Raw genomic sequence first — 52618 nt, forward strand, 5'->3', positions numbered from 1 at the left:
GCGATGACGGCAATGGCCGTGGCCGCAAGAAGCACGACAACGCCGATGGCGGCGATGCGAAGCGTACCGAGCGCGCGGCGGGCCTCAGCGGCGTAATCGGCGTGGGCTTCGGTGACGGCTGTAAAGCCTGCCTCTTCGAGCACTTTGTTGATATCGTCAGGTGTTGCAGGTGATTGCAGTGTCGTCTCCACGGCAATGAGCATCGGGAGGGGAACCCCGTCCGGTACGCCGCCCGGCCCGAAGCTCGGCGTGAGTAGCCGGTCCAGCTCTTCCTCACTCAGCACACTTGCAGACTTGATCCCCTCAAGATCGCGCACGGCTGTGGCGGCCTCTTCAGCGCCCCGGCGGTCCGTATTCTCCACGCGAACCGTCATCTGGCCCTCGACCTGGGCAGACCAGGCTTCGGCGGCAGTGTAGGTGCCGCGTGCCGTCAGCGTGGCCAGCACAGCGAGAAAGCAGAGCGCGGCGACCACGAAGAACAGGGCCGCCTCGCGGGCGTCGCTTTCCGGCAGGAGCGGTGTCGGCTTACTCATCTGGCGGCTTGCTCCTCATGGCCATGCACCATCAGGCCATTCTGCAGTTGCAGGACCGGCGCATCGAATTCGCGGATCAGTCCAAGGTCATGGGTGGCAATGATGATCGTGGTGTTAAGTCGCCGGTTGAGTTCGACAAACAGGCGGAAGATGCGCCGCCCCATTTCAGGGTCGACATTGCCGGTCGGTTCATCGGCGATCAGCAGATCGGGTTTATTGATCAGCGCGCGCGCAATGGAGAGGCGTTGCTGTTCCCCGCCGGACATGGCGGGCGGGAGGGCGTGAATGCGCTCGCCAAGGCCGACCCAGCGCAGAAGGTCGACCACCTCTTCGCGATAGGTCTCTTCCTTCTTGCCGGAGACCCGCAGTGGCAGGGCGACATTCTCGAAAGCGCTCAGGTGTTCCAGGAGGCGGAAATCCTGGAAAACCACGCCGATCCGGCGGCGCAGGGCGGAAAGCTGCTTGCGTGACAGCGTCATCGTCGGCAGGCCGAAAAGGCGCACCTCCCCCTGGCTCGGGGCGTGCGCCAGATAAAGCAGCTTCAGAAGCGAGGACTTGCCGGCCCCCGACGCGCCGGTCAGAAAGGTGAAGCTGCCAGGTTTCAGGCGGACATTGATGTCGGTGAGGATTTCATCGGAGGTGTCATAGTGTAATGAAACCCCGTTCAGTTCGACGGATGGCTCATCAGACATATCTGGCACGAAACGATTCATGAAGGTGCTTTCAATCCTGCAAGGACGTGATCGACTATTTCAGCGAATTGCGCGATTGTCCAAGACATGATCCTCACCTGTCCCAGTTGCGAGACACAATATTTCGCCGATGACGCCACTATCGGCGAATCGGGGCGTACGGTGAAGTGCGCGGCCTGCAGTCATGCCTGGTTTGTCAGCCCGAAAGGTGAAACAAATCATGCCTCTGCGCCACGGGCCGGCGCGCACGAGGCTTACAGGGACAAGGTTCGCGAACGCCGCCGCAAGGCCAGCCGGTCAGCGGCGGTCATGGCCTGGCTGATTGTCGGCACGATTTTCGGGGCCTCGGTTGCCGCAGGGGTCATTTTCCGTGACCGCGTGGTCGAGTACTGGCCGGAGTCGGCAGCCGCGTTCAGGGCTGCCGGGCTGGACGTGAACCGCTACGGGCTTGAGTTCGTCGACACCGAGGCCGAGCGGTATTTCGAGGGGACGACACCAGTCCTGGAAATTGAAGGGCAGGTGCAGAATATTTCCCGCCGGGAGCGTGCAGCGCCTTTCGTGCGTGTGATGCTGCTTGACGAGACTGGAGGATACATCGGAGCTTCATTTGCGCCGATTACGCCGGAGCGAATTCCGCCCGGCCGCACGGCCAGCTTCTCCACAAGGGTTGAGAATCCGCCCTTTGAGGCGTTCGAGCTCGAACTGCAGTTCTCCAATGACCGGCAGTCCGGCCCGGCAGGGGATAAGGGCAGCGACATGGCGACCGGCGGAGAGACAGAATGAGCCGTGAAAGCCAGGAATTCGATATCGTCCTCGATGAGGCGAGCCTCATGGCACGGGTCGAGGAGCTGGCGGACCGGCTGGCGCCGCGGCTCTCGGGAGAGTGGACCGCGATCAACATCCTGCTCGGGGCCACACCATTCACGAGCGATCTCATGAAGGCGCTTGCCCGGCGGGGTGTTCATCCTGTCCTCGATGCGCTCTGGCTGGAGAGTTACCGCGACGCGCGCGAAAGTTCAGGCCGGGTGCTCGTGCGGGCCGATATTGTCCGCCCGGTCAAGGACCGTGGTGTGCTGCTGATAGATGATGTGTTCGATACCGGGCGCACACTGGATTTTGCCCGCTCGCACATGCTGACAAAGGGCGCGCGGGAGGTGATCACTGTTGCGTTGGCCCGCAAGCCCTGGGCGCCGACGGATGAGACCGATGTCGATTTCCATGCCTTCGATGCGCCCGGACGGTTTCTCGTGGGCTATGGCATGGACGATGCCGGGAAGTATCGCGGGCTGCCCTATATCGGTGCGCTGGACTAGGCCGCCCGGTCAGGCAGATACTGTCTTTGACAGCCAGTCGAGAATGTCCGCACTTACATCATTCGTGCCGGGCTCGTCGACGATCCAGTGGGCATGGCCGGGATATTCGCGATAGTCGCCGGGCACGCCGGCGTGGGCATATTTTTCGCCGAGCTTGCGCACAGCCTTCACCGGGGTGGCTCGGTCGCGCCTGGCCCCGATCGTGAGGGTTGGCACCTGGACGGATTTCTCATCAATGGGGTCCGGCTCGGCGAGATCGAGATAGACCTTGCCCGAATCATACCGGGCCAGCCTGTAGATCTCGTCATGGCGCTCCTTCGGCACTTCGTTCAGGACGCCCCATCCAAAACCGAACCGGCCAACCTTGAAGCGGCCTTCGGGGATCTTCTTCTGTCCTTTCTTGAGGATGGCCCAGAACGTGATCATCAGGCGCAGGTCCTGAACCTGACAGTCGGGGGTCTGGGCTGGGGTCAGGAAAATGGCGGCCTTCACATCGCCGCGCGCGGCCAGGTGCTGTGCGATCAGCCCGCCCATGGAGTGGCCCATGACGACCGGTTTATCGCCATGTTCGGATGCCAGTTTCCGGGCCATTTCCGACATGCGCTCGATATAGTCCGACAGGCGCAGGTCGCTTAAGGACTCAGGCGGGTCTTCAATGGTGCGTTGATCGGGGTAGAGGGTCGGCGCCTCGACGTGCCATCCGTTCTGCTCGAACGGCCTTCGCATATTGTTCCAGACCTCACCACCACAGCCGACGCCGTGGATCATGAGAATTGATTTCGCCATGTCTGCCTCCCCTCAGAATATCTGCCCGGTTTACACGTTTCAGGCCTTGTCCGACCATTTTGCAAAGCGCTGGGCAACTTCCGAATAGATTGGGCGCTTGAAGGGAACGATCAGGCCGGGCGCTTCAGACAGGCGGGCCCAGCGCCAGGCGTCAAATTCGGGTGTATGCTTGTCGAGCCTGATATCGCTGTCGGACCCCTTGAAGCGCAGGGCGAACCATTTCTGCCGCTGGCCGATAAAGGCGCCGGGCATGCGCCGTTTGACCTCAGCTGGAAAATCATAGTGCAACCAGTCTTCGGTTTCTTCCATGATCTCGACGAGTTTGGAAGACACGCCCACTTCTTCTTCCAGCTCACGCAGGGCCGCGGTTGCCGGTTCCTCGCCATCGTCAATTCCGCCCTGGGGCATCTGCCACTGGAAAGCGCCGCGCCCATTGATGCGACGGCCGAGAAAGACATGGCCCGCCCCTGAGAACAGGGCCAGGCCAACATTGGGGCGGTAAAGGCTCGGGTCACGTGTCGTCGTCGTACTCACGCACCCAGACTTAGGGCTTATCCGCCGGTTTGCCCACCCTGCTCGGTGACAAGCTCTGCGGTATCCATGCTTTTTCCAGCCGGACGCGAGGATTGGGTCACGCTGGAAGCGGGGGCGAGGATAATGCCTTTCTCGTCGAGGCTCTGGGTCCATTCCTTGAGGATGTCGATGGTGAGTGGATAGGCAAAGCCCGTTCCGAGAGAGCTGCCGGATTCCATCGCCAGGGCTTCAAGTTCGAGCAGTTTCGTCTCGATTTCCTCGCCCTCGGGACGGGCATCGACCGGGGTGTTTGCCTTGCGGAATCTGAGCCCTGTATCCTGCGCGGCGGTGGTAAAGGCGGAGCGCGAAAGACTGCCATCCTCGACAAGGGCGAGGCCGCGACTGTGCAGTGTATCAGCGAGATGGGTGGTGGAGGCTTCATCCGTGGCGAATTTGCTGCCCTGATAGTTCGTCACACCGAAATAGCCGGTAGCGCGGGACAGGAGGTATTCAAGGCGTTCGCGGGTGCGCTCATCATCATGTTCGCCATAGAGGGTGTGGCTATGCGGGCTTTCGCGCCCGAACTCATAAGGCTCCATTGGCACTTCAAGCAGAACTTCATGTCCGGCTTTGCGGGCCTGGTCGATCCAGCCCTGGAGATTGCTGGCCGTCGGGGCGAAGGAAAGGGTGATTTCGGGCGGTAGCTCCTCGATGGCCGAGGTTGTGTGACGCCAGTTGATCCCGAGCCCGCCGACCACAATCGCGACTTTCGGGCGGTTCTCGGGGTTGGCGAATGGTCGGGCATAGGCGCCTGCTGGCGTGCGCCCGTCGTCTGCGACCCTTGGCAGGGGGCCAACGGGCGCGGTTTCCGTGACGGCGCTGATCGGCGCCTCAGGCAGGGCCTTCAGCTTCGTGGTTTCTTTCCAGGAGCGCCCGGCCGAGACGGCAACACCGTTGATTCGTACAGTATCGACTTCATCGGGCATGGCTGACGGGCGCGCCGCCCCGCCGCCGTCATCGCCTGCATAGCTGACGCCGAGGCTTGGTGCCTGCTCTTCTGTGGAATCGGCGACGGCAGAAGAAGGGCCTTCCGCGGTCGCCATCATGGAAACGACAGGGCGCGCTTTGCCATCTTCGGCCGCAAAGCGGGTCTTGAGGTTGGGACGGTCGCCGCCAGCAGGCTCGAAAAGGGCAATCTGCCGGGCCGGTCCTGCTTCGCTGGCGTCTCCGGTGAGATGAATGAGAGTGCCCGAAACCGCCATGAGAGCGGAGAAGGCAAGCAGGCTCAGCCCTGTGTGAACGAGGCCGCTGCGAACAGGCGACGGATCCCTTGTCACACGATACATCATCAGGCGCCTCTTCACTCCGCAGGTTGCAACTACAGCCCTTCAGAGTGGAGGCGATTGGTTAAGAACCGGCAAATATCTGTTAACCTGCGGTGGGATTTTCCCCGGCTGTAAGCTGTCCGCCGCGCAGATACTCCAGAGCCCGGTCGAGCTGGTAATCCTCGCCCTCATAATCTTCCGGCGGCTGGTCGTCCGGCATGTGTGGGATCTGGCGCTCCGTACCGTCCTCGTTCGACAGGGCATTGGGCAGATCGGCTTCCGAATAGCGCCGGATCTTTTCCAGCTCGTCCTCGGTTATACGCGTCTGGGCGACCTCCAGGTCCGGCACGATGCCTGTGGCCTGGATGGAGCGGCCTGAGGGTGTGTAATAACGAGATGTCGTCAGACGGATAGCTCCCCGATCCGCGCCAAGCGGGATCACCGTCTGGACCGAGCCCTTGCCGAAACTGGTCGTGCCAAGCACGGTGGCACGCTCACGGTCCTGCAGGGCTCCGGCAACAATTTCCGAGGCCGAGGCAGAGCCGTTATTGATCAGGACAACGAGCGGCACATTCTTGAAGACTTCGCCGCTACGGGCATTGTAACGGGCGACATCGCTTGGGCGCCGGCCAATCGTGGAGACGACCTCGCCGCCGGAAAGGAACTTGTCGGTGGTCGAGATTGCCTGATCCAGCAGGCCGCCGCCATTATTACGCAGGTCCAGGATGATTCCTTCCGGGCGCCCGTCAATCTCGCGGCTGGCTTCCGAAATCGCTTCGTCAAGCAGGTCGGTGGTGCGCTCATTGAAGGTGGAGATACGGATATAGGCGATACCCTCTTCCTTGATTTCCCAGTCTACCGACTTGGGCCGGATCACTTCACGCTCGAGGGTGACATCAAAGGCTTCCTCGCCTTCGCGCAGGACCGTCACGATCAGTTCGGTGCCCGGTTCGCCCCGCATGTCGCGCACGGCATCATCAATGTTGAGCCCGACAATCGGCTTGCCATTGATTGCCGTAAGAAGGTCACCGCTCTCAAGGCCGGCACGGCTTGCAGGTGTGTCATCCATGGGTGTGACGACTTTTACGAAGCCGTCTTCCATTGTGACTTCGATCCCGAGCCCCCCGTATTCGCCGGAAGTCTGCACCTGCATGGCCTCGAAGTCTTCGGCGGACATGTAGGAGGAGTGCGGATCGAGCGAGCCGAGCATGCCATTGATAGCGGCTTCCATGGCTTCAGCTTCGTCAATCTCGGTGACATAGTCAGCGCGGGCGCGGGCAAGGACTTCGGCGAAGAGATCAAGCTGGCGGTAGGTTTCCGCGCGGCTGTCGGCGGGCTTGGACTCCGGCCAAGCGAAGGCTGATACACCAACCGCAAGTCCGCCGAGAACCACCCCGATGGCCGCACCTGTGAGCATTGCCCGCATAGTCGTCTCTCCTTCCGGCGGACCTAACCGCCTTTCATCCAGCGCGCTGGATTCATTGGTTCCCCCGCCTTCCTGACCTCTAGATAGAGTTCCGGAGGTGGAGTTTCACGGTCTGGCATGCGTCCGACGGGTTCGCCTGCTTTTACCGTCTGTCCGGGCGTGCCGTAGATGCGGCCCATCCCACTTAGCAGGATATGGTAGCCATCACTTGTCGAAATTATCAAGAGCTGACCGTAAGTGCGGAAAACGCCGGCATACTCGACGGTGCCATCCACGGGGGCGACAACATCGGCATCGGCGCGCGGCTGGATATAGATGCCCTTGGACGTTTCGCCGCCGGGCAGCGTATCGCCCCAGCTGCGGGCGAGCATGCCGCTTGCGGGACGCATCAGCCCGCCAAGGGCCCCCTGACCGAGGGGCTTGAGATTTGCCGTCGAGGCGCCCGGAGAAGGCGCGTCGGTGATCCGTTTCGACTGGCTCGGGCTTGCCGCGGCGAGCTGGATGCGGCCAGGCTTCATGCCTGGAGCGCTCGGTGCCGAGGTTTCCAGTGCGGCGAGAAGTTCGCGCAGTGTGCTGGCTTCTGACCCGATCTTGTCGACACGTTCACGCAGGGCCTCGGCCTCCGTGCTGACATTTTCGAACTGCGCGCGCTTGGTGGCGACAAGCTGTTCGATTTCGGCTTTCTTCACATCGAGCCGGGCCTCGGTTGTTTCCAGGCGCGCCTGCTCACGGCGTAGCTGTGACTGGAGGGATTTGAGATGGTCGATCTCGTTGGCGAGCATCTCGGTGCGCTCGTTGAGGACCGGCGCGGTCGCCCCCATCACGATAGCGCTACGTATGGCGTTATTGGCTTCGCGCGGGGAGGCGATCAGGGCTGGCGGGCGGTGACGGCCCGAGACGGCAAGGCTGGCAATGAGGTCTTCAAGGTGGGCGTCGCTGGCCAGAAGGGATTCGCGCGCGGATGTGAGCCGGGTCTGCAGGTCAATCAATTTACGTTCGGAGGCTGCCGCCTGTTCTTCGCGGCGGCGGCTCTCCAGCGCAGCCGCGATCAACCGGCTTTCGAGATCGGAGACGCTTCGCACGGCAGTAGTCTCGGCCTCTTCAAGCGCTTTCAGCTGGCGCATCGCGGCATCGCGTTCCGCTTCAAGCGCCTTGAGTTCTTCGCGTGTGAATTCACTGGGCGTGGCTGCAATGAGCAGTCCGCCAAGAGAGATCAGGAGGAGGCGAATACAGAGGGACATGTGTTTCATCTTGCACGCCGAGAGTGACTGCAAACTTAACCATGCAGCCTGCAAATGCAGTCTGGCTGCATATGCCCGGAAAATCAGGAGTGGGTGGTGCGTGGACGAGAGATCAATTTCCTGCGTCGCCTGCCTCTGAGGCCGTGGTCCGTTCGAAAACAATCGATGATATGAAGACGGCCCGCACGTCTTCCGGCACCTCCGGCCGGATCGCCAGATAGTCATAGCCCGGGTCCTTACCGGTCTCGCGCGGGGGCGGTTCATAGATGAACGATACATCCTCGAACTGCCGGGTCATTGTGAAATCCTGCCATCCAGAGCCCTCACCCGTCCCGGCCCAGTAGTTCAGCCGAAGGCCAGAGGCGCCATACTTGTCGGCTGCGCGGGCATTGACGGTGATCTTTACAGGCATGCCGGCAAAGGCGACTTCAAGGTCAGGGGCAAGGACAAGGTGCGGCCCCATGAGAGGGTCGCCAGCGAGGGCGTCATGAAGCGCGGCGATGCGCAGCACGTTGCGCCCATCGACTTTCACCAGCTCGATATCTGCATCCCCGCCGGCCACCAGGCGGTTGAGCTGTTCGCCGGTCACCTCGATCCGCCGGTAATCGGTGCCGCCACCGCTGATCGGCCCTGATGGCAGACTGTTGAGACCTGGCAGCAAGGCAACGCCCACCATGACAATGGCGGCCAGGAGGGCGGTTGCGAAGAAAGTCCTGTCAGACATGAGCGGCGGCGTATTCCCTGATAAAGGCCAGATATAGCGCTGGAAATCACGTTGGCGGCTTGATAGCAATGCTGGTGTCCGGAGGCGAGCCGAAAACCCACTTAAGACGAGGTCTGCCAGACATGACATCCTCTGCCCTTAACCGGCGCGCGCGTGAGGCCCGCGACTGGATGACCGAAGCCTGCCTGCCGTTATGGGCGCGTGAAGGCATAGGGCCGCACGGCCTTTTCCGCGAAGCGCTGGACCTTTCCCACAAGGCGGTCGAGGCAGAGACGGCACGCGTCAGGGTGCAGGCCCGGCAGACGTATGTCTTCTGTCTCGGACGGGACATGGGCTGGGACCGCGACAGGGCAGAACACTTTGTCCAGATGGGAGTGCGTGCGCTGAAAGGCCCCTGCCTGCGCGCGGATGGCCTGGCCGGTCGCGTCCTGGATACGGACGGGTCGGGGCTCAGTGATGCACGGGCAGACCTGTATGACACCGCCTTCACCCTGTTCGCACTGGCCCATGCTTCAAAAAGTGGGGAAGAGTCGGCACTTCCGGCGGCCCGCGGTATCCTGAAGGCGGTCGATACGATGCTGGCAGACCCCGATCATGGCGGTTATGCCGAGATGCTTCCGCGCGGCAGCCGCCGGCAGCAGAACCCGCATATGCACCTGCTGGAAGCCTGCCATGCCCTGCATTCGGTGGACCCTGAAAGCGGCCATCTGGCGCGGGCGGAACGGATTGTCTCCCTGTTCACCGAGAAGATGCTCGATCCGTACACGTCGACCCTCGGGGAGCATTTCCGCCCAGACTGGTCGGAGGAAACGGGCGAGACACATGAGATTGTCGAGCCCGGCCATCAGTTCGAATGGGTCTGGTTGCTGAAATCGCATGCCGGACTGACCGGGGACGACCTTCATCCGGCCATTGCAGGGCTCTATGACTTCGGCTGCCGTACCCTCGACGAGGACGGACGGGTTTTCACCGCAGCGCAACGGAGCGGCACAGTGACAGATGCCTCACGGCGGACCTGGATGCAGACCGAAGCCCTTAAGGCGCACCTGGCGATGCATGAAATCGACCCGGACGAAGAGGCGCATGACCGGCGTGCCGTGCAGTGTTTTGATATTCTTATGGATGAATACCTCACCCCCGAAGGCGGCTGGATCGACCGGTTTGACGAGGACGGACAGGTGGCCACTGAAAACATGCCGGCCTCGACGGGATATCATGTCGGGCTTGCTTTCGACGAGCTGATCCGTGTGACGGGCGTGTGAGTGGGTTGCGCACGATCATTGCAGTCGTGACCGGTCATGCGCTTGGATTTGAAAGATTCATGCCCTAAAGGGCAGCTTATCGAAGAAATTTTGAGACGGGACTGACCATGCCAACCCTAGCGCTGATCCGACACGGCCAAAGCCAGTGGAACCTTGAGAACCGCTTTACAGGCTGGTGGGATGCCGACCTGACAGCAAATGGTGAAGCTGAAGCCAAGCGTGCAGGCGAGCTTCTGAGAGACAACGGCTTTGCTCCGCGCCAGGCTTTCTCGAGCGTCCAGACGCGGGCGATCCGGACGCTCTGGATCACGCTGACGGAAATGGGGCTTGTCTGGCTGCCGGTTGAAAAACACTGGCGCCTGAATGAGCGCCACTATGGCGGGCTGACCGGCCTCGACAAGAAGGAAACCGCCGAGAAGCACGGCAAGGAGCAGGTGCATGTCTGGCGCCGCTCCTACGATACGCCGCCGCCGGAACTGGAAGCGGGCGGAAAGTACGATCTGTCAGGCGATCCGCGCTATGCCGGTATCGACGTGCCGTCGACTGAAAGCCTGAAGCTGACGCTCGAACGTGTCCTGCCATACTGGCATGAAACGATCGCGCCCGTTCTCGAAGGTGGGACCGATACGGTCATCGCTGCGCATGGCAATTCCCTGCGCGCGCTGGTCAAGCACCTTTTCGATGTACCGGACGACACGATTACCGGCGTCGAAATCCCGACGGGCAATCCGCTGCTGATCGAGCTGAATAATGAGCTGAAGCCGGTCACGGCCCGCTATCTCGATGGCTCGCGCGCAACCGATCTTCCAGCGGTCCCAGCCTAGACGGAGGATGGCAGGCGAGTCCTATATTCTCCGGGCGGCCGCGCCTGATGCCATCGGTATTCTGGCCGATGTTGCCGGCTATCTCGCACGGGCCGGCCTGAACGTGATTGAAAGTCAGGATTTCGGGGATGCTGCCACACAGAAATTCTTCATCTGGGTGGAGTTCGAGGTGCCGGAGGCTTTCAGCGGGGACAGCTTTTCTGCCGGTTTTTCCGCACTCGCCGAGAAGCATGAAATGGAGTGGTCTCTCCGCCGGACATCCGACCAGCCGCGGGCACTCATTCTGGTCTCTCGCGGAGACCACTGCCTGAATGACCTTCTTTACCGGCACAGGCGGGGCCAGCTTGGAACCCATATCAGCGCCATTGTTTCAAACCATGAGGATGCACGCTGGCTGGCAGAGCGTCATGACCTGCCGTTTCATCATGTTCCTGTAACGGCGGATACGAAGCAGGAGGCCGAGGACCGCCTGCGTGAAATCATGCAGGACAGCCGCAGCGATTTCGTGGTCCTGGCGCGCTACATGCAGGTGCTATCGGACCAGCTTTGCCGCGAGCTGGAAGGCCGTTGCATCAACATCCATCATTCCTTCCTGCCAAGCTTCAAGGGGGCGAGACCCTATCATCAGGCCCACGCACGCGGGGTGAAGCTGATCGGGGCGTCGGCTCACTATGTTACGGCTGATCTCGATGAGGGGCCGATCATCGCGCAGGACGTGTCGCCTGTTGATCATCGCATGACTCCGCAGCGTATGGCCCATATCGGGCGCGACATTGAAGCGCGTGTCCTTTCAAGGGCGGTTACGGCACATGCCGAGGGGCGGGTTTTTCTCAACGGTATCCGGACGGTGGTATTCGAATGAGCAATGAGCATGAGCATCACATGCGCCGGGCCCTGGAGCTGGCGCGGGCGCAATCAGGCCGGACAGGGGCCAATCCAGCTGTCGGCTGCGTGATTATCGGTCCGGACGGCAGACGTATTTCGGAAGGCGCGACAGCCGATGGTGGACGCCCGCATGCCGAGGAAATGGCACTCGGCGCGAAGGCAGCTGAAAGCGCGAACGGCGCAGTGGCCTATGTCACGCTGGAACCCTGCCGGGAACGAACCAATGGTGAAGCAGCCTGTTCGACCCGGTTCATCGAGGCAGGTATTTCCAGAGTGGTTATCGCCGTGATGGACCAGCACCCGAAAGGCGCCGGCGGGGCTGCTGCGCTGGAGAAGGCCGGTATTGCGGTCGACAGGGGTGTCCTGGAAAGTGAGGTCGCGGCGCTTTACGAGGATTTCTTCGCGACGCTGGACTGAGCACCTGCCCGCGGGTCATTCCACTCCTGCGCGATGCCGGGCTGGCCACGCCTGACAAGCCAGAAGACTCCGAACAGGTCTGCTGCGCCGGCCCCGAGACGGCCGAGAAATCCGTACTTAGACTGGCCATGCCAGCGCCGCCGGTCATTGACGGGTTCTTCACGGACTTCCCAGCCCGCCCGTTTCATCAGGGCCGGCAGGAAACGGTGCATGGAGGCGAAATAGGGAAGTTCCCGAAACGCATCGGTGCGCATGAGTTTCCAGCCACAGCCTGTATCGGTGGCATCATCGCGCAGCATGAAACGCCGGATGCCATTGGCAATGCGTGACTGTAGCCATTTGAAGCCGGAATCATTGCGGCTCTTGCGTTTGCCCGCGATCAGGCCGAGCGGACCTGTGTTTCCCGGTGCGATCACAGCATCCCAGACCCGGCGTGTATCGGCGATATCGTTCTGGCCGTCCCCGTCGAGCAGCTGTGTCCAGGTGCCTGTAACGGCGCGCAGGCCAGTCATCAGGGCGGCAGACTTTCCGGCGCGTGCCACATGTGTGCGAACCGTAATGCGCTTAGGGGCCTTGCGCCGGGCTTCTTCAAGTTCACCGCCCGTAGCGTCATCCGAGCAGTCATTGACGCAGACGATTTCGTAATCGATCCCGGCGAGTGCGTCATGGATCTCGTCCAGCAACGGGGCGACGTTTCCTGCTTCATTGTAGAAGGGGATGAGAACGCTGAGCTGACGGGGCTGACTCACTGGCCGGCCTCGATGCGTTCGGCAAGCGCCTCGATACGCGCGGCCGCATCCGACAGGGCTGAGGCGGCTTTCTGTGAGGAGAGCTCGGAAGGATGCCCGCGGCGGGCCTCGTCGAGCTCATCAAGCAGGGAAAGAGCCGCCACCAGAAGCAGGCGCGCATCGCCTAGGTCGCCCACCGCATCGGCAATCTGGTGAACCCGTTCGTCGAGATCGCGGGAGAGGTCGGTTAGACGTTGCTCCTGTCCAGGGGCGCAGGCCACGGCGTACTGGCGGCCACGAATGGTGATATCGGCCTTGGCCATCAGCTTGTCCCTTCACGGTTGAGGGCAGAGCGGACTTCCTCGATCGCTGCGCCAAGCGCTTCGGAGGCTTCATCGGCAAGCGTCTGGAGCTTGCGCTCCCGGGCCAGGGCTTCATCCAGTTCGTCGGCGAGCTTTGCCCGGTCGGCCACCATGGCCGCCAGCTCCCGGCGCACGACACCCGGATCGCCTGCTCTTTCGAACAGGCTGTCGAGCGAGCCTTCAAGGCGTGATAGTGCCTTGTCGAGGCGGTCTGCGGCGTTTGTCACTTTATCCATCGTATTTCCCGATAGCAGGATGCAGGCCATCTCGCCAAGCAGGTTGACAGCAAACCCTCCCTCCGTCCAAAGCGAAGCAAGAAAAGGGGTTACTCATGTCGGTAGAACACAAGGACATGGCGAATGCCATCCGTGCGCTTTCAATGGATGCTGTCGAGCAGGCGAAATCAGGCCATGTCGGCCTGCCGCTTGGCATGGCGGATGTCGCCACAATTCTCTGGACGCATTATCTGAAACATGACCCGGCCGACCCGCATTGGGCCGACCGTGACAGGTTTGTTCTATCGGCCGGACACGGCTCCATGCTGATCTACTCGCTGCTGCATCTGTGCGGGTATGAGAGCGTCAGCCGTGAAGAGATCCGCAATTTCCGCCAGAACGGGTCGAAGACACCCGGACACCCGGAAAATTTTGTCACTGACGGTGTCGAGACAACCACCGGCCCGCTCGGGCAGGGGCTTGCCACATCCGTCGGTATGGCGATCGCCGAGCGGCATCTCAATGCGCGTTTCGGTGACGAACTTGTCGACCATCGCACCTGGGTCATCGCAGGCGATGGCTGCCTCATGGAAGGCATCAGCCAGGAAGCGATCACGCTAGCCGGTCACATGAATCTTTCGAAGCTGACAGTCCTGTTCGACGATAACGCCGTCACGATTGATGGCTCCACAGAGCTTGCCGACTCTACCGACCAGTGCAAGCGGTTCGAGGCGTCAGGCTGGGCGACCAAGCGCATTGACGGGCACAACACCAAGGAAATCTACGAGGCGCTCGACTGGGCCCGCAAGCAGGACAAGCCCACCATGATCGCCTGCAAGACGATCATCGGCTATGGCGCGCCGAACATTGCCGGTACGGGCAAGGCGCATGGCGGCCCGTATGGCGAGGAAGAGATTGCGGGCATTCGCAAGAATATCGGCTGGGTGCATCCCCCCTTCGAGGTTCCGGAAGACATCGAGCACGCATGGGCCCGCGAAGGCGCCCATGCCGCGCATCTGCATGCTGAATGGAAGCAGCGTCTGGAAGGTTCATCCGACAGGAAAGCGTTTGAGGCAGCCATTGCCGGTGAGCTGGGCGATGTCGAGGCCGTCGTGCGCGCACACAAGAAGTCTGTTGTCGAGGGCGGCAAGGATGATGCGACCCGCAAATGGTCCGGTGCCGTACTTGAAAAGCTGACGGAGTCGATCCCGGAAATGATCGGCGGTTCGGCCGACCTTTCGGGCTCGAACAATACCAAGACCAGCTCGACTGACCCGCTGACCCCATCCAACTGGGGCGGACGCTATGTTCATTACGGTGTTCGGGAACATGGCATGGCCGCGGCGATGAACGGCATGGCGCTGCACAAGGGGATCATTCCCTATTCCGGCACATTCCTTGTCTTCTCCGACTATTCTCGTGGTGCGATCCGGCTGGGCGCCCTGATGGGTGCGAATGTCGTCCACGTCATGACGCATGATTCCATCGGCCTTGGTGAAGACGGCCCGACCCACCAGCCGGTCGAGCATGTCGCAAGCCTTCGTGCGATGCCGAACATGATGGTGTTCCGTCCGGCTGATGGTGTGGAGACGGCGGAATGCTGGGAGCTGGCGCTCAAGCACAAGGCAGGCCCCTCGACCATCGCGCTGACACGTCAGAAGGTCGCCAGCGTGCGCACCGAGCATGTCGAGGAGAACCTGTCGGCACGGGGCGGCTATGTCCTTTCACCCGCTAAGGCTGAAGAGAAGATTGTCCTCGTCGCGACGGGCTCGGAAGTCGAGATCGCTGTTGCGGCACAAGCGGCCCTTGAAGAAAAAGGGATTGGTGCGCGCGTCGTTTCGATGCCGTGCATGGAGCTTTTCGAGGCCCAGGACGCAGCCTATCAGAGCCGTACGCTGGGCGGAGACCTCCCGAAAATTGCTGTCGAGGCGGGTGTCCGTTTTGGCTGGGACCGCTGGATCGGGGCTCAGGGCGGCTTTGTCGGCATGGACGGCTTCGGTGCCAGTGCGCCCTATCAGGATCTCTACAAGCGTTTCGGCATCACCGCTGAAGCGGTAGTCGAGGCGGCGGAGGCGCAGACCAGGTAGGGCGGCTGTGTTGCGAGCACTCCATATTGCGCCGGCGGCCTTCCTGATTGCCGGGTGCGTGGCCGCCGCGCCCACGGGCGACCCGGACCCTCTACAGGCTGACGAGGCCCGCGCGGTCGACTTTTTCGAGGCGTGTGGGCTGCGCGATGTCGCCTTTTATGGCTTCGGTCTGGAGGGGCTCGCCCGGCAGGTTGGTGAGCCCGGGGGTGAGGCGGCCATGGAGTCCATCACGCCTCTGGCGCGACAGGCCATAGCTGCGCAGGTCGCGCGGGAAGACTGGCTGCGCGATGACCCCGGCCAGCGCAAGCTCGCAGCGTTCTGCCAGCGGGCAGACGCCGATGATCTCGCCGCCTTCAAGTTTGCCATACTGACCACCCTGGCCACGACCCTCGAGCAGATCGAGGAAAACGACTTGCAGCAATAGGCGAGGCGTGTAGGCATGCGCTCAATCTGAGGAGGGGCAGATGAGCTACGAGATCGTTTTCATGCTGGTCAACGCCGTGGTGATCCCGGCCTGGCTGTTACTGGTTCTGGCGCCGGGATGGCGCACGACGCGGCTAGTGGTGCATTCCGGCCTCTATCCGATCGCGCTCGGGGCCGTCTACACAGTGTGCCTCATTGCCTCGATCTTCTTCGGGCAGTCGGCCGAAGGCACCGGATTTGATTCCATTGGCGCGGTCTCTGCCCTCTTCGACCATCCGAACGGCGTCATTGTCGGCTGGACGCATTATCTCGTCTTTGACCTTTTCGTGGGCGCGTGGATGGGACGGGATGCAAGGCGCCTCGGCCTGCCGCACCTTTCTGTCGTGCCATGCCTCATTGCGACATTCCTGTTCGGGCCTGCCGGCCTGCTCGCCTATTTCCTCGTGCGCATCGTACAGGGTCATGGGATCAGTCTCTTCGATCCCGGCAAGACAGGGACAGAACAGGTATGACTTCTATCGGAACGCCACTTTCCCCACGGGGCACGCGGGTGATGTTTCTGGGCTCGGGCGAGCTCGGCAAGGAGGTGGCAATCGAGCTTCAGCGCTTCGGCGCGGAAGTGATCGCAGTCGACAGGTATGACAATGCGCCGGCGATGCAGGTCGCCCATCGTGCGCACGTCATAGACATGACAGATGCGGCGGCCCTGCGCGCGATTGTCGAACAGGAGCGTCCGCACCTGATCGTGCCCGAGATCGAAGCCATCGCCACAGATGAACTTGAGAAGATCGAGGCCGAGGAGCTCGCCACAGTCATTCCTACGGCGCGTGCCACACGTCTGACCATGAACCGGGAGGGCATCCGCACGCTGGCGTCTGAAGAACTGGGCTTGCCGACCAGCCCTTACGCTTTCGCGGCGAGCGGAGAGGAGCTTGCCGAGGCGGCCGAGAAGATCGGCTATCCTGTTTTCGTCAAGCCGGTCATGTCGTCATCGGGCAAGGGCCAGTCGCATGTCAGGTCTGAAGCCCAGATCGACCATGCATGGATCTATGCGCTTGAAGCCGGGCGCAAGCGGGAAATGCGCGTGATCGTTGAAGGCGAAATCGACTTCGATTTCGAGATCACGCTGCTGACGGTGCGTGCGGCGAACGGGACGTCATTCTGCGAGCCGGTCGGCCATCGTCAGGAAAACGGCGATTACGTCGAGAGTTGGCAGCCGCAGCCGATGACCGCGCTGGCGCTCGAACGTGCGCAGGATATGGCGCGCAAGGTCACGGATGCGCTGGGCGGCTATGGCCTGTTTGGCGTGGAGATGTTCGTGAAGGGCGACACGGTCTGGTTTTCAGAGGTCAGCCCGCGTCCGCATGATACGGGGCTCGTCACCCTTGCCACGCAGGTGCAAAGCGAATTCGCGCTGCATGCCCGTGCCATTCTTGGCCTGCCTGTCGATGCGACGCTCTCCGGGCCGGGCGCAAGTGCCGTCATCTATGGCGGTGTAGACGCTGACGGGGTGGTCTTCGAAGGACTGGACAAGGCGCTTGGCGTACCGGGGTCACAGGTGCGCCTGTTCGGAAAGCCTGTCAGCTATGCCCGCCGGCGAATGGGGGTGGCAGTTGCGACCGGCCAGACCATTGACGAAGCGCGCGAGCGTGCCCGCACATCAGCCGCAGCCATACGTGTAAAAAAGCCCTAACGGCGGGAGCCACCCTTTCCGGGCCGGCCCTGCTGTCGGCGAAGCATGGCATCGGATATGCGCATATCCGATGCAACGATAATGCCGCGGGCGACAGCAGCGGCGACGGCTGCTCCGCGCTCGGAGACGTCAAGCTTGGCATAGATGCGGCGGAAATAGGTGTCGACCGTATCCTTTGAAACGCCAAGATCGCGAGCAATGGTAATTTTCGATTTTCCCTGCGCGATCCGGTTGAGCACGTCGAGTTCCCGTTCCGACAGTGCCGGGAGGGATTCGATTTCGGTCTCGATAAGCTGGCAATAGCGCAGGAATGAGATCTGAGCTGTAACCTGGAGGCGGGCAGTGTCGGGATACTCCCCTATTTCACGGGTCTTGGGAAAGCCGACTCCCACAAAGCCAACCCTGGCCGATGGCCCAAAGGCAACCATTCCGACGCCGGCCTCCATATCCCACTCTGACAGGCTTTCGAGATAGGCAGCCCCCTTGGCCGGGAGCTGTGTGCCGGCTGGCAAACGGTTCCAGATAACCGGGCGCGCCAGAGAGAGGGCAAGGCCGGGGATAGGGTCAGCTTCATCCAGCCCGGCGCGATACTGAGCTTCCCAGTCCTCGGGAAACCCCTGATTGGTCATGAGCTGGCCAGCGCCGCCGCCAAGGCTCAGCGGGGCGATATAATAGGCCGCCCTGAAGCCGATGTCGGAGAAAGCTTCAGCTGTGCGTGTCCGTAGTTCGAACACGTCATTGGCGTCATAAAGGGCCAGCAGATTATCGTTCATGGGTGAAGGCCTCTGAAGGCACTTTACACTGGCTCCTGAGGGAAAGCATCAGAAATCGCCCGGGGCGAAAACCATAAGGGGAGACCGGCAACCTTTGGGTGCATGGCGGGCCTGTCCGGCGGGTGCATGAGGTTGATTGCACGGCTAACGCTGGACGTTGGCCCAAGAGGCGTCTAAACCCCCGGCGAAAGTCCCGATTCCGGGACGGTCTGATAGTGCGGAATGGAGAATGAACATGGCAGTTCGCGTAGCCATTAACGGGTTTGGCCGCATCGGCCGGAATGTATTGCGCTCGATCCTCGAGCATGGGCGCAAGGACATCGAGGTCGTGGCGATTAACGACCTGGGTCCTGTCGAGACGAATGCGCATCTGCTGAAATATGACTCCGTGCACGGCACGCTGCCGATGGATGTTTCGGTCGAGGGCGACACGATCAAGGTCGGCGGCCAGTCCTTCAAGGTCACGGCCATACGTGACCCGAAAGACCTTCCGCACAAGGAGAACGATGTCGACATCGCCATGGAGTGCACCGGTATCTTCGCCTCGAAGGAGAAGGCGGCCGCGCACCTCGAAGCAGGCGCAAAGCGGGTGCTCGTTTCCGCGCCAGCTGGCGGGGCCGACAAGACCATCGTCTATGGCGTCAACCATGAGACGCTGACCAAGGAAGACCTGGTTGTCTCCAACGCCTCGTGCACCACGAACTGCCTGTCGCCGGTCGCGAAAGTTCTGAATGACGTTATCGGCATCGAGCGGGGAATGATGACGACCATTCACTCCTTCACAGGCGACCAGCCGACACTCGATACGATGCACAAGGATCTTTACCGCGGCCGGGCTGCCGGCATGTCCATGATCCCGACCTCCACCGGTGCTGCCAAGGCTGTCGGCCTCGCCCTGCCAGAACTCAATGGCAAGCTGGACGGCTTCGCCATGCGCGTTCCAACGCCGAATGTCTCCGTTGTCGACCTCAAATTCGTTGCCAAGCGCGAGACGACGGTCGAGGAGGTCAACAAGGCCATCCGCGACGCAGCAGACGGTGCGCTTAAAGGCGTGCTCGGCTACACAGATGCGCCGAACGTCTCCATCGATTTCAATCACGATCCGCACTCGTCCATTTTCCACATGGACCAGACCAAGGTCATGGATGGCACGCTTGTCTCCGTGCTGACCTGGTATGACAATGAGTGGGGTTTCTCCACGCGCATGAGCGATACCGCGATTGCGATGGCGAAACTCATCTAGGCCAGACCTGCCGGAGCGCCCTTCATGTCCCAATTCAAACGCATAGAGGACGCGGACAACCTGGCCGGCAAGACGGCGCTGGTTCGCGTCGATTTCAATGTGCCGGTCGCCAACGGGCGCGTCACTGACGATACGCGGTTGCGTGCCGCGCTCGATACGGTGAATTCGCTATCCGGAAAGGGCGCGAAAGTTGCCCTTCTGGCGCATTTCGGACGGCCCAAGGGTGAGGTGAAACCAGACCTCAGTCTGCGGCCTGTGGCTGACGCCTTTGCGAAGGTTGTCGGGGCGCCAGTGGCTTTCGCCGAAGACTGTGTTGGCGAGGTGGCGGAGAACGCTATCGCGCAAATCCAGGGTGGCGGTGTCATCCTGCTGGAAAATACGCGGTTTCATCCGGGCGAGGAGAAGAACGATCCGGAGCTTGCCCGTGAGATGGCGAAACTTGGCGATATCTACGTCAATGACGCTTTCTCTGCGGCTCATCGGGCCCATGCCTCGACAGAAGGGATCGCACACCATCTTCCAGCCTATGCGGGCCGCGCCATGGAGCGCGAGCTCGACGCACTCGAAGCGGCTCTCGGCAATCCGAAACGGCCTGTCCTGGCTGTTGTTGGCGGGGCGAAAGTCTCCACTAAGATTGACCTCCTAAAAAACCTGGTCAGCCGGGTTGATGCGCTCGCGATTGGCGGCGGCATGGCGAACACATTCCTGGCGGCAGGCGGCCATCCGGTCGGCAAGTCGCTCTGTGAGCATGACCTGGCCGACACGTGCCGCGAGATCGAGGCGCGGGCCAGTGACTCCGGCTGCGATATCCTGCTGCCGCAGGACGTTGTTGTCGCGAAAGAGTTTGCTGCCAATGCCGAGCACCGGACGTGCAGCACGGGTGAAGTCGGCGATGACGAGATGATCCTTGATGCGGGGCCGCAGACGGTGGGCCTGCTGGCGATCGCGATGGATGCTGCCAAGACGCTGGTCTGGAACGGCCCGCTCGGGGCTTTCGAGACCGAGCCGTTCGACAAGGCGACGGTTTCGGCGGCGCGCGGTGCCGCTGAACGTGTAAAGGCCGGAAAGCTGACAGGTGTGGCCGGCGGTGGCGATACCGTTGCGGCCCTCAACCATGCCGGTGTGGCAGATGATTTCAGCTTCGTGTCCACTGCAGGCGGGGCCTTCCTTGAATGGATGGAAGGCAAGACACTGCCGGGCGTAGAGGTCCTGAAAGGCTAACGCATGAACTTTCCCAACTGCCGTTTCGGATTCCCCTGGAAACCGAACGGGAGCGGAAAAGCAAAGTTAGCGATAACACTCAATCAACATAGGCAAGGCCCACGCTTGCGTTGCCGGGATCGGTCCGGTGGTGGTGCAGGTGTGCGTGGGTAATCAATCAATTTGTTTGCAGGGAAAATAGAGATGTCCAACGCAGAAATGACGAAGCAGATGGCCAGCAAGGACGGGTTCATCGCGGCGCTCGACCAGTCCGGCGGTTCCACGCCAAAGGCGCTTCGCCTGTATGGCGTCGGAGAAGATGCCTATGCCAATGACGAGGAAATGTTCCGCCTCGTTCACGACATGCGGGCGCGTATCATCAAGTCGCCCGCCTTCAATGGTGACAAGGTGATCGGGGCCATCCTTTTCGAGAGGACGATGGACGGCGACATCGACGGAAAACCCACCGCAGAGTTCCTCTGGGAAGATTGTGGCGTGGTGCCGTTCCTGAAGGTCGACAAGGGCCTTGCCGACCCAGAGAACGGCGTGAAGGTCATGAAGCCGATGCCGGACCTTGATGCCCTGCTTGAACGGGCTGCGGCCAAGGGAATTTTCGGCACAAAGATGCGCTCTGTGATCGATGCCGCCAATGCTGAAGGCATCGCGGCAGTGGTGCATCAGCAGTTCGATATCGGCCGCCAGATCCTGCAGCATGGCCTGGTCCCGATCATCGAGCCGGAAGTCACCATCACGATTGATGACAAGGCCGAAGCCGAGGACATCCTTCTGGCTGAAATCACGAAGCAGCTGGATGCGCTTGGGGCCGACCAGCAGGTGATGCTGAAGCTGACGCTTCCGGAAAAGACCAATCTCTACAAGTCTCTGGTCGACCATCCGCGCGTCATGCGCGTTGTCGCCCTGTCCGGTGGCTATTCACGCGAAGAGGCGTGTAACCGCCTGTCGAGGAATACCGGCATGATTGCGAGCTTCTCCCGTGCGCTGACCGAAGGGCTATCGGCCCAGCAGGACGAAAGCGCGTTCAACGAGATGCTGGCCGGGTCCATCGACAATATCTGTGAGGCTTCCAAGGCAGGCTAGACCTGTCTTCGCATCATGATCTGGTAGAAGGGCGCTCGATCGGGCGCCCTTTTCTTTTTGAGCGCAGGGACTAGCCTGACGGAATGCTCGAAATGCGCCCTTCCTGCGAGAGCTGCGACCGGGACCTGCCTCCAGACGAGGCGGGAGCCGTCATCTGCTCGTTTGAATGCACATTCTGCCAGGCCTGCGCCAGCGGTGTTCACGAGGGCGTTTGCCCCAATTGCGGGGGTGGGTTCTGCGAGCGCCCGAGGCGAAAAGGGCCTGCGCTGAAAAGGTTTCCGGCCAGTGCCAGGCGTATCTACAAGGGCAGGCCGCAAGATTGATACGATGGCGTCTCGTATACAGCGGACTCCTGTCTGCGGGCATGAGCGGCCTGGTGGCGCTGATTGTGACGATACTGAATACAGGGATTGATGCCGGTCTTGTCCTGAGGTGGCTGGCGGCATGGGCCATCGCTTTTCCGGTGGCCTGGTTTGCAGCCCTTTTCTGGGGACCGTTCGCGCGCCGTCTCGCACTAAGAATCACGCAGCCGCCCGCCGGGGAGTAAGGGCCAGAACCGTGAATTGAGGCTTGCTTTCCCCTAAGCAAGCGGGCGTGGTGTTGCTCGAAGCCAAGGGACACCGCCATGCTTATTCTCTATGAACACCCGCTTTCGCCCTATGCGCAGAAGGTCAAGATATCGCTGCGTGAGAAGGGCATTGATTTCGAGGCCCGCCTACCTGCCGGCATCGGGAGCGGCGATACGCCGGACGATTTCATGGCCGGCAATCCGCGCGGCGAGGTGCCATTCCTGCGCGATGGGCAGGCGGCTATCTTCGATTCGACGATCATTCTGGAATACATAGAAGACAAGTGGCCGACGCCGCCCATGCTTCCCGAAACGCCTGAAAACCGCGCCCGTGCTAGGCTGGTCGAGGATGTCATGGATTGCCATTTCGAGCCAATCACATGGGGGCTGGGTGAACTGAACCATTTCAAGCGGGCCAGTGGCGAGATGAAAGACAGGATCGAGGCGCGGGCGGGCAGGCAGATCACCGGTCTGCACAAGTGGCTGGAACGTGAACTAGCCGGGCGCGACTGGTTCAACGGCGACAGGTTCGGCTGGGGTGACCTGTCGGTCATCCCTTATGTGAATGGTGCGGCCGGGTTCGGATTTGCGCCTGCGCCGGGCAGTGCCTTGGCCGCCTGGCATAAGCGGGTCATGTCGCGCGACAGCGTGGCGGCCACGGCACATGAGGCCGTCGAGTCCGTGAAAGGCATGCAAGGTGTGAGCGATGCGGTTAAATCCGGGCTGTTCAAGCGCGAGTACCGAGACCACCGGCTGGAATGGATGATCAAGTCCGGCGGGGTAGATGTGGTCCTGAAGGGCCTGGAGAAGGACAATATCCGTTTCACACCCGATTTCAGCTGACCGGGCTTCCCCCGGAGCGGCCGGACGGCTAGTCAGGGCGGCATGACCGAGCCGACACGCCAACGCACGCGCCTTTACCTGATCACGCCGCCGGATATCGCCGATGTGACCGGGTTCGTGAAGCTGTTTGAATCTGCGCTGGCGGGCGGGGATGTTGCCTGCCTGCAGGTGCGTATCAAACCCGATGGCCTGATTGATGAGGAAAAGACCAAAGCGGTCGCGGAAGCGCTGCTGCCTGCGTGCCGCGCTGCGGATGTGGCGCTGATTATCAATGACAGTGTCGATGTCTGCGAAGCTGTGGGGGCAGACGGGGTTCACCTTGGCGCACTGGACATGCGGGTCAAGCAGGCACGCCAGCGTCTCGGCAAGCAGCCTGTCATCGGCGCGACAGCGAAAAACAGCCGTCATGTTGCGATGGATGCAGGCGAGCAGGGCGCAGATTATGTGGCCTTCGGTGCCTTCTATCCCAGCACGACCAAGGCCGACACGGTGCCGGCCGACCCGGAACTCCTGTCCTGGTGGCAGGGGGTCATGGAGCTTCCCTGTGTGGCGATTGGTGGGATCACGCCTGAATACACGAAAGAAATATCGCTCGCCGGTGCAGACTTCGTGGCCGTGAGTTCGGCCGTGTGGTCACACCCTGATGGCCCGCAGGCTGCGGTCGCGGCATTCAACGCAGCGCTGGAGGAAGCTGAAGCGGCGTTCTAGGCCTTCGGCTTATCCAGCCTGAGGATCGCGACGACGACTTCTGCCAGGACACGCAGTACCAGTAGCTTCAGGATCACGATGAACGGGGTCTTGATCACGCCCCACAGGGCAGTGTCCCAATCATCGTCGAGCAAGGCGATGTAGTGAAGCAGGCTTCGCAGGCCCCAGAACAAAATAAGGAAAATACCGACATAGAAGAGCACCTTGGTCAGCATTTCGCCAAGTGGCTTTTCGAAGCTCAGATAGTTCGAGATGAAGTTCATGTGCGCCCCCTCTTCGAGCCCGTCTCGCAGCTTGGAGCAAACCCGAATTTCCCGGCCTTGTCCATATCAGCAGCCAACGACTGCTTGACCCTGCACGGCCTCGCGGCTACCTCGCGCCAAAAGGATTGAGCAGGAGCCTTTCTCACCATGGCCAAGATCAATGGCAATGAAATCAAGCCCGGCAACGTCATCGAGCATGATGGCGGCGTCTGGCGCGCGATGAAAACGAATGCGGTCAAGCCCGGCAAAGGGGGCGCGTTCAACCAGGTCGAGCTGCGTAACCTGATCAACGGGTCGAAGCTCAACCACCGTTTCCGCGCAAGTGAGACGGTGGAGAAGGTCCGCCTTGAGCAGCGCGAGTTCCAGTTCCTGTATGACACCGGCGATGCCTACGCCTTCATGGACCAGGAGAATTTCGAGCAGATCGAACTCCAGAAGGACTTCATCGGCGATCAGGGCCAGTTCCTTCAGGATGGCATGACGGTCGAGGTCGAGTTCTACGAGGAGACACCGATCGGGGTTTCCGTGCCTGACCAGGTCATCCTGACGATTGATGAGACAGAGCCGGTCGTCAAAGGCCAGACAGCGGCCAACAGCTTCAAGCCGGCGGTTTGCGACAATGGCATTCGCGTCATGGTCCCGCCCTTCTGCGGTACTGGCGAACGTATCGTCGTGCAGACCTCCGACACGACCTATCTCAAGCGCGCCGATTAGGGCTTAACTCATGTCGAAACCGTCTCCCGTCGGAACTGTGATGATCAAGGCTGCCCGTGATGCCGGGCGGTTGCTGGGGCGCGACTTTGGCGAGGTCGAGAACCTTCAGGTCTCGAAAAAGGGGCCGGCTGATTTCGTCTCCAACGCCGATCACCGGGCTGAAGAGATCATCTATGAAAGCCTCACAAAGGCCCGTCCGGGCTATGGCTTTGTCATGGAGGAACGCGGCATTGTCGAAGGGACAGACAAATCCAACCGGTTCATTGTCGACCCTCTCGACGGCACGCTGAACTTCCTGCACGGCCAGCCGCATTATGCGGTTTCCATTGCGCTTGAGCGCGAAGGCAAGCTGTTCAGCGGCGTTGTGTATGATGTCGCCAAGAACGAAATTTTCTGGGCCGAGACAGGCCGTGGCGCATGGCTGGACCAGCGCAAGCTGATCGTTGCCGGGCGCAAACGGCTCGAAGAGGCTGTTATTGCGACAGGCACGCCCTGGGTCGGCAAGGCTGACTCCTCGCACCGCCAGTTTGCCAACGAGATCGCGGCGATGACCCCGGTTTGCGCCGGTATCCGCCGCTACGGCTCAGCGGCCCTGGATCTCGCCTATGTTGCGGCGGGCCGGTTTGACGGCTTCTGGGAGCGCGGCCTGAAGCCGTGGGATATTGCGGCCGGTATTGTGCTTGTGCGTGAAGCCGGCGGCTATGTCGAAGAGCTTGACGGCGGCGATGTTCAGACCACGGGCAGCATCCTCGCCGCCAATGAGCTGCTCATGCCTAAGCTCCAGAAGCAGCTACGCCGGTCGAAATCCTTCGGCGCCGATTGACGTCTCTACCCGCTTTCCGCCTTATTGTAGGCGGTGGATTGAAGGGGAGGCGCAGGATGATCCGAAAACTTGGTGTGGCCATGATGGCTGCCAGCCTGATTGCCGGCTGAACCGCACAGAGGTGGGCGGCAAAAAGCCGGAGGAGAAGGAATGAACTGGCTTAGACTGAAAGGCTGGCGCGAAAAGGGTGCTATCCTAGTCGCACTCCTGCTCATCAGCGCTGTAGTGATGTTCTTTCACGTGTTTGTAGTTGGCGTCGAAAATGTGAATTTCTGGTCAAACCTCAAATGACTATTCAGCCGCCTGCGCGGTGAACTGCATCTCGGCCAGCCGGGCATAAAGCCCGCCCTTGGTGACAAGGGCGTCATGTGTGCCCTGTTCGACGATCGCACCATCTTCCATGACGACTATTCTGTCGGCACTGCGTATGGTCGAGAGACGATGGGCGATGACCAGCGTGGTGCGCCCCTTTGCGACTGTGGCAATGGCTTTCTGGACCAGCTGTTCGCTTTCGCTGTCGAGCGCAGATGTCGCTTCGTCGAGTAGCAGGACGGGCGCTTCGCGTACAAGGGCACGGGCGAGCGCGATACGCTGGCGCTGGCCGCCTGAAAGGCTGCGGCCTTTCTGCCCGATTTCCGCGTCCAGCCCGCCCCGGTCTTTCAGGAAGCTCCAGGCTTCTGCCATTTCTGCCGCCCGGATGAGCTCTTCATCGCTCACGGTGCGGGTCGTGCCGAAGGCGATATTGTCCCGCGCCGTGCCGGTGAAGAGGGCGGCCTCCTGGGGGGCATAGGCAAACAGGCTGCGCCATAGGGCGGGCGCTGTGTCCTTCATGCCGAGACCGTCAACGTGCACATCGCCTGCTTGCGGGTCGAAGAGGCGAAGGGCCAGCCGGAAGACGGTAGACTTACCCGCGCCCGAAGGTCCGACAAGGGCGACGAACTCGCCGGGCTGCACGTCCAGCGAAAAGGATTTGAGTGCTGGCAGCTCGGCATTGTCGTAGGCAAAATCCACGCCATCGAAGACAAGATGGCCGCTCGCCGGTGAGGGCAGGTCGGACGGTTGCTCAGGGGCACGGATATCCGGTGTCTCGCCGAGGATGTGGCTTGCCCGGTCGGAGGCGCCAGCTGCGCGCATCACTTCGCCCCAGACCTCTGCTAGCATGCCGAACCCGGAGCCGGCATAGAAGGCGTAGAGGATCATCTGGGTCAGTTCACCGGGTGTCATGGCGCCCGTGGCGACCGAGCGGGCACCGAGCCAGAGAATGCCGACCATGCCGCCGAGCAACATGATGGAGACGGCGAGGATCATCACGGCGCGTGCGGAGATACGCTTCAGTGCAGCCTGGAAAACCGCCTCTGCGGCGTCCGTGAAGGACTGCCTGCGGCGTTCCTCCTGGCCATAGGCCTGAACCAGCTCGATTGCATCGAGCGCTTCGGATGCGTCCGCACCCGCATCGGCAAGCCGGGACTGAGCGCGGTTCGATGCGCCGCGGATAATGCGCCCGAGAAACACGACAGGCAGCATCGCGACCGGGATCATCAGGAGCAGCGTCCCGCCCAGCTGCCAGTTTGTAACCAGCATCATGATGATTGCGCCGGTAGTCGACAGGATGGTTCGTGTGGCCATCGAGGCGGTCGAGCCAAGGAAATTCTCGATCAGGGAAACGTCAGCTGTCAGCCGTGAGACGGCCTCGCCGGAGCGTATGCTCGCGTGAAAGCGCGGGGAGAGGCTGAGCAGCTTGTCATACAGGTCGGTGCGCAGGTCTGCAGCGACACGTTCGCCAAACCGGGACACGAAATAGAATCGCAGTGCGCTCAGAATGCCCATCAGGATGGCGGCGATCAGCACATAGAGGAAATACTGGTCGATTGTGTCCAGGAGGGCTGCGCCATCGGCTCCGCCCTGTCCTGCATCGACGGCCCGGCCGAAAAGCAGCGGGATGGAGAGGGCCGCCAGTGTGCTGACGACAAGGAAGATACACGCAATGATGACCAGGCCGAGATGGCGCCGCACATAGGGGGCAAGCAGGGCCAGCGGCTTGATGCTGCGGGCCTTGGGCCGGTTCTTGCCCGCCTCATCCGGCAGCGTTTCGCGGCGGTCATCGGTCACGGCGTCTGTTGTTTCGTTCACTTGTATTACACCTTGTTTGCCGCCGCCCCCTTGCGGCAGCGGCTGCTTTCAACTATGACGCCGCTTTCCGAATTTCACAGAGGCCAATCCGCGCAGTCCCGCGCTTTTGAGGCCCCTGACGCGAAGGATGTAAAGACGATGAAAGCCGAAGGCCATCCCGATTACCACTTCATCACCGTCGTGATGACAGATGGATCCGAATACCAGACCCGCTCGACCTACGGCAAGGAAGGCGACAAGCTGCACCTGGACATTGATCCGCGCACGCACCCGGCCTGGACCGGCGGCTCGCAACAGCTTGACCGTGGCGGCCGTGTCTCGCGCTTCAAGGACAAGTTCAAGGGCTTTGGCGTCTAGAACAGGCTGCGCCTTTCGCGAAAGATTCAAAAACCCCTGCCCGTCCGTGGCAGGGGTTTTTTGCATTGTGCGTACGGGTTACTTCGCCGGACGCTCCAGCTCTTCGGCACGCGGCGGTACGCGATGCTCAAGCGCAAGATATTCCTCAGACCGCATCTCGTGCAGGCGGCTGGCGGTGCGCTGGAATTCAAAGCTGCCATCGCCTGACGGGTAGAGGTCATCCGGTTCAGCGGCCGCCGTGGCCACCAGTTTGACGCGCGCTTCGTACAGCGCATCGATGAGGGCGACGAAGCGGGCGGCTTCATTGCGCTTGTCGGGTGTCAGGACAGGCACGCCGCCAAGCAGGACGGTGTGAAAGTTTGCTGCGATTGCAAGATAATCACGCGGCCCGAGCGGTTTTTCGCAAAGTTCGGCGAAGGTGAAGCGCGCCACTCCGGCGGCCTCTTTCGGGACGAGAAGTTTGCGGCCTTTCACGCTCAGGAAACACTGGTTTGCGTGCGCCCCGAGTGTCAGCCGGTCAAAGGCCGTGTCGAGCCGGGCTTCGCCTTCCGCGCCCTGCAGGACATGCCAGACGGGCGCTTCGGTGAGCCGTTCGAGGCGGTAGTCACGCTCTGAAGCGAGTTCAAAGACTTCGCACTGTTCTTTCAGGATTTCGATGAAGGGCAGGAAAAGCTGCCGGTTGAGCCCGTCCTTGTAGAGGTCGTCCGGGTGGCGGTTAGACGTGGCGACCACCACCACACGATGCTCGAACAGGTTCTCGAACAACCGGCCGAGAATCATGGCGTCAGCAATCTGGGTGACCTGGAACTCGTCAAAGCAGAGCAGTTTCGCCTCAGAGGCGATCAATTTCGCCACAGGCGGGATCGGGTCATTGCCGGCGCTCTTGACGCGGTGGGCCGCCCGGCGGCGTTCACTGTCATCCATGTCGCGCCACGCATTCATCTCGTCATGCACCCGGCCCATAAACTCATGGAAGTGGACACGCTTTGACGGGACCGGCGACAGGTCGTGGAACAAGTCCATCAGCATGGATTTTCCGCGCCCGACACCGCCCCACATATAAAGTCCGCGGATATGGGGCTCTTTCCGGAAAAGCCCGCCTGGCCGGGCCGTTGCAATGCGGTGCAGGACAGAGTCGAGACGCTTCGCCGCCTCGAGCTGGGCTGGATCGGGGCTGAGTTGCCCGGATTCTATGCGTGCCTGGTAGGCGGTCTCGACGCTCATGGATCAGCTGCCTCCCAGATAGGCTGATACCTGCGCACCAAACTCAGACAGCGCGCGCGGTGCAATGATAATCGTCGCAAGCAATCCTGCAATTGCTCCGCCGATATGAGCTTCATGACCGATTACCTTGTCCTCTCGCTGGGCCAGGAAGGCGCTGATGGCAATGAACAGGATGGCGAACACCACAGCCGGCATCGGGATGAAGAAAACGAAAAGCATCAGGAATGGCTGGAACAGGCAGAAGGACAGGACGATACCCGATGTCGCCCCGGATGCGCCCAGCGCGCGATAGTCCGGCGTACGGAAATTTTCCATGAGTGCCCAGACATTGCCCCCGAGCAATGCTGCAAAATAGACGAATACAAAGCCTGGCGTGCCGAGAACCTGTTCGATGAACCAGCCGAACTGGAACAGGACGAACATATTTATGAGCAGGTGAAAAACACCGCCATGCAGGAAACCTGCGGTGATCAGGCGGTGCCACTCCCTGTCTTCACGGATCGCGGCGACATGGAAGAGATTGCCCATCAGGAATGTGGGTTTCAGCCAGCCATACAGGCTGACCAGCACATTGGCCGCGATCAGGGTGAGTGTGGCGGGGAACTGGGAAAATGATTCCATGTGCACGCCCTACCTCAAGCAGGGCCGTGGTGCATGGGTTTTTTCCGCTCAGGCAGCTGCGCTGCGTGGTGTCCGCTGCGTTTCATCCATCATGGCAATCAGGAAATCGAGCATTGCCTCCGGGCGCTGGATGAAACGGTTATAAGGCAGGTCGGCCTTGAAAACGGGAGAGGCGGCAATGTTGCAGCCGCAGCGTAGCGCCGTGGCAACGATCTGGTCCCGGTCAGGGTGTGCGCTTGAGACAGCGAGCCTGTGGCTGCCCATATTGGCCAGACGGGCAATCGTCATGTCGCCATCATAACTGTCCGGCAGTGTAAGCTCGGTAACAACCAGGTCAAACCGTTCGAGCCGCAGGCGGCGTTCAGCCTCCATCAGGGTGCCTGCCAGGACAAGGTCGATCTGCACGCGGGCGCGCGCCGCCTTGTCCGAGGCGATTGTCAGCATGTCACGTGCTGGCTCCTGATCCTCAATCCATAGAACTTTCATGAACTCTACCTGTCTTACTTCCAGATCCGGAGCGTCCTGCTCACCCCTCTCAACATATGCCACCTTGGCAGCTTCCCCTTACAGCTTGGTAAAGCGAAACTTTCTGAAACGTTGACAATTCAAAGTCTTGATCATGGTCAGCCAGACGCGTGCAGGGCCGGGAATCCGTGATAGGATAAGGGATTCAGCGCGATAAGGCGCTTTTGACACGCGTAGATTGGCGGGCAATGACGGAAGAGATTGTTAAGAAAAACCCGACCGGGTCTGCATTTTTTGACGGCCTTGAAGAGCCGGACAAGCATATCGTCGACACGCTGATCCAGGAGCGCTGCCCGAGTTTTGCCGGCCACTGGACGTGGCCTGTCATGCGTCCGCTTCTTTATAGTGTCCTCGGCTATCGCAAGGCGCGCGGTATGGCCGATCACCTTTCCGGTCTGAACGGGCGTGAGTCCTTCAACTATCTTTCCAGGGAATTGAACGTGAATCTCGACCTGCGCCATCTGGACCGGCTGCCGGAGAAGGGGCGTGTCGTTATCGCTGCCAACCATCCGACAGGGCTTGCCGATGGCGTGGCCGTCTGGGACGCCATCATTCGCAAGCGCGAGGATGTGGTGTTTTTCGCCAATGCCGATGCGTTGCGCGTGAACCGGCAGTTCACCGACGTGCTCATCCCGATCGAATGGGTCGCGAGCAAGCGGACACCGGCCAAGACTCGCGAAACCCTGAAGCTCGCCTCGGAAGCCTTCGAACAGGAGAAATGCATCGTCATCTTCCCGTCGGGCAAGCTCGCAAAGAAGAATAATGGCGTGCTGACCGAGCAGGAGTGGTTCTCCACCGTCGTCAGCCTCGCGCGCAAGCAGAAAGCGCCGATCGCGCCTCTTCATATAGAGGCGGAGAATTCCCGGCTTTTCTACAGGCTGAGCAAGATCAATGGCGAGCTGCGTGACATCACGCTCTTCCATGAACTGCTGAACAAGCGCCGTGCCGAGTTCGATATGGCCTTCGGGCCACTGATCCCGCCTGAGCGGCTGGCCGGCGATGCCCAGCAGGTCACAGCGGCCTTGCAGGCGCATGTCGCTTACAGGCTGGGCGAGAATCCCGATCTCGAGTTCACGGCGGTCTCGTCGAACAATTCCTGAAACAAATGTAATGTCCCGCGCGTTGCTTTATTTCGGTTCTAAAAGAAAGGGGCTGGAATAATGGAAGAATTCTGGAACAACACAGTTTCACAGATGCAGGAATACGGACCGAAAATTCTTTTCGCTGTTCTTATTCTCATCGCTGCCTATGTCGTTGCGTTACTCGTGAAATGGGTGATCTCGACGGCCATAAACAAGACGGGCTTCGGAAAGGGCCCGGCAGACCCGGAAGGCAAGGCGACCCAGTCTCTGGGCGACAGTCTCGGGATTGCCGCGTTCTGGATCGTCATGCTGATCGGCGTGATACAGGCGTTACAGCGCCTGGAGCTGACGCAGATCGTCAACCCGCTCAATGCGATGCTGGCTGATGTTCTCACCTACCTGCCGAATGTATTTGGTGCGGTCATCATCTTCATCCTGTTCATGATCGTGGCAAATGTGGTGCAGAAGACGGCCAAGGCGGTCTTCACCTTTGCAGACCCGGTGCCCCAGCGTCTTGGCCTGGCCTCTGGCCCGGTTGATATCTCTGGTATTTCCGCAACGGTTCTTGCTGCCATAATCGGTATTCTCGGTGCCATCGCGGCATTTGACGTCCTGGCGATCGAAGCGATCTCCGGGCCGGCCAACGAGATGCTGAGAGATATCGTCTCTGCGATCCCGCGGATTCTGATTGCCGGTATCCTGCTGGCTGTCTTCGTCCTGATCGGGCGCTTCGTGCACAATCTCCTGATGCGCATCCTGCCCGGCCTGGGTGTGGATTCAGCCGTGTCTGAGCTCGGCATCCTGAAAGGCGCCGACAAAGGGCTGACGGCTTCCAGTGTTATCGCCAAGGTCTCGATGTTCTTCATCGTCCTTCTCGGCCTTATCCAGGCAATGCGGGCGCTTGAGTTCGATGTCCTGACTAATGCCACCTATACGGTGCTGGATCTTGCGGCCTCGATTGTCTTCGGTGCGGTCATCATCGTTGCCGGTGTCATCATTGCTCGCCTTGTCAGCGGTGCTATGGCGGCTACTGGCGAAGGCATCAGCGATCTTGCCGCGAAAATCGTCAAATGGGTGATTGTCACACTGGCCATCATTCTGGGTATTTCGCGCATGGAGCTTGATCCCACGGGTGGCGAGTTCGTCCTGAACGTCGCGGAAATGCTCGTCATGGGTGCCGCTGTCGGTCTCGCCATTGCCATCGGTATCGGCTTTGGCTGGGGTGGCCGCGACTGGTTCGCCCGACAGCTCGAGAAGTGGAAGCCATAGGCTGACGCGACTCTGCAAACAGGAAGGGCCGCTCCATACGGGGCGGCCCTTTTTTGTGCGTATGTTTGTTTGAAAAGCGCTTTGTGCCTAGACGCTTTGCTGCTGGTCGGCGCCCGTCAGAGAGCCGTGGCAGTGCTTGTATTTCTTGCCTGAGCCACAGGGGCATGGCGCATTGCGCGGGGTCTTCGACCAGTCATCCTCGGCCTGGTGCAGCGGCTGGCCCGGCGGATTGGGAGCCGGGCCCTGCTGGTTAGGGCGCATCTCATTGCGGCCCGTATCCGGATCGAGATGGGTCTCGCGCATATCGTCACGGGCCACCTGCTTTTCGCGCGCGGCAGCAAGCTGGGCTTTCTGCTCCTCTGTGGCCGGCGGGGCAATCCGGATGTTCATCAAGATGCGGCTGACCTCGACGCGCATCGTGTCGAGCAGGTCGTTGAAGAGCTTGAAGGCTTCTTCCTTGAACTCGTTCAGCGGGTCGCGCTGGCCATAGGAGCGAAGGTGAATGACCGAGCGCAGCTGGTCGATCTGCTGGAGGTGCTGGCGCCAGCGGGCATCGAGAACCTGCAGGAGGACCTGTTTCTCGACCGAGCGGATCTGCTGGGCACCGGCCTGCTCGACCTTCTCCTCGAAGGCGTCTGCTGCCGCGGTGCGGATGCGTTCGGCGATTTCCTCGTTGGCAACGCCTTCCTCGGCGGCCCAGTCGGCGATTGGCAGATCCAGACCGAGTTCGTCCTTGAGCGTCTCTGACAGCCACTCAACATCCCACTGTTCGGCAAAGGCTTTCTCCGGCATGGCCCGGCCAACCCAGCCGTCAATCACGTCATTGCGCATGTCCGTGACAACATCAGTGACATTGTCGGCATACATGAACTCGCGGCGCTGTTCGAACATCGCCTTGCGCTGGTCATTGATGACGTCATCGTATTTGAGAACATTCTTGCGGATCTCGAAATTGCGTTCCTCGATCTTCTTTTGTGAGGTTTCGATCGCCTTGTTCATCCAGGGATGCGTAATCCCCTCATCTTCCTTGATGCCGAGGCTCTTCATGATCGAATTGAGCCGGTCGGCGGCGAAGACGCGCATCAGGTCGTCCTCGACAGAGATGAAGAATTTCGACTTGCCAGGGTCGCCCTGACGCCCCGTCCGGCCGCGCAGCTGGTTGTCGATGCGCCGGCTCTCGTGGCGCTCGGTGCCGAGAACGAAGAGCCCACCGGCTTCAAGGGCCTCTTTCTTGCCCACCTCGATGGCGGCCTTGATCTCGTCGGAGAGCTGTTTCTCCTCGTCTTCCGAAGGCTCGCGCCCATGCTTTTCCTTGAAGGCATCAATCGCCTTCCAGAACCGCATTTCATAGTTGCCGCCCAGCTGGATGTCAGTCCCGCGGCCAGCCATGTTGGTGGCCACAGTGATGGCACCCGGCAGGCCGGCTTCGGCAATGATTTCGGCTTCCTGCTCATGGTGGCGGGCGTTCAGCACATTGTGCGGAATTTTGGCTTCGGTGAGCAGGTTCGAGATCCTTTCGGACTTCTCGATGGAGGCGGTGCCGAGCAGGACGGGCTGGCCCTTTTCGCGGGCTTCGCGCACTTCATTGACGATCTCGTCGAACTTGGCCTGCTCGAGGCGGTAGACGACATCATCCTCGTCAACGCGCTGGACCGGTTTGTTGGTCGGCAGCTGGAAGACTTCGAGGCTGTAGATGTCAGCAAACTCCGCCGCTTCGGTAATGGCTGTGCCGGTCATCCCGGCGAGTTTGTCATAGAGGCGGAAGTAGTTCTGGAATGTGATCGAGGCGAGGGTCTGGTTTTCCGGCTTGATCTCGACGCCTTCCTTGGCCTCGATCGCCTGGTGCAGACCTTCTGAAAGCCGGCGGCCTTCCATCATGCGCCCGGTAAACTCGTCGACCAGCATAACCTGGTCGTCTTTCATCAGGTACTGCTTGTCCCTGTGAAACAGTTTGTGCGCGCGCAGCGCCTGATTGGCATGGTGGACGATGGTGACGTTCTGGGGGTCCCACATCGACCCCTCGATCAGCCCGGCTTCCTCGAGCATCTGTTCCATCTTCTCCATGCCATCTTCAGTGAAGGTGACGGAGCGCTGCTTTTCATCGAGTTCGAAATCGGTTTCGTCGTCGAGCTGCGGGATCAGCTTGTCGATGGTGCGGTAGAGGTCCGAGCGGTCGTCTGTCGGCCCGGAAATGATCAGCGGTGTGCGTGCCTCGTCAACCAGGATGGAGTCGACCTCATCGACGATGGCATAGGCATGGCCGCGCTGCGCCATCTGTTCGAGCGAATATTTCATGTTGTCGCGCAGATAGTCGAAGCCGAATTCGTTATTGGTGCCGTAGGTGACGTCGCAGGCATAGGCTGCCTTGCGTTCCTTGTCGTTCAGCCCATTGACGATCACACCTGTCGTCATGCCGAGTGTTTCGTAAATCTTGCCCATCCATTCCGCGTCACGGCTGGCGAGATAGTCGTTCACGGTGATGACGTGGACACCCTTGGCCGGCAGTGCGTTGAGATAGACGGCAAGCGTGGCCACGAGCGTCTTGCCTTCGCCTGTGCGCATTTCAGCGATTGCGCCCTTGTGCAGGACCATGCCGCCGATCAGCTGGACATCGAAATGGCGCATGCCGAGCGAACGCTTGGCGGCTTCCCGGACGGCAGCGAACGCTTCCTCGAGGAGATCATCCAGCTTCTCGCCCTGTTCGAGCCGTCCGCGGAACTCCGCAGTCTTTGCCGTCAGCTCCTCGTCGGAGAGGGCCTCCATATGTGGCTCAAGCGCGTTGATCTTCTCAACGCGCTTGCGCATGGGCTTGATTCTCCGATCGTTGGAGGAGCCGAATATCTTGCGAGCAACTGAAAGCATGTAACCGGGTACCGAACTTGTGCTGTTGACTTGGTCGGGCCCTCCTGCCTTCAACTTGTTGACAGAAGGTGCACGCTGACGTCGCGTGCATGCCGGGCGAACTAACCACTCGACCAGTCGCCGCCGGAGACTTAAGAACCCGCTCACAGGGTGTCAATGTAGGCCGCTGTTCCAGCAATTGAGGGCAATCGAATGAAATCCTCCCGTTCAGTGCTTCTCGCTATCGCCTTGAGTGCGCCAATCGTCCTGTCGGCCTGCCAGCCCGGCGAGGCTCCGGGGCGTGAGCAGCAGGTCGGTTTCGATGCATCCACAGCCGCGGTCGTGAATGGCGAACCCATCTATATTTCCGATGTCGAGCTTGAAGCCGTGGCGCAGGGCCGGATTGATCCGGGCGATCCCTTCGGACCGGATCACACCGAATACCAGATGGTCCTCGACCAGCTTGTCGACCAGCGCCTGCTTGCCCAGGAGGCGGTGCGGCGCGGGCTGGACCAGAGCCCTCAGGCCCAGCGACGTCTTGAGACCGCACGTGAGCGCCTGCTTGGAAACTTCCTGATGGAAAGCCTTGTCGCGACCGAGGTGACGGAATCCGCGATCAACAAGATGTATGAGGACCAGGTCAAGCTACAGCAGCTCGATGACGAGGTACGCATCCGTCATATCCTGCTGGAAAGCGAGGAGAAGGCACAGGAAGTGCTGGAGAAAGCCCGCGCAGGAGAGGACTTCACGACGCTTGCCTTTGAGAACTCCAATGACACGCGCACCCGGCTCGACGGCGGATCCTTCGGCTGGGTGGCGCCGAATGAAATGATCGAGCCATTTCCGGCCATTATCGCCGATACGGCGGCCGGCGAGATTTCGGAGCCCTTCGAATCCGAACAGGGGTGGCATATCCTGACCGTTGAGGAACGCCGCACGCGCCCGCCCCAGACCAAGGAAGAGATGCGTCCGGAGATCGTCACCTATCTCACCTTCACGGAAATCAGCCGCATTTTGCGCCAGCTGCGGGCAGACGCAGCTATCCAGCAGCGTGATGGCGGACCGCCGGACCTTTCCTATCTCGACAATCCTGCAGAGGCGGATGCCGAGACGGATGAGGCTGTAGATCCGGCCTCCTTGGCAGACGGGGAGACTGCTTCGCCAGAGGGCGAGGAGAATGCGGATTCGGGGGACGACCAGGAATGAAGCTGAAACCATCTCCGTTTGCCCCGGCGCAGTTTCCTGTCCTGCCGGAAGTGAGGGGTGTGCAGGCGGCAACGGCCTCGCGCGGGTTTTACGCGGCCCGGGGGCTTTCGCGCGACGATGTATTCCTGTTCGTCCTGCCAGAAGGCACCTCGGCAGCGGGTGTCTTTACACGCTCGACGACGGCATCGGCAGATGTCGACTGGTGCCGGGCCGCGCTGGACGCCGGACATGGCCATGCGCGCGCGCTGGTCGTCAATGCAGGAAACTCCAACGCTTTCACGGGCAAGGCCGGGACGGAAAAGAACGACGCCACGCTGAAGGCGATGTGTGACACGCTGGGTGTCGAGCGCGAGGCATGTTTTCTCGCCGCAACAGGCGTCATCGGCGAACCGCTTCCCGACGCGAACTATGTCGGTATGATGCTGCCGGAACTTGCCGGCAAACTGGCGGCACCGGACTGGGAAGCCTGCGCGCGCGCCTTCACGACGACGGATACCTTCCCGAAAGGCGCTGGCGCGACCTGCGAGATAGAAGGCAAGACAGTTTCCATTGCCGGTATTCTCAAGGGGTCCGGCATGATCATGCCCAACATGGCGACGATGCTGTGCTACCTCTTCACCGATGCCGCCATCGCGCCGCCCGTGCTCGACCGTCTCTTGCGGGAAACCGTTGACCGGACATTGAACTCGGTCACGGTAGATGGAGATACAAGCACGTCGGACAGCTGCATGCTGTTTGCCACCGGCGAGTCTGGTGCGGGCCTGATCGAAGATGTTGACGATCCTCGCCTTGATGGCTTCCGTGAAGCTCTAGATGGCGTGCTGCGCGACCTGTCCCACCAGCTCGTCAAGGATGGCGAGGGCGCTTCGAAGTTCGTGGAAATCCGTGTCGAGGGTGCAGCCTCCGGGGCGTCAGCGAAAACCATCGGCCTGCACATCGCCAATTCGCCTCTCATCAAGACGGCTATCGCGGCGGGCGATGCAAACTGGGGCCGCATCGTCATGGCGGTCGGCAAGTCGCTTGAGCCCATCTCGAAGGACGAGATGCGTATCTGGTTCGGTGAGCATCTCGTGGCTGAAGGCGGCATGCGTGCACCCGGCTATGATGAGGCGACGGCCAGTGGGCATTTTGCGCAGGACCACATCCACATACGGGTCAATGTCGCGGCGGGTGAAGCAGGCTGGACGGTCTGGACCTGCGACCTGACGCACGCCTATGTCGACATCAACGGCGCTTACCGGACATGACCAAGCGGCTTGTCCTTGTCGTTGCCGCCGCACTGTTTGACGCTGACGGCCGCATCCTTCTTGCCCGCCGGCCGGAAGGCAAGGCGATGGCGGGCCTGTGGGAATTTCCGGGCGGAAAAATTGAGCCTGGAGAGGTGCCAGAAGCGGCGCTTTGCCGCGAACTGGAGGAAGAATTACAGATTGCGGCTGATCCGGACGCGTTGAGACCGCTTAATTTCGCAAGTTTTGATTATCCCGATTTTCACCTTTTCATGCCACTTTACGAATTACGCGACTGGCGAGGAAATCCCGTGCCGGCGGAGGGGCAGTCCCTTGAATGGGTGCGGCCTGACAAGTTGATGGATTATCCTGCGCCGCCGGCGGATATACCTCTTTTCGAGGACCTGGCGGCCCGCTTCTGAAGGAATGCCCATGGTCCGGAAATCCATTTCGCGCCTCAAAAAGTCAGACAGGGGTGCAACGGCTGTTGAGTATGGGCTCGTCATGGCGCTCATGGTGCTCGCCATTATTGGCGGCATCACGGCACTGGGAACGAACACATCCGGAAACTTCGATTCTGCCGCAGAGGGTTTCCCGACCGACGAGGCTTCCCCAGAGTAATATTGACGCGGTGTGACGGCCTGCCATTCTCGCCCTTGTTCAGCAGGCGGGAAAAAGACCTCATGACCAAAGCGCAGCCCTTCAGGATAGAGATCAGCCAGGACAAGCTCGACTGGATCCGTTCACGCGTAGAAGCCTATAACTGGTTTCCCGCGCCGGAGGCTGGCGGACCCTGGCAGTTCGGTATGTCAGCTGCGGTCATGAAGGATATTCAGGCCTACTGGCTCAACCAGTATGACTGGCGCGAGGCTGAAGCCGAGCTCAATAAATGGCCGCATTACAAGGCAGAGATCGACGGGCTCGGGGTGCATTTCCTGCACATTGTCGGTGAGGCGGAGGGGAAGCGCCCACTCCTGCTTACGCATGGCTGGCCGGGGTCTTTTTACGAATTTTACGAGGCAATCGGCCCGCTCGCATATCCTTCTGAACATGGTGGGAAAGCCGAGGATGCCTTCGACCTCGTCATACCGTCCCTGCCGGGCTATGGGTTTTCCGGAAAGCCTGCTTCGCCGATGGGGCAGCGCAAGACGGCTGACCTGTTCGACCGTTTGATGCGCGAGGTGCTGGGCTATGACAGCTATCTCGCCCAGGGCGGGGACTGGGGCGGGCTGGTCACCTCATATCTTGGGCTGAACCATTCAGCAGCCAGCGGCGATGGAGGTTGCGAGGCCATCCATCTCAACATGATTGGTCTGCGCCCGACGCCTGCGCGCCCGCAGACAGAGGCGGAGACGGAATGGATGCAGGCCTCTCAGGCAAAGATGCAGGCTGAGGGCGCTTATTTCATGCAGCAGGCCACAAAGCCGCAGACGCTTGCCATGGCGCTGATGGATTCACCGGTTGGAACAGCTGCGTGGATTCTCGAGAAGTTTCATGGCTGGTCGGACCTTGAGAACGGCGATCTCTGGAGCGTTTATTCCAGAGACCAGCTCCTGACCAATGTCATGATCTATCTCGTCAATGACGCAATCGCGACGTCTGTCTGGTATTATACGGCGCTCTTCCTGGAGGGGGGTGTGGCCCTGCCGGAAGGCAAGCGCGTCGAGGTGCCAACCGGCTTTGCCAACTATCCGGACGAAGAGATTTATTCCCCTCCACCGCGTAGCTGGTGTGAGCGGGCTTATAACATCACCTGGTGGGCAGACATAGAGAAGGGTGGGCACTTCGCCGCCATGGAAGTGCCGGAGCTGTTCGTGCAGGATGTGAGAGCCTGGGCGCGTAGCCTATAAGCGCTGAAATCGCCTACAGCACCATCGTGAAAAGGGCGATCAGGATCTGGATGAAGATCGCCGCGCCTGCCAGCGCCACAACAGTTGCGATCCATGCGCCACCCATGCCCATGCCGACACCGATAGCAATGCCTGCGCCGGCGCACAGGACAAGCGACACGAGCCAGTTCATGCCGATGGACAGGGTAAACACCATGTAGCCGACCGAAAGCAGCAGGATGAGGCCGCCCCAGGTGCTGGCCTTCATGAAGCCGCTATACATGCTCGACTGAGCATTGATGTCCATTTCGCCGCGTGTGTATTCGCTCGAAGCCATTTGGCGTTCTCCGTGCTCGATTGCTGCCGTTTTTTACGAACCCGGCGCGTCTCGTCAAGCGCCACGCGGTCGCAGCTGCTGTTTTAACCGCCGGATCAGTTGAGTTTCGAGGTGTCTTTTTGTTTTGGAGGCACAAAGGCCGGTGGCAGAGGGGCAGCCGGAACGCCCTCTTCCTTGAGTGCTTCACGTTCCTCGGCCGTTGTCTCGCCCCAGACGGGACGATGCTCACGCTCGCCATAATACATCGAGCGGGCTTCTTCTGCGAAACCGTCGCCGACATAATCGTAATTCTCTGAGATATGCTGGCGGGCCCTGGCAGCGAGCTTGCCGAAGACACGTTCAGGGTCGGCGGCACCGGCTTTCTCCGAAGGGCGCACGGATGGTGCCATGATTTGTTTTCGAACCGTGTGCCCGCCACAGGACGGGCATGTGACCTGCCCGTCTTCAGCCTGTTTCTCGAACACATCAGAAGATGCAAACCAGGCCTCAAAGCCGGTTTCACAATCAAGACATTCCAGGGCGTAGCGGATCATTGGCTCAGTGTCGGGCTCAGGCAGCCTCGATCATTGGATCGAGCTTGCCGGATTTTTCCAGCGCCATCATCTCGTCGCAGCCGCCGACATGTATATCGCCGACAAAAATTTGCGGGAAAGTACGCGCACCATTCGCACGGGAGACCATTTCCTGCTTCTTGTCAGGGTCCATGCCAGCATCGATTTCGGTAAAGTCGACGCCTTTCTGCTGCAACAGGGAAACGGCCCGTGTGCAGAAGGGGCAGAAAGCGCGTGTGTAGATGGTCACTTTTTGCATTGTGGCTCCATGATCTCGGCTTGTTGCAGCCTTTATATGGTGATGTCAGCGGGCCTGACAACGCGCGCCAGCACAAGGATGCTGACCGATGCAGCCTTGCCCCGTTGCAAGGCAAGCGTGCACGCCGAAAGGGTTGCTCCGGTTGTGTAGACATCGTCGACCAGCACGATATGGGCCCCTTCGATCACATCGCGTTTCGATGGGCGGAGAGTAAAGGCGCCACGGACATTCCTCCGTCGTTCGCGCGCGGTGAGCCCGCCCTGGCTTGGCGTGGGCTTGTGGCGCACCAGTGCATCCATGATGGCGGGGCGCCCGGTTCGCCGTGACAGGGCGGCGGCGAGCCATCCGGACTGGTTGAAGCCCCGGCTGGCCAGTCGCCGGTAATGCAGGGGGACGGGCAGGATCAGGTCGGCGGAAGCGAGGACGTCGCGACCGGCCATGTCCATCCATGTGGCAAAGACAGGCAGGCCGTCGCGGCGGCCCGCACGTTTCAGGTCGAGAATGGCCTTTCGCGAGGCATCGTCATATTGAAGGGCGGCGCGGGCAGCCTGCCAGCGCGGTGGCTTCGCAGCACACGCCCCACACAGGGTTGCATCGCCAAGATCGGCTTCCATAGGCATGGCGCAGCCGCGGCAGCCACTGCCGCCGAGAAAGGAAAGCCGTGAAAAGTCTTCTGGCGGGATCAGTCCCTGACCCCCATGACTGAGACCTGTCAGGAGGGACCGCGGGGGCCAGATAAAGTCACCCATTGAGCGCAGCGAAGCCTTTGCAGCACGCCGCAAGCGATGCATATCAAGGCCCATGCCGTCTTCTGCCCCACCCAAACTCTTTGATCGAAACCAGGTGCGCCTGCACCGGGACCGGGCTGCACCCGATTATGACGACTATGCCTTCCTGAAGGCGCGGGAGTCGAGTCAGCTCATTGAGCGCCTGCAAGATTCCACGCATCGTTTCGAACGCGCACTGGATCTTGGTGCACATGACGGGCGGGCGGCCCGGTCACTTCTGGAGAGCGGGCGTGTAGATGCTGTCGAAGCGGCAGATATATCGCCGCGCTTCGTCGAGCAGATGCAGGCCGAAGGTCTTGAAGCCAGGCTTCTGGATGATGAAACACCTGCCCTGGAGCCAGAGCGCTACGACCTTGTAACTTCTGTGCTTAATCTTCACTGGGTCAACGACCTGCCCGGCACACTCGTGAGAATCCGCGAACAGCTGAAGCCGGACGGGCTGTTTCTCGGCTGCCTGTTCGGCGGCGGTACGCTGTCTGAACTGCGCACCTGTCTGATCGAGGCAGAGGCGGAGATAACCGGTGGGGCGGCTGCGCGCCTGTCACCGCTGCCGGGGCTGCAGGACATGGCCGCGCTCATGCAGCGCGCAGGCTTCGCCCTGCCAGTGGCTGACATTGATACGGTTACTGTGCGCTATGGCGATCCATTCAGATTGCTCAGAGATATCAAGGGGATGGGAGAGCAGGCAGCTTTCATGACGCAGGCGGAAGCGCCGCGCCGTCCGCTGTCGCCGCATGTGCTGGCACGAATGGCGGAGCTCTATGCCGAAAAATTTAGCGACGCCGACGGGCGTTTGCGGGCGACTTTCAACATTGTGTGGCTGTCAGGCTGGGCGCCGCATGCGAACCAGCCCAAACCCCTGCGTCCGGGAAGCGCACGCCACAGCCTGGCGGACGCCGTGCGGAAAGCAGGGCGGACGAATGGCGGAGAATCCTGAAAATCGATGGTCTGGCAGCGGTCTGGTGACGGTGTGAGAGCGGTGCACCAGAAAGCCACTTGCAAGCGGCATGAAAAAGCCCGCGCGCCGAAGCGTGCGGGCTTGATCTGGATATGTATCCTGAATTCAGGCTAGTTCTTGAATGCGCTGAAGATGTCGTCGGCGTTCGGGGTGTCACTGTCGACCGCTTCGGACTGGGCGTCTGTCTCTTCGGCAGGCCTGAGGCCCGGCCCGGACAGCTCTGACTCTTTCTGCGTATCCATCTTCTTGCGCTTGCTTGCCGCCTTAGAGATCACTTCATCGAGTTCGATCTGCGTGCACAGGCCCAGCGTCACCGGATCGACCGGCTTGATGTTCTGCGAATTCCAGTGCGTCTTGTCGCGCACATTGGTGATCGTCGCTTTCGTCGTGCCGATGATCTTGGAGATCTGTGCATCGGTAACTTCCGGGTGGTTGCGAATGAACCAGGCGATGGCATCGGGCTTGTCCTGGCGGCGGGCGACCGGCGTGTAGCGGGCGCCCTTGCGCTTTGGCTGCGGGATGTGGGCGATTTTCGACTCGGCCTTTTTCAGGCGATAGTCGGAATCTTCCTCACCCTTGCGGATTTCCTCGCGCGTCAGCTCGCCGCCTGAGATCGGGTCGACGCCGCGCATGTTCTCGGCGACGTCGCCATCGGCAATGCCCTTCACCTCAAGCGAGTGCAGGCCGCAGAAGTCGGCGACCTGGGAGAAGGTCAGCGTGGTATTGTCAATCAGCCAGACGGCCGTCGCCTTGGGCATAAGAATATCGGCCATGATGGGCTCCGTTTGCTCTGGTCCCAAAACGCAAGCCGCCCGGCCTTTCGGGCCGGGCGGTCAGGGTTCCGGAACGGGAAAAAATCCTAACACTGGGGATTATAAGCCTTTCGGGCCGGATTGGGAAGGTGGGCTTTGTAGTGGCCCTTATCCGCCCTTGGCGACATTCAGCAATATCTTGCCGATATGTCCGCCCTTCTGCATGAGGGCCTGGGCGGCTTCGGCCTCGTCGAAGTCATAGGTATCCTCGATGACCGGCCGGATTTCGCCACTGGCGACCAGCGGCCAGAACTGTTCCTCGACAGCGGCGCGTATTTCTGACTTCTCCTCGACGGGCCGGGCACGAAGCGTCGTTCCGGTGAGGATCAGGCGTTTCAGCATCAGGTGGATCAGGTTGAGCTCGACTTTCGGGCCATTGAGATAGGCGATGTTGCAGATACGCCCGTTCACGCGGGCCGCGGAAATGTTCTTCTGGACATAATCACCGCCGACCATGTCGAGAATGACATCCGCCCCGCCAGCAGATTTTACGATCTCCTCGAAATCCTCTTCCTTGTAATTGATGGCGCGCGTGGCGCCGAAGAGTTCGGCAGCCTTGCACTTTTCCGAGGAGCCGGCAGTGGTCCAGATCTCGTCGGCGCCTGCGGCCTTCACCATCTGTATCGCCATTGAGCCGATGCCGGACGTCCCGCCATGGATAAGCACGCTTTCGAACTTCCTGAAGGTGCACCGCATGAAGATATTGGCATAGACCGTCATCATGGCTTCTGGCAGGGCCGCGGCCTGCAGCAGCGTCAGGTTCTCCGGCACGGGCAGCAAGGAGCCCTCGTCGACAGCGCAGAATTCGGCATAGCCGCCGCCTGCAAGCAGGGCGCAGACACGGTCGCCTTCACTCCACCTTGTGACCTTTTCGCCAACTTCAGTGATTGTGCCGGAACATTCCAGTCCCATGATCTCGGAGGCGCCGGGCGGGGGCGGATAGTTGCCGGTCCGCTGTACCAGATCCGCACGGTTGATGCCTGCGGCGGCGACCTTGACCATGACATCGTGCGGACCGAGGGCCGGGCGTGGCACGTCCTGCAGTTTCAGGGCTTCACCGTCTTCAGCGATGACGGCTTTCATCAGGTCGGTCATGATTCCTCCGCGGCTTTGCCTGGCATCTGCCAGCCATCCCCCCGCGTATGGAGGGATGGGCAGGCAGCGTCAGCCCTAGAACAGCTCAGCGGTTCTTTCCAGAGTGCAGCCGGGAAATGTCAGGCGGGGCAGGGGATTATTGCCTGCAGGCAAGGCGGACGCTTACTTCCTTGCTGCGCAGGTCTGAAGAGGAAACCACCGGACGGCCAACCCAGGTATCCGCGATCTTTCCGGCCACGCACTCGCAATAGCCGGGCCCGTCATTCGGGACACGCATGCAGCTATCAAAAGTCGCCTGGTATGCGCCATCATGACGGCGGCATTGAGGAACCGTGTCATAGTATTTCATGACCACGCCATTGCCGAACGACATCGGGTCAGGGTTCCTGAGCTGTTCGAGTTTCTGCTGCTGGTCCGCGATCTTGCTCTCGAATGCCGCAGCCTGTTCGGGCCGTTTGGTGGCCATGTCCCTGAGACGGTCAATTGCCTTCTCGGTGCTCTTTATGGCGCGCGCATTTTTCTCGGCGGCCTGCCCGGCCATTGCCAGGCGGACATCGCCAGCACTCGCGCCGATGCAGGAGCAGTCGAAAAGTCTCTCGCGTCTCCCGCCATCACGACAATACGTCTCGACAGGGTCAGTGTTTGCCATTGCAGTGATGTCCGTCTGGGCGGTCACAAACGGTGCAGGCCACACCATAAGGCACATGCAGGCTGTCCAGGCGCAGAGTCTGTTAAGAAAGGTGCTGATTGTCATGATCTGTCCCCTAAGTCCCCGGTTAAAAGACAATTAATCATACCAAGAGCTTTACGCAGGGGCAAGAAGAGCGGCCCCGATACGGACCCGGTTCAAAACGGCACTTGATTTGTCCACGCGCCTGTCCTTGCCTGTCTGACCTGAGGCCAACTGGGATGGAGCCGCGCAATCAATGTTCGAAGATGATCCACCGAAACCCGCCGCGATCGATATGGAGCGGCTTTCCGTTGACGAGCTGAAAGCCCGTATCGAGTCGCTGAAATCTGAAATCGCCGCGTGCGAGGCCGAGATCGAGCGCAAACAGGCGCATAAATCGGCCGCTGACGACTTCTTCAAGTCCTGAGGGTGGTTTCCTTAATATCCTTTAAACACCGAACGGCCTAAAACCTGCATAATCTGTAGCAGATTGATACAACTGGACACGTTTGGACAGATATGGCCGTTACGCCCAACCCCGCCCCGAGACACACTGAAGGCCCCGGCCTGCCGGATTATACGACGAGCCGGGTCTTCGAACGCGTATTCGCCGATGGCATGGCGCTGGTCGAGGAGGCTGCCGCCTTCCTCGACGGGCCGGGCCGTGACATGGCAAAGTCACTTCCACGCGAAGCCGGGTTGACTTATGCGGCCTGGAGCATGGACCTGACCTCAAAGCTGATGCAGGCGGCCAGCTGGCTTGTCATGCAGAAGGCTGTTCGGGATGGGGACATGGCATATGAGGATGCGCTCAAGAAAAAATACCGTATCAGCCGCGAGGGCCCGCCGCTTGATGCGTCCAAGCAGCGCGGGCTAGGCCTGCCGGATCATTTCCTCGATCTCGTCGAGCAGACCGAGAACCTCTATGGCCGGATCTGCCGCCTGGACGAGGCCATCTATGTCGAGGGTCACGAGGGTGAGCACAGCCCGGTCCAGCGCCAGATCGACGAGTTGAAGGCGGCCGCCGAAGACGGGGCGTTCGATCCGCTACAAGTCTGGGCGCGGGCGCGCTAGCCCGTTCTACCGCCTCAGCACGATCCGCAGATTTTCGCTTGGCACTTCGCGGCCTTCGGCAGTGACGAAGGCTGTGCGGACAGACTGGCGGCTCTGCATGTCTGTGAAGCTGACCGGGGGCAGGCTGTCACTGTCGAGCCAGACATCGCCCCACTGGGTCAGCGCGATAAGGACGGGGCGCAGCGCTTCGCCTTTCTCGGTCAGTACGTATTCCGGCCGGGCGCGCTTGCCCTCGACCTTGTACATCTTCTTTTCCAGCAAGCCAGTCTCGACCAGCGATCTGAGCCGGCCAGAAAGGATGGTGCGCGGGGTGCCGAGTTCGGACTGGAAATCGTCGAACCGGCGCAGGCCGTAGAGCGCTGAGCGCAGGATGAGCAGCGTCCAGCGGTCGCCGATCTCATTGACGGCGCGCGCCAGGTTACAGCGCTCGGGCGAGACGGGGGATTTGCGCGACAGCGGTATCATGACGTTATCCATGCATGAGTTCGTCTTCCAAATCCAGCCTAGAGTTTGCAGCGGTGAAAGGCTTCGCAGGCGCGCCGGGGGCTGCTAGACCGGCTGCGATACAAGAGGCGATGAACGGATGCGGGTCCCCAAGACAGCGATCGACACACGCATGGCGAGTGCGCTCTTTGCTGAGGCGCAGGCCAAGGGCGTGACAGGTTTTGCGGGCGCTGTGGCGAGCCGGGCCATGGGCGGGCTCTGGGTCGGCGGAAATGTCTGGCTTACACCGGAGGAACTTGTCTTCAGGGCCAATGCGATGAACCGGCGCTTCCATCTCGATCCGAAGACGCTGGCGTGGCGCATCCCGCTTGCCGAGGTGGAGAACGTGAGTGTGTGCAAGGCATTCGTGACGCGCATTATCGAGATCAGTACCGGGGAGGAGACCCGCTCCATCCGCTGCTTCAAGGCGAGCGCCTTTGCCGCTGCGATTGAGGCGACTGCCCGCAAGGTCAGGGCCTGAGGGGCAGCTTTTGCCCCTGTGGCATAGCGGGCAGTTCCCTTCCGGGAAAATCTGCTCTAGGTGTCGCGCGCAGAAAGTGTTGATGAAACATCGCAGGAAGGAGGCCTCCCATGGCTCGCAAGAAGATTGCTCTTATCGGTTCAGGCATGATTGGCGGCACGCTCGCCCACATCTGTGCGCGTGAAGAGCTCGGTGACGTGGTTCTGTTCGACATTGCCGAGGGGCTGCCGCAGGGCAAGGGCCTCGACATTGCAGAATCGACGCCGGTCTATGGCTCGTCCGTCGATCTCAAGGGTGCCAATGACTATGAAGGCATCGCGGGGGCAGATGTCTGCATCGTGACCGCGGGTGTGCCGCGCAAGCCGGGCATGAGCCGGGACGACCTGATCGAGACGAACCTGAAAGTGATGAAGGCCGTCGGCGAAGGCATCAAGAAAAACGCGCCGAATGCCTTCGTGATCTGCATTACCAACCCGCTCGACGCCATGGTCTGGGCGCTGCAGCAGTTCTCGGGCCTGCCGAAGAACAAGGTGGTCGGTATGGCCGGTGTGCTGGACAGCTCGCGCTTTGCCTACTTCCTGTCGGAAAAGACCGGCGTGTCGGTCGCAGACGTGCATGCCTGGACGCTGGGCGGCCACGGCGACACGATGGTTCCGATGGTGCGTCACTCCACCGTGGGTGGCCTGCCGCTGCCGCAGCTGGTCGAGCAGGGCTGGATGACCCAGGACGAACTCGACGGCATCGTCGACCGTACCCGCAAGGGCGGCGGCGAGATTGTCGGCCTGCTCAAGACCGGCTCGGCCTTCTATGCTCCGGCTGAAAGCGCTGTCGCCATGGCGCAGTCCTATCTCAAGGATCAGAAGCGCGTTGTGCCGGCAGCCGCCTATTGCGACGGCCAATATGGTGTCGACGGCTTCTATGTCGGTGTGCCGACCCTGATCGGCGCAGATGGCGTGGAAAAGGTCCTCGAATTCGACCTCAACGACGATGAGCGCGGCATGCTGACCAATTCGATTGATGCCGTGAAGGGCCTCATCGAAGCGTGCAAGAAGATCGACTCGAACCTGAAGTAATTCAGGCAGAAAGAGATTTCGGAGAGGCCGGGCCCGGTGGGTCCGGCCTTTTTTGTGCGTTGTGTTCACCCGGCTCTCACAACAGCGTGTCCGGATGTCATTTCCAGTTGATGCGCGCAGGCTGATAGCGTGCAGGCACATCAAACAAGGGAGATCTGTCCATGATGAAGACGACCACGATTGCCGCAGCACTGATGATGAGCGCCGCCATGCCTGCCTTTGCGCATCAGCACGGAGGTTCTTCGGACAAGATGTCTGAAGAGAAAATGTCCGATGAGGCGATGTCCGATGACAAGATGATGGAGGACGACTCCATGTCTGAAGACAAGATGGATCACGGCTCGCATGAAAACATGTCGGGCGATGACATGATGCATGAGGATGACATGTCCGACGATGCGATGATGGACGAGGGCATGGGTGACGATGAGTCCGACGAAATGATGGAAGAGGATCAATAGCCCTCTGGATCAATGCCTGGAGGCGGCTTAGACACCGCCTCCATGGCCCTAACACTTTCCCGGCAGATCGCTGACACTGCAAGGTTCACCGCCGTTCATGCGGGGCTCGTGCCCGAGGATGAGGCGTCGCTGCCCTGGCTTGTGACCGGCGCTGTGCTGATGATGCAGCAGGCTTGCACACTGGCGCTGCACGAAGCGGAAGCGGAACTGCCGGTGATGCCGGGACCGGGGGAGCTGGCCGTGCGGGTGGGTGATGAAGCCTGCCTCGTCCAACCCTACACAGCCCCTCTCAAACCAGAACATTATCGCGCCCTGGAAGAGCTCATCAATGCGCGCAATGGCGTGATGCACCCGAAACCGGATGGCCTCGACATAGAGACAGGTGGCTTGCCGGCCGGGCTTGTTGTTGCCACGCGGCTGGTGCGCCACCTCGTGATTACTCAGCCCGTGCGACCATCAATGGTAGACACGGATGAGGCCGCATCCATCGGGCATTCACTGGAACTGATAGACAGCGCGGTGGATTTCTGGCGAACGGTGGCGCCTGAGGGATAGCCCCTGAATGCAGCAAGCCTCGGTCCCGGCCCGTCTTCAGATCAGACCAATATCAAAGGTCCGGCCGCTTGCCTGCGACTTCCAGTTCCCGTTCAAGGTCGGCGCCGAAAGCGAGCAGGCGTGTTTCCCCGAACAGTGGCGCCCACAGGGATACGGCGACAGGTGTCAGAGCGGTTGCGATGTCTTCTTCGCTCTCGGCATTGAACAGACTGCGTGGCCGGGTTTCCTGGAAGCCTGCCCGCATGACCAGGCAGGGATGACCGGTGAAGTTCGTCGGCGTCAGCAGGCCGGATGTGAAGTTCGGACCGATGATGATGTCGATGCCGTCGAACATCTCATTGATGGCCTGCATCCAGAGGCGACGGAGCCGGTCGATCTGAATGAGGTCTATGGCAGTCAGAAAGCGTACGGCCCGGAAGCTGTTCGGCCAGGCAGCATCTTCCTGCCATTTCATCATGTCGTCGCGGTCTGAAAGTGTGAGGTCCTCGAAGGTTGCGGCCGCCTCGGCGAGGAGTTGCTGGAAGAGCGGCTCCTGCGGCAGGTCCGGCAGCTTGACCTCCACGACCTTGCCGGCAAGCGCCTTCGCTTTTTCGAACGCGGCAAGTTCGGCATCGTTAGCCGCGTCTGCCCAGGCCGGGGCGAAGCCGAGCGTCAGGCCTTTGCCTGCTTCGCGGCCCGGATACGAAAAACCGGTGGGGATCGAAGCTGCATCAGCGGGGTCGAAACCATTCAGAGCATCCATGATCAGCGGGATATCCTCGACATGCCGCACCATCGGCCCGACTTTGTCGAGCGACCAGCAGAGCGCCATACCGCCTGCGCGTGAGACCCGGCCGAATGTCGGACGAAGGGCAGTGGTCCCGCAACGGTGCGAAGGTGAGACAAGCGAGCCGAGGGTCTCGGTGCCGATAGCGAAGGCGCATAGCCCCGCGGCTGTGGCGCTGGCAGAGCCCGCGCTGGAGCCCGATGAACCCTCGCGTGGATCGAATGGGTTACGCGTAACAGCACCGTACCAGATGTCACCATAGGCCAGCGCGCCGCAGCTTGTCTTGCCAAGCAGGACCGCTCCTGCCGCATGCAGGCGTTTGACGATCGCGCTGTCGGTTTCTGCGACCTGATCCTTGTAGGGTTCAGCGCCCCAGGTGACAGGGGCGCCTTCGGCATCGAACAGGTCTTTCAAGCCATAGGGTATGCCATGGAGCGGCCCGCGGACCTTCCCCGCCTCGATCTCAGCATCCAGGGCGTCGGCCTCGGCACGCGCGCGTTCAGGCGTGAGCGTGATCCACGCGTTCAGTTTCGAGTCATGGGCCTTGATGCGGGCTAGGTAGAGGTCTGTCAGTTCGCGGCATGTCAACTGTTTCGTACGGATCCAGTGGGAAAGCTGGGCGACAGGCGCGAAGGCGATATGGTCCCCGCTGGCGGGCGGGATACCGGGCTCTGGCGGCGTGACATTGACCGCGTTCGTCTCACCTGTGTCATAAGCGATGCCGGACAGCCGGGGGTCAAAAACCTGGGCTGGTGCGAGCGTGTTGGGTTTGGCGACTCCACGCAAGGCACGGATGGCCTCCAGCCGCTCTTCAATGGCGCCGACCATCTGTTGACGCTCGTCCGGCGTGAAGCTGACACCTGCGACACGTTCGGCATCTGGCAGCATGTCTACCTCAAGGGCATTATCTGGCTTCTGGGCGGCTGCCTTGCGGGACAAGCTGGCGAGTGCGGCGATACCGGCGCTAGCGCCCATGAGAATATTTCGTCTGCTTGGTCCTGTCATTTCCGCCCCTTGCGCATAGTTGCATTTGCAAGTGTAAATAGCTCCGGATGAAAATCCAGCAATCATGAACCCAGGAGTTCCGCATGCGCATTTGGACTGCCACCCTCGCCACCATATTTGCTTTGGCCGTGCCCGGATTTTCGGCAGCGGCAGAAGAAACTGAAAAGACAGAATCCGAGAATATGGAGACCGGAACAGACGTGACAGCCAATAGCGAGACGACCGACCCCTATCTGTGGCTTGAAGAGGTCGAGGGTGAACGCGCGCTGGACTGGGTGCGCAGCCAGAATGAACGTAGCCTGGAAGATCTCCAGTCCGGCACACGCTATGAAAACTATTACAACAAGGCACTCGAGGTTCTGACCTCCGACGAGCGCATTCCCTACGGCACGATCCGTGACGGGATGGTGTACAATTTCTGGCAGGATGAAACCCATGTACGCGGTATCTGGCGGCGCACACCGCTGGAGAGCTATGCCGCAGAGGAGCCGGAATGGGAGACCGTTCTCGATATCGACAAGCTCGCCGAGACTGAAGACAAGAACTGGGTCTACAAGGGCGCAAACTGTTTCGAGCCGGACGATAGCGGCAAGTGGCTCTGCATGGTCTCGCTGTCGGATGGCGGCAAGGATGCGGTCATCCAGCGCGAGTTCGACCTGTCGACAAAAAGCTTTGTCGAGAACGGCTTCGTCACCCCGGAAGCCAAGCAGGGCATTGCCTGGGCTGATGCCGACACAGTGCTGATCGGCACAGATTGGGGCGAGGGCACTGTCACCGAGTCCGGCTATCCTTACATCGTCAAGCGCTGGACGCGCGGCACGCCGCTTTCTGAGGCGAAAGAGGTGCTGCGCGGCGAGACAACCGATGTCGGTGTCTGGCCGATGGTGATCGAGAAGGAGGACGGCACACGGCTTCAGGGCGTGGTGCAGGCCGATACCTTCTTTACCTCGACATACTGGTGGCTGCCGGAAGGCGAGGAGACGCCGGTGAAATGGCCGGTCCCGCCCAAGTCCGAGCCGGAAGGCATCTATCAGGGCCAGTTCCTCGTTTCATTGCAGCAGGACTGGACGCCTGAAGGACAGGATGTGTCTTTCAAGTCTGGCGATGTTGTGGCCTTCGATCTCGATACAGTCCTCGAGACGCGCGAATTGCCGCCGGTGTCGCTGGTCTTCCACCCGGATGAGACGCAGGCTGTGAACGGCGTGGCTGTAGCCGATGGCGCAGCGCTGCTCTCGATTGACGAGAACGTCGTCGGCAA

The 52618-nt window shown here is 60.8% G+C and carries 63 protein-coding genes (2 of these 63 running past the window's edge); 36 read left to right on the forward strand and 27 right to left on the reverse strand.

What is annotated here, in order from left to right:
* Window positions 1-533, reverse strand: partial view of a cell division protein FtsX gene (locus Q1K31_RS05600; RefSeq protein WP_300377575.1) — the 5' portion only. It extends 337 nt beyond the left edge of the window; the window shows 533 of its 870 coding nt (coding positions 1-533); its start codon is at window positions 531-533; its stop codon lies beyond the left edge, outside the window.
* Window positions 530-1246: a cell division ATP-binding protein FtsE gene (gene ftsE, locus Q1K31_RS05605; protein ID WP_300377577.1), complete on the reverse strand. Its 717-nt coding sequence runs from the start codon at window positions 1244-1246 to the stop codon at window positions 530-532. The genes Q1K31_RS05600 and ftsE overlap by 4 nt, the downstream gene beginning before the upstream one ends.
* 66 nt (window positions 1247-1312) lie before the next feature.
* Between ftsE and Q1K31_RS05610 the strand changes: the two genes are divergently transcribed.
* Complete coding sequence (locus Q1K31_RS05610; RefSeq protein ID WP_300377579.1) at window positions 1313-2008, forward strand: MJ0042-type zinc finger domain-containing protein; 696 nt, start codon at window positions 1313-1315, stop codon at window positions 2006-2008.
* Window positions 2005-2538 carry a phosphoribosyltransferase gene (locus tag Q1K31_RS05615; RefSeq protein ID WP_300377581.1) on the forward strand — a complete coding sequence of 178 codons (534 nt, stop codon included), beginning with the start codon at window positions 2005-2007 and terminating at the stop codon, window positions 2536-2538. The genes Q1K31_RS05610 and Q1K31_RS05615 overlap by 4 nt, the downstream gene beginning before the upstream one ends.
* A 9-nt stretch (window positions 2539-2547) precedes the next feature.
* Here Q1K31_RS05615 and Q1K31_RS05620 read toward each other — a convergent pair whose 3' ends face one another.
* The 6 genes from Q1K31_RS05620 to Q1K31_RS05645 all read right to left on the reverse strand — a co-directional run bounded on the left by Q1K31_RS05620 (window position 2548) and on the right by Q1K31_RS05645 (window position 8553).
* Entirely contained in the window at window positions 2548-3324 is a 777-nt protein-coding gene (locus Q1K31_RS05620) for an alpha/beta fold hydrolase (RefSeq protein ID WP_300377583.1), read from the reverse strand.
* Between the two features lie 39 nt (window positions 3325-3363).
* Entirely contained in the window at window positions 3364-3858 is a 495-nt protein-coding gene (locus Q1K31_RS05625) for an RNA pyrophosphohydrolase (protein WP_300377585.1), read from the reverse strand.
* A gap of 17 nt (window positions 3859-3875) precedes the next feature.
* Window positions 3876-5186 (reverse strand): divergent polysaccharide deacetylase family protein, encoded by a 1311-nt coding sequence (locus Q1K31_RS05630; RefSeq protein ID WP_300377587.1) that lies wholly within the window; start codon window positions 5184-5186, stop codon window positions 3876-3878.
* 79 nt (window positions 5187-5265) lie between these two features.
* On the reverse strand, window positions 5266-6588 hold the full coding sequence (locus Q1K31_RS05635; RefSeq protein ID WP_300377589.1) for a S41 family peptidase: 1323 nt from the start codon (window positions 6586-6588) through the stop codon (window positions 5266-5268).
* 23 nt (window positions 6589-6611) lie between these two features.
* On the reverse strand, window positions 6612-7829 hold the full coding sequence (locus tag Q1K31_RS05640; protein WP_300377591.1) for a peptidoglycan DD-metalloendopeptidase family protein: 1218 nt from the start codon (window positions 7827-7829) through the stop codon (window positions 6612-6614).
* 112 nt (window positions 7830-7941) lie between these two features.
* A complete protein-coding gene (locus Q1K31_RS05645) occupies window positions 7942-8553 on the reverse strand; it encodes a hypothetical protein (RefSeq protein WP_300377593.1) in 612 nt (203 codons plus the stop codon).
* A gap of 122 nt (window positions 8554-8675) precedes the next feature.
* Between Q1K31_RS05645 and Q1K31_RS05650 the strand changes: the two genes are divergently transcribed.
* The 4 genes from Q1K31_RS05650 to Q1K31_RS05665 all read left to right on the forward strand — a co-directional run bounded on the left by Q1K31_RS05650 (window position 8676) and on the right by Q1K31_RS05665 (window position 11941).
* Window positions 8676-9815 carry an AGE family epimerase/isomerase gene (locus tag Q1K31_RS05650; RefSeq protein WP_300377595.1) on the forward strand — a complete coding sequence of 380 codons (1140 nt, stop codon included), beginning with the start codon at window positions 8676-8678 and terminating at the stop codon, window positions 9813-9815.
* Between the two features lie 107 nt (window positions 9816-9922).
* Window positions 9923-10639, forward strand: a complete 717-nt coding sequence (gpmA, locus tag Q1K31_RS05655) for a 2,3-diphosphoglycerate-dependent phosphoglycerate mutase (RefSeq protein WP_300377597.1) — start codon at window positions 9923-9925, stop codon at window positions 10637-10639.
* 7 nt (window positions 10640-10646) lie between these two features.
* Entirely contained in the window at window positions 10647-11501 is an 855-nt protein-coding gene (purU, locus tag Q1K31_RS05660; RefSeq protein WP_300377599.1) for a formyltetrahydrofolate deformylase, read from the forward strand.
* Window positions 11498-11941: a bifunctional diaminohydroxyphosphoribosylaminopyrimidine deaminase/5-amino-6-(5-phosphoribosylamino)uracil reductase RibD gene (locus Q1K31_RS05665; RefSeq protein ID WP_300377601.1), complete on the forward strand. Its 444-nt coding sequence runs from the start codon at window positions 11498-11500 to the stop codon at window positions 11939-11941. The genes purU and Q1K31_RS05665 overlap by 4 nt, the downstream gene beginning before the upstream one ends.
* Here the strand turns inward: Q1K31_RS05665 and Q1K31_RS05670 are convergent.
* From Q1K31_RS05670 to Q1K31_RS05680, 3 genes are read right to left on the reverse strand one after another with little or no spacing between them, the layout of a single operon-like run.
* Window positions 11911-12690: a glycosyltransferase family 2 protein gene (locus Q1K31_RS05670; RefSeq protein WP_300377603.1), complete on the reverse strand. Its 780-nt coding sequence runs from the start codon at window positions 12688-12690 to the stop codon at window positions 11911-11913. The two genes, Q1K31_RS05665 and Q1K31_RS05670, sit on opposite strands and share 31 nt — an antisense overlap.
* Complete coding sequence (locus Q1K31_RS05675; protein ID WP_300377605.1) at window positions 12687-12992, reverse strand: cell division protein ZapA; 306 nt, start codon at window positions 12990-12992, stop codon at window positions 12687-12689. Before Q1K31_RS05675 ends, Q1K31_RS05670 begins: the two co-directional genes overlap by 4 nt.
* Window positions 12992-13267 carry a DUF4164 family protein gene (locus Q1K31_RS05680; RefSeq protein WP_300377607.1) on the reverse strand — a complete coding sequence of 92 codons (276 nt, stop codon included), beginning with the start codon at window positions 13265-13267 and terminating at the stop codon, window positions 12992-12994. The genes Q1K31_RS05675 and Q1K31_RS05680 overlap by 1 nt, the downstream gene beginning before the upstream one ends.
* A 95-nt stretch (window positions 13268-13362) precedes the next feature.
* Between Q1K31_RS05680 and tkt the strand changes: the two genes are divergently transcribed.
* The 4 genes from tkt to purT are packed head-to-tail and all read left to right on the forward strand — an operon-like array spanning window position 13363 to window position 17449.
* The gene (gene tkt, locus Q1K31_RS05685) at window positions 13363-15333 is read left to right on the forward strand and encodes a transketolase (protein WP_300377609.1); all 1971 of its coding nucleotides are present in this window, start codon (window positions 13363-13365) and stop codon (window positions 15331-15333) included.
* A gap of 10 nt (window positions 15334-15343) precedes the next feature.
* Window positions 15344-15757, forward strand: coding sequence for a hypothetical protein (locus Q1K31_RS05690; protein ID WP_300377611.1), 414 nt, complete (start codon window positions 15344-15346; stop codon window positions 15755-15757).
* Between the two features lie 40 nt (window positions 15758-15797).
* Window positions 15798-16268 (forward strand): ABA4-like family protein, encoded by a 471-nt coding sequence (locus tag Q1K31_RS05695; RefSeq protein ID WP_300377613.1) that lies wholly within the window; start codon window positions 15798-15800, stop codon window positions 16266-16268.
* Entirely contained in the window at window positions 16265-17449 is a 1185-nt protein-coding gene (gene purT, locus Q1K31_RS05700; protein WP_300377615.1) for a formate-dependent phosphoribosylglycinamide formyltransferase, read from the forward strand. The genes Q1K31_RS05695 and purT overlap by 4 nt, the downstream gene beginning before the upstream one ends.
* On the opposite strand, the gene Q1K31_RS05705 is transcribed toward purT, so the two are convergent.
* Window positions 17446-18222, reverse strand: coding sequence for a LuxR family transcriptional regulator (locus tag Q1K31_RS05705; protein WP_300377617.1), 777 nt, complete (start codon window positions 18220-18222; stop codon window positions 17446-17448). The genes purT and Q1K31_RS05705 overlap by 4 nt on opposite strands.
* Window positions 18223-18457: 235 nt before the next feature.
* On the opposite strand from Q1K31_RS05705, the gene gap reads away from it, so the two are divergent.
* The 7 genes from gap to thiE all read left to right on the forward strand — a co-directional run bounded on the left by gap (window position 18458) and on the right by thiE (window position 23882).
* Window positions 18458-19465: a type I glyceraldehyde-3-phosphate dehydrogenase gene (gene gap / locus Q1K31_RS05710; protein ID WP_300377619.1), complete on the forward strand. Its 1008-nt coding sequence runs from the start codon at window positions 18458-18460 to the stop codon at window positions 19463-19465.
* 24 nt (window positions 19466-19489) lie between these two features.
* On the forward strand, window positions 19490-20686 hold the full coding sequence (pgk, locus tag Q1K31_RS05715; protein ID WP_300377621.1) for a phosphoglycerate kinase: 1197 nt from the start codon (window positions 19490-19492) through the stop codon (window positions 20684-20686).
* A gap of 183 nt (window positions 20687-20869) precedes the next feature.
* Entirely contained in the window at window positions 20870-21763 is an 894-nt protein-coding gene (locus Q1K31_RS05720; RefSeq protein WP_300377623.1) for a fructose bisphosphate aldolase, read from the forward strand.
* A gap of 83 nt (window positions 21764-21846) precedes the next feature.
* Window positions 21847-22086, forward strand: coding sequence for a DUF1272 domain-containing protein (locus Q1K31_RS05725; RefSeq protein WP_367187529.1), 240 nt, complete (start codon window positions 21847-21849; stop codon window positions 22084-22086).
* Window positions 22083-22310 carry a DUF2798 domain-containing protein gene (locus tag Q1K31_RS05730; RefSeq protein WP_300377627.1) on the forward strand — a complete coding sequence of 76 codons (228 nt, stop codon included), beginning with the start codon at window positions 22083-22085 and terminating at the stop codon, window positions 22308-22310. Before Q1K31_RS05725 ends, Q1K31_RS05730 begins: the two co-directional genes overlap by 4 nt.
* 78 nt (window positions 22311-22388) lie before the next feature.
* On the forward strand, window positions 22389-23174 hold the full coding sequence (locus tag Q1K31_RS05735) for a glutathione S-transferase family protein (protein ID WP_300377629.1): 786 nt from the start codon (window positions 22389-22391) through the stop codon (window positions 23172-23174).
* Between the two features lie 42 nt (window positions 23175-23216).
* Window positions 23217-23882 (forward strand): thiamine phosphate synthase, encoded by a 666-nt coding sequence (thiE, locus tag Q1K31_RS05740; RefSeq protein WP_300377631.1) that lies wholly within the window; start codon window positions 23217-23219, stop codon window positions 23880-23882.
* On the opposite strand, the gene Q1K31_RS05745 is transcribed toward thiE, so the two are convergent.
* The gene (locus tag Q1K31_RS05745; protein ID WP_300377633.1) at window positions 23879-24145 is read right to left on the reverse strand and encodes a DUF4282 domain-containing protein; all 267 of its coding nucleotides are present in this window, start codon (window positions 24143-24145) and stop codon (window positions 23879-23881) included. The genes thiE and Q1K31_RS05745 overlap by 4 nt on opposite strands.
* Before the next feature lie 147 nt (window positions 24146-24292).
* On the opposite strand from Q1K31_RS05745, the gene efp reads away from it, so the two are divergent.
* From efp to Q1K31_RS05760, 3 genes are all read left to right on the forward strand, one after another.
* The gene (gene efp, locus Q1K31_RS05750) at window positions 24293-24859 is read left to right on the forward strand and encodes an elongation factor P (protein ID WP_300377635.1); all 567 of its coding nucleotides are present in this window, start codon (window positions 24293-24295) and stop codon (window positions 24857-24859) included.
* A 10-nt stretch (window positions 24860-24869) separates the two neighbouring features.
* Entirely contained in the window at window positions 24870-25682 is an 813-nt protein-coding gene (locus Q1K31_RS05755) for an inositol monophosphatase family protein (RefSeq protein WP_300377637.1), read from the forward strand.
* A 150-nt stretch (window positions 25683-25832) separates the two neighbouring features.
* On the forward strand, window positions 25833-25973 hold the full coding sequence (locus tag Q1K31_RS05760; RefSeq protein WP_300377639.1) for a hypothetical protein: 141 nt from the start codon (window positions 25833-25835) through the stop codon (window positions 25971-25973).
* Here Q1K31_RS05760 and Q1K31_RS05765 read toward each other — a convergent pair whose 3' ends face one another.
* A complete protein-coding gene (locus Q1K31_RS05765) occupies window positions 25974-27812 on the reverse strand; it encodes an ABC transporter transmembrane domain-containing protein (protein ID WP_300377641.1) in 1839 nt (612 codons plus the stop codon). It abuts the gene before it with no gap.
* A gap of 138 nt (window positions 27813-27950) precedes the next feature.
* Between Q1K31_RS05765 and rpmE the strand changes: the two genes are divergently transcribed.
* Window positions 27951-28169 (forward strand): 50S ribosomal protein L31, encoded by a 219-nt coding sequence (gene rpmE / locus Q1K31_RS05770; protein ID WP_300377643.1) that lies wholly within the window; start codon window positions 27951-27953, stop codon window positions 28167-28169.
* A gap of 78 nt (window positions 28170-28247) precedes the next feature.
* Here the strand turns inward: rpmE and zapE are convergent, their stop codons facing one another.
* Genes zapE through Q1K31_RS05785 form a run of 3 tightly spaced genes read right to left on the reverse strand, consistent with a single transcriptional unit; the run spans window position 28248 to window position 30500 of the window.
* Complete coding sequence (zapE, locus tag Q1K31_RS05775) at window positions 28248-29393, reverse strand: cell division protein ZapE (protein ID WP_300377645.1); 1146 nt, start codon at window positions 29391-29393, stop codon at window positions 28248-28250.
* 3 nt (window positions 29394-29396) lie between these two features.
* Entirely contained in the window at window positions 29397-30014 is a 618-nt protein-coding gene (locus tag Q1K31_RS05780; RefSeq protein WP_300377647.1) for a rhomboid family intramembrane serine protease, read from the reverse strand.
* Window positions 30015-30062: 48 nt separating this feature from the next.
* Entirely contained in the window at window positions 30063-30500 is a 438-nt protein-coding gene (locus Q1K31_RS05785) for a response regulator (RefSeq protein ID WP_300377649.1), read from the reverse strand.
* Between the two features lie 203 nt (window positions 30501-30703).
* On the opposite strand from Q1K31_RS05785, the gene Q1K31_RS05790 reads away from it, so the two are divergent.
* Window positions 30704-31639: a 1-acyl-sn-glycerol-3-phosphate acyltransferase gene (locus Q1K31_RS05790; RefSeq protein WP_300377651.1), complete on the forward strand. Its 936-nt coding sequence runs from the start codon at window positions 30704-30706 to the stop codon at window positions 31637-31639.
* A 60-nt stretch (window positions 31640-31699) separates the two neighbouring features.
* On the forward strand, window positions 31700-32890 hold the full coding sequence (locus Q1K31_RS05795) for a mechanosensitive ion channel (protein WP_300377653.1): 1191 nt from the start codon (window positions 31700-31702) through the stop codon (window positions 32888-32890).
* A gap of 87 nt (window positions 32891-32977) precedes the next feature.
* Here the strand turns inward: Q1K31_RS05795 and secA are convergent, their stop codons facing one another.
* Complete coding sequence (gene secA, locus Q1K31_RS05800; RefSeq protein WP_300377655.1) at window positions 32978-35752, reverse strand: preprotein translocase subunit SecA; 2775 nt, start codon at window positions 35750-35752, stop codon at window positions 32978-32980.
* 192 nt (window positions 35753-35944) lie between these two features.
* On the opposite strand from secA, the gene Q1K31_RS05805 reads away from it, so the two are divergent.
* From Q1K31_RS05805 to Q1K31_RS05825, 5 genes are all read left to right on the forward strand, one after another.
* Complete coding sequence (locus tag Q1K31_RS05805; protein WP_300377657.1) at window positions 35945-36937, forward strand: peptidylprolyl isomerase; 993 nt, start codon at window positions 35945-35947, stop codon at window positions 36935-36937.
* Entirely contained in the window at window positions 36934-38184 is a 1251-nt protein-coding gene (argJ, locus tag Q1K31_RS05810) for a bifunctional glutamate N-acetyltransferase/amino-acid acetyltransferase ArgJ (RefSeq protein WP_300377659.1), read from the forward strand. The genes Q1K31_RS05805 and argJ overlap by 4 nt, the downstream gene beginning before the upstream one ends.
* On the forward strand, window positions 38181-38585 hold the full coding sequence (locus Q1K31_RS05815) for a (deoxy)nucleoside triphosphate pyrophosphohydrolase (protein WP_300377661.1): 405 nt from the start codon (window positions 38181-38183) through the stop codon (window positions 38583-38585). The genes argJ and Q1K31_RS05815 overlap by 4 nt, the downstream gene beginning before the upstream one ends.
* Window positions 38586-38595: 10 nt before the next feature.
* Window positions 38596-38784 (forward strand): Flp family type IVb pilin, encoded by a 189-nt coding sequence (locus tag Q1K31_RS05820; RefSeq protein ID WP_300377663.1) that lies wholly within the window; start codon window positions 38596-38598, stop codon window positions 38782-38784.
* Window positions 38785-38846: 62 nt separating this feature from the next.
* Window positions 38847-40013, forward strand: coding sequence for an epoxide hydrolase family protein (locus tag Q1K31_RS05825; protein ID WP_300377665.1), 1167 nt, complete (start codon window positions 38847-38849; stop codon window positions 40011-40013).
* Window positions 40014-40026: 13 nt separating this feature from the next.
* Here Q1K31_RS05825 and Q1K31_RS05830 read toward each other — a convergent pair whose 3' ends face one another.
* The 4 genes from Q1K31_RS05830 to Q1K31_RS05845 all read right to left on the reverse strand — a co-directional run bounded on the left by Q1K31_RS05830 (window position 40027) and on the right by Q1K31_RS05845 (window position 41942).
* A complete protein-coding gene (locus Q1K31_RS05830; RefSeq protein WP_300377667.1) occupies window positions 40027-40329 on the reverse strand; it encodes an aa3-type cytochrome c oxidase subunit IV in 303 nt (100 codons plus the stop codon).
* A 95-nt stretch (window positions 40330-40424) separates the two neighbouring features.
* On the reverse strand, window positions 40425-40862 hold the full coding sequence (locus Q1K31_RS05835) for a DUF1178 family protein (RefSeq protein ID WP_300377669.1): 438 nt from the start codon (window positions 40860-40862) through the stop codon (window positions 40425-40427).
* Between the two features lie 16 nt (window positions 40863-40878).
* Window positions 40879-41139: a glutaredoxin 3 gene (gene grxC / locus Q1K31_RS05840; protein WP_300377671.1), complete on the reverse strand. Its 261-nt coding sequence runs from the start codon at window positions 41137-41139 to the stop codon at window positions 40879-40881.
* 32 nt (window positions 41140-41171) lie between these two features.
* Window positions 41172-41942 (reverse strand): ComF family protein, encoded by a 771-nt coding sequence (locus Q1K31_RS05845; protein WP_300377673.1) that lies wholly within the window; start codon window positions 41940-41942, stop codon window positions 41172-41174.
* On the opposite strand from Q1K31_RS05845, the gene Q1K31_RS05850 reads away from it, so the two are divergent.
* The gene (locus Q1K31_RS05850) at window positions 41941-42864 is read left to right on the forward strand and encodes a methyltransferase domain-containing protein (RefSeq protein ID WP_300377675.1); all 924 of its coding nucleotides are present in this window, start codon (window positions 41941-41943) and stop codon (window positions 42862-42864) included. The genes Q1K31_RS05845 and Q1K31_RS05850 overlap by 2 nt on opposite strands.
* A 131-nt stretch (window positions 42865-42995) precedes the next feature.
* Here Q1K31_RS05850 and Q1K31_RS05855 read toward each other — a convergent pair whose 3' ends face one another.
* The 3 genes from Q1K31_RS05855 to Q1K31_RS05865 form a co-directional block, all read right to left on the reverse strand.
* Window positions 42996-43658: a DUF1013 domain-containing protein gene (locus tag Q1K31_RS05855; protein WP_300377678.1), complete on the reverse strand. Its 663-nt coding sequence runs from the start codon at window positions 43656-43658 to the stop codon at window positions 42996-42998.
* Window positions 43659-43805: 147 nt separating this feature from the next.
* Window positions 43806-44792 carry an NAD(P)H-quinone oxidoreductase gene (locus Q1K31_RS05860; RefSeq protein WP_300377680.1) on the reverse strand — a complete coding sequence of 329 codons (987 nt, stop codon included), beginning with the start codon at window positions 44790-44792 and terminating at the stop codon, window positions 43806-43808.
* A gap of 136 nt (window positions 44793-44928) precedes the next feature.
* Window positions 44929-45441 carry a hypothetical protein gene (locus Q1K31_RS05865; protein WP_300377682.1) on the reverse strand — a complete coding sequence of 171 codons (513 nt, stop codon included), beginning with the start codon at window positions 45439-45441 and terminating at the stop codon, window positions 44929-44931.
* Between the two features lie 277 nt (window positions 45442-45718).
* Here Q1K31_RS05865 and Q1K31_RS05870 point away from each other — a divergent pair, with 277 nt between their 5' ends.
* Entirely contained in the window at window positions 45719-45889 is a 171-nt protein-coding gene (locus Q1K31_RS05870) for a DUF1192 domain-containing protein (protein WP_300377684.1), read from the forward strand.
* A 92-nt stretch (window positions 45890-45981) separates the two neighbouring features.
* On the forward strand, window positions 45982-46536 hold the full coding sequence (locus Q1K31_RS05875) for a DUF1465 family protein (protein ID WP_300377686.1): 555 nt from the start codon (window positions 45982-45984) through the stop codon (window positions 46534-46536).
* A 6-nt stretch (window positions 46537-46542) separates the two neighbouring features.
* Here Q1K31_RS05875 and Q1K31_RS05880 read toward each other — a convergent pair whose 3' ends face one another.
* Complete coding sequence (locus tag Q1K31_RS05880; RefSeq protein ID WP_300377688.1) at window positions 46543-47001, reverse strand: helix-turn-helix domain-containing protein; 459 nt, start codon at window positions 46999-47001, stop codon at window positions 46543-46545.
* A gap of 118 nt (window positions 47002-47119) precedes the next feature.
* Here Q1K31_RS05880 and Q1K31_RS05885 point away from each other — a divergent pair, with 118 nt between their 5' ends.
* The 4 genes from Q1K31_RS05885 (at window position 47120) to Q1K31_RS05900 (ending at window position 49589) form a co-directional block, all read left to right on the forward strand.
* Window positions 47120-47500, forward strand: coding sequence for a hypothetical protein (locus Q1K31_RS05885; protein ID WP_300377690.1), 381 nt, complete (start codon window positions 47120-47122; stop codon window positions 47498-47500).
* A gap of 110 nt (window positions 47501-47610) precedes the next feature.
* A complete protein-coding gene (gene mdh / locus Q1K31_RS05890; protein ID WP_300377692.1) occupies window positions 47611-48573 on the forward strand; it encodes a malate dehydrogenase in 963 nt (320 codons plus the stop codon).
* 161 nt (window positions 48574-48734) lie between these two features.
* Window positions 48735-49034, forward strand: coding sequence for a hypothetical protein (locus tag Q1K31_RS05895; protein WP_300377694.1), 300 nt, complete (start codon window positions 48735-48737; stop codon window positions 49032-49034).
* 42 nt (window positions 49035-49076) lie between these two features.
* A complete protein-coding gene (locus tag Q1K31_RS05900; protein WP_300377696.1) occupies window positions 49077-49589 on the forward strand; it encodes a hypothetical protein in 513 nt (170 codons plus the stop codon).
* A gap of 52 nt (window positions 49590-49641) precedes the next feature.
* On the opposite strand, the gene Q1K31_RS05905 is transcribed toward Q1K31_RS05900, so the two are convergent.
* The gene (locus Q1K31_RS05905) at window positions 49642-51330 is read right to left on the reverse strand and encodes an amidase (RefSeq protein WP_300377697.1); all 1689 of its coding nucleotides are present in this window, start codon (window positions 51328-51330) and stop codon (window positions 49642-49644) included.
* Window positions 51331-51443: 113 nt separating this feature from the next.
* Here Q1K31_RS05905 and Q1K31_RS05910 point away from each other — a divergent pair, with 113 nt between their 5' ends.
* Window positions 51444-52618, forward strand: the 5' portion of a protein-coding gene (locus tag Q1K31_RS05910) for a prolyl oligopeptidase family serine peptidase (RefSeq protein ID WP_300377699.1). 1018 nt of this gene lie beyond the right edge of the window; only the first 1175 of its 2193 coding nucleotides appear in the window; its start codon is at window positions 51444-51446; its stop codon lies beyond the right edge, outside the window.

Source organism: Henriciella sp., assembly GCF_029936995.1.
Lineage (GTDB): Bacteria > Pseudomonadota > Alphaproteobacteria > Caulobacterales > Hyphomonadaceae > Henriciella.

What these genes read in the sequence shown, in the direction of transcription:
- ftsE (WP_300377577.1), bottom strand. Translation starts at nt 1,246, where the DNA reads ATGAATCGTTTCGTGCCAGATATGTCTGATGAGCCATCCGTCGAACTG.
- Q1K31_RS05610 (WP_300377579.1), top strand. Translation starts at nt 1,313, where the DNA reads ATGATCCTCACCTGTCCCAGTTGCGAGACACAATATTTCGCCGATGAC.
- Q1K31_RS05615 (WP_300377581.1), top strand. Translation starts at nt 2,005, where the DNA reads ATGAGCCGTGAAAGCCAGGAATTCGATATCGTCCTCGATGAGGCGAGC.
- Q1K31_RS05620 (WP_300377583.1), bottom strand. Translation starts at nt 3,324, where the DNA reads ATGGCGAAATCAATTCTCATGATCCACGGCGTCGGCTGTGGTGGTGAG.
- Q1K31_RS05630 (WP_300377587.1), bottom strand. Translation starts at nt 5,186, where the DNA reads ATGATGTATCGTGTGACAAGGGATCCGTCGCCTGTTCGCAGCGGCCTC.
- Q1K31_RS05635 (WP_300377589.1), bottom strand. Translation starts at nt 6,588, where the DNA reads ATGCGGGCAATGCTCACAGGTGCGGCCATCGGGGTGGTTCTCGGCGGA.
- Q1K31_RS05640 (WP_300377591.1), bottom strand. Translation starts at nt 7,829, where the DNA reads ATGTCCCTCTGTATTCGCCTCCTCCTGATCTCTCTTGGCGGACTGCTC.
- Q1K31_RS05645 (WP_300377593.1), bottom strand. Translation starts at nt 8,553, where the DNA reads ATGTCTGACAGGACTTTCTTCGCAACCGCCCTCCTGGCCGCCATTGTC.
- Q1K31_RS05650 (WP_300377595.1), top strand. Translation starts at nt 8,676, where the DNA reads ATGACATCCTCTGCCCTTAACCGGCGCGCGCGTGAGGCCCGCGACTGG.
- gpmA (WP_300377597.1), top strand. Translation starts at nt 9,923, where the DNA reads ATGCCAACCCTAGCGCTGATCCGACACGGCCAAAGCCAGTGGAACCTT.
- purU (WP_300377599.1), top strand. Translation starts at nt 10,647, where the DNA reads ATGGCAGGCGAGTCCTATATTCTCCGGGCGGCCGCGCCTGATGCCATC.
- Q1K31_RS05665 (WP_300377601.1), top strand. Translation starts at nt 11,498, where the DNA reads ATGAGCAATGAGCATGAGCATCACATGCGCCGGGCCCTGGAGCTGGCG.
- Q1K31_RS05675 (WP_300377605.1), bottom strand. Translation starts at nt 12,992, where the DNA reads ATGGCCAAGGCCGATATCACCATTCGTGGCCGCCAGTACGCCGTGGCC.
- Q1K31_RS05680 (WP_300377607.1), bottom strand. Translation starts at nt 13,267, where the DNA reads ATGGATAAAGTGACAAACGCCGCAGACCGCCTCGACAAGGCACTATCA.
- tkt (WP_300377609.1), top strand. Translation starts at nt 13,363, where the DNA reads ATGTCGGTAGAACACAAGGACATGGCGAATGCCATCCGTGCGCTTTCA.
- Q1K31_RS05695 (WP_300377613.1), top strand. Translation starts at nt 15,798, where the DNA reads ATGAGCTACGAGATCGTTTTCATGCTGGTCAACGCCGTGGTGATCCCG.
- purT (WP_300377615.1), top strand. Translation starts at nt 16,265, where the DNA reads ATGACTTCTATCGGAACGCCACTTTCCCCACGGGGCACGCGGGTGATG.
- Q1K31_RS05705 (WP_300377617.1), bottom strand. Translation starts at nt 18,222, where the DNA reads ATGAACGATAATCTGCTGGCCCTTTATGACGCCAATGACGTGTTCGAA.
- gap (WP_300377619.1), top strand. Translation starts at nt 18,458, where the DNA reads ATGGCAGTTCGCGTAGCCATTAACGGGTTTGGCCGCATCGGCCGGAAT.
- pgk (WP_300377621.1), top strand. Translation starts at nt 19,490, where the DNA reads ATGTCCCAATTCAAACGCATAGAGGACGCGGACAACCTGGCCGGCAAG.
- Q1K31_RS05720 (WP_300377623.1), top strand. Translation starts at nt 20,870, where the DNA reads ATGTCCAACGCAGAAATGACGAAGCAGATGGCCAGCAAGGACGGGTTC.
- Q1K31_RS05725 (WP_367187529.1), top strand. Translation starts at nt 21,847, where the DNA reads ATGCTCGAAATGCGCCCTTCCTGCGAGAGCTGCGACCGGGACCTGCCT.
- Q1K31_RS05735 (WP_300377629.1), top strand. Translation starts at nt 22,389, where the DNA reads ATGCTTATTCTCTATGAACACCCGCTTTCGCCCTATGCGCAGAAGGTC.
- thiE (WP_300377631.1), top strand. Translation starts at nt 23,217, where the DNA reads ATGACCGAGCCGACACGCCAACGCACGCGCCTTTACCTGATCACGCCG.
- Q1K31_RS05745 (WP_300377633.1), bottom strand. Translation starts at nt 24,145, where the DNA reads ATGAACTTCATCTCGAACTATCTGAGCTTCGAAAAGCCACTTGGCGAA.
- efp (WP_300377635.1), top strand. Translation starts at nt 24,293, where the DNA reads ATGGCCAAGATCAATGGCAATGAAATCAAGCCCGGCAACGTCATCGAG.
- Q1K31_RS05755 (WP_300377637.1), top strand. Translation starts at nt 24,870, where the DNA reads ATGTCGAAACCGTCTCCCGTCGGAACTGTGATGATCAAGGCTGCCCGT.
- Q1K31_RS05760 (WP_300377639.1), top strand. Translation starts at nt 25,833, where the DNA reads ATGAACTGGCTTAGACTGAAAGGCTGGCGCGAAAAGGGTGCTATCCTA.
- rpmE (WP_300377643.1), top strand. Translation starts at nt 27,951, where the DNA reads ATGAAAGCCGAAGGCCATCCCGATTACCACTTCATCACCGTCGTGATG.
- zapE (WP_300377645.1), bottom strand. Translation starts at nt 29,393, where the DNA reads ATGAGCGTCGAGACCGCCTACCAGGCACGCATAGAATCCGGGCAACTC.
- Q1K31_RS05780 (WP_300377647.1), bottom strand. Translation starts at nt 30,014, where the DNA reads ATGGAATCATTTTCCCAGTTCCCCGCCACACTCACCCTGATCGCGGCC.
- Q1K31_RS05785 (WP_300377649.1), bottom strand. Translation starts at nt 30,500, where the DNA reads ATGAAAGTTCTATGGATTGAGGATCAGGAGCCAGCACGTGACATGCTG.
- Q1K31_RS05795 (WP_300377653.1), top strand. Translation starts at nt 31,700, where the DNA reads ATGGAAGAATTCTGGAACAACACAGTTTCACAGATGCAGGAATACGGA.
- secA (WP_300377655.1), bottom strand. Translation starts at nt 35,752, where the DNA reads ATGCTTTCAGTTGCTCGCAAGATATTCGGCTCCTCCAACGATCGGAGA.
- Q1K31_RS05805 (WP_300377657.1), top strand. Translation starts at nt 35,945, where the DNA reads ATGAAATCCTCCCGTTCAGTGCTTCTCGCTATCGCCTTGAGTGCGCCA.
- argJ (WP_300377659.1), top strand. Translation starts at nt 36,934, where the DNA reads ATGAAGCTGAAACCATCTCCGTTTGCCCCGGCGCAGTTTCCTGTCCTG.
- Q1K31_RS05815 (WP_300377661.1), top strand. Translation starts at nt 38,181, where the DNA reads ATGACCAAGCGGCTTGTCCTTGTCGTTGCCGCCGCACTGTTTGACGCT.
- Q1K31_RS05820 (WP_300377663.1), top strand. Translation starts at nt 38,596, where the DNA reads ATGGTCCGGAAATCCATTTCGCGCCTCAAAAAGTCAGACAGGGGTGCA.
- Q1K31_RS05825 (WP_300377665.1), top strand. Translation starts at nt 38,847, where the DNA reads ATGACCAAAGCGCAGCCCTTCAGGATAGAGATCAGCCAGGACAAGCTC.
- Q1K31_RS05830 (WP_300377667.1), bottom strand. Translation starts at nt 40,329, where the DNA reads ATGGCTTCGAGCGAATACACACGCGGCGAAATGGACATCAATGCTCAG.
- Q1K31_RS05835 (WP_300377669.1), bottom strand. Translation starts at nt 40,862, where the DNA reads ATGATCCGCTACGCCCTGGAATGTCTTGATTGTGAAACCGGCTTTGAG.
- grxC (WP_300377671.1), bottom strand. Translation starts at nt 41,139, where the DNA reads ATGCAAAAAGTGACCATCTACACACGCGCTTTCTGCCCCTTCTGCACA.
- Q1K31_RS05850 (WP_300377675.1), top strand. Translation starts at nt 41,941, where the DNA reads ATGCCGTCTTCTGCCCCACCCAAACTCTTTGATCGAAACCAGGTGCGC.
- Q1K31_RS05845 (WP_300377673.1), bottom strand. Translation starts at nt 41,942, where the DNA reads ATGGGCCTTGATATGCATCGCTTGCGGCGTGCTGCAAAGGCTTCGCTG.
- Q1K31_RS05855 (WP_300377678.1), bottom strand. Translation starts at nt 43,658, where the DNA reads ATGGCCGATATTCTTATGCCCAAGGCGACGGCCGTCTGGCTGATTGAC.
- Q1K31_RS05860 (WP_300377680.1), bottom strand. Translation starts at nt 44,792, where the DNA reads ATGACCGACCTGATGAAAGCCGTCATCGCTGAAGACGGTGAAGCCCTG.
- Q1K31_RS05865 (WP_300377682.1), bottom strand. Translation starts at nt 45,441, where the DNA reads ATGGCAAACACTGACCCTGTCGAGACGTATTGTCGTGATGGCGGGAGA.
- Q1K31_RS05870 (WP_300377684.1), top strand. Translation starts at nt 45,719, where the DNA reads ATGTTCGAAGATGATCCACCGAAACCCGCCGCGATCGATATGGAGCGG.
- Q1K31_RS05875 (WP_300377686.1), top strand. Translation starts at nt 45,982, where the DNA reads ATGGCCGTTACGCCCAACCCCGCCCCGAGACACACTGAAGGCCCCGGC.
- Q1K31_RS05880 (WP_300377688.1), bottom strand. Translation starts at nt 47,001, where the DNA reads ATGATACCGCTGTCGCGCAAATCCCCCGTCTCGCCCGAGCGCTGTAAC.
- Q1K31_RS05885 (WP_300377690.1), top strand. Translation starts at nt 47,120, where the DNA reads ATGCGGGTCCCCAAGACAGCGATCGACACACGCATGGCGAGTGCGCTC.
- mdh (WP_300377692.1), top strand. Translation starts at nt 47,611, where the DNA reads ATGGCTCGCAAGAAGATTGCTCTTATCGGTTCAGGCATGATTGGCGGC.
- Q1K31_RS05895 (WP_300377694.1), top strand. Translation starts at nt 48,735, where the DNA reads ATGATGAAGACGACCACGATTGCCGCAGCACTGATGATGAGCGCCGCC.
- Q1K31_RS05900 (WP_300377696.1), top strand. Translation starts at nt 49,077, where the DNA reads ATGGCCCTAACACTTTCCCGGCAGATCGCTGACACTGCAAGGTTCACC.
- Q1K31_RS05905 (WP_300377697.1), bottom strand. Translation starts at nt 51,330, where the DNA reads ATGGGCGCTAGCGCCGGTATCGCCGCACTCGCCAGCTTGTCCCGCAAG.